This window comes from Pantoea sp. alder81, assembly GCF_020179835.1.
Taxonomy (GTDB): domain Bacteria; phylum Pseudomonadota; class Gammaproteobacteria; order Enterobacterales; family Enterobacteriaceae; genus Pantoea.
In genome coordinates this window covers 346,029-403,328 of the sequence record NZ_JAIUDA010000001.1, presented here as the reverse complement: position 1 = coordinate 403,328, position 57,300 = coordinate 346,029, and the positions used below count along the sequence as shown (strand labels likewise).

Sequence of the window (57,300 nt, the reverse complement as noted above, 5' to 3'; positions counted from 1 at the left end):
TGACCACGGCACGCATGAAAAACGTGCAAAACGTTTTGACCAAACGGTCTGATTTAGACCAACCACTCCACTTTCACTATCGGACGTTTTTTAACACGTTGTTGTACAAGGCATTTAAAAATGTGGCACAGGCTTTGCAATTTTGTGACGGAGCGCCGCTCGCAGGATGCGTGCAGGAAGCAACGCAGCGCGTAGAGCAATGCCCGTTCAATGCAGAGAGGTTTCACATGAAAATTGGCGTCTTTATCCCGATTGGCAACAATGGCTGGCTCATCTCCACCCATGCGCCGCAGTACAAACCGACTTTTGAACTGAATAAAGAGATTGTGCTGAAGGCCGAGCACTATCACTTCGACTTTGCGCTCTCGATGATTAAGTTGCGCGGCTTCGGGGGCAAAACTGAATTTTGGGATCACAATCTCGAATCCTTCACGCTAATGGCGGGGCTCGCGGCGGTGACCTCACGGATTGAAATTTATGCTACGGCAGCGACCCTGACGCTGCCTCCGGCGATTGTGGCGCGCATGGCCGCCACCATTGATTCGATTTCCAATGGCCGTTTCGGCGTCAATCTGGTCACCGGCTGGCAGAAACCGGAGTACGAACAGATGGGATTGTGGCCGGGTGATGAGTACTTCTCCAGCCGTTACCAATACCTCACAGAGTACGTCACCGTGCTGCGCGATTTGTGGGGCACCGGTCAGAGTGATTTTAAAGGTGAATTCTTCACCATGAACGACTGCCGCGTCAGCCCGCAACCGCAAAAACCAATGAAAGTGATCTGTGCCGGACAGAGCGATGCCGGTATGGCGTTCTCCGCGCAGCATGCCGATTACAACTTCTGCTTTGGTAAAGGGGTCAACACGCCTACTGCCTTCGCTCCGACCGCCAGCCGCATGAAAGTCGCAGCGGATAACGCCGGACGCGATGTGGGTTCCTATGTGCTGTTTATGATCATTGCCGCCGAAAGCGACGAAGCCGCGCGCGCCAAATGGGAGCATTACAAAGCGGGCGCCGATGAAGAAGCCCTTGCCTGGCTCACCACGCAAAGCCAGCAGGACACCAAGTCCGGCAGCGATACCAACGTGCGTCAGATGGCCGATCCGACCTCAGCCGTGAACATCAATATGGGCACCTTAGTGGGGTCTTACGCCAATGTGGCACGAATGTTGGATGAAGTGGCAGAGGTTGATGGCGCTCAAGGCGTATTACTGACCTTTGATGACTTCCTGCAAGGCATTGAAGATTTCGGGGAACGTATCCAGCCATTAATGCAGTGTCGTCAAAACGTTATCACTTCGCAGAAGGAGGTTGCCTGATGAATGCCGTGACTTGTGCCCACACGTCAAGTTTGCCGAATATCACCCTGCCCGCCCGGCCTGAAGCGATTGCACTCCCGCCGGCGCAGAGTGCCTTGATCGTGGTGGATATGCAAAACGCCTATGCCACCGAGGGGGGGTATCTCGACCTTGCCGGTTTTGACGTCTCCGCCACCAAACCGGTGATCGCCAAAATTCATCAGGCGGTGACCGCAGCACGCGCGGCTGGCATGCAGATTATCTGGTTCCAGAACGGCTGGGACGATCAGTACGTTGAAGCGGGTGATGCCGGCTCGCCGAACTTCCATAAATCGAATGCGCTGAAAACCATGCGCAAGCGACCGGAGTTACAGGGCACGCTGCTGTCGAAAGGCGGCTGGGATTATGCGCTGGTGGATGAGCTGGTGCCGCAGGCAGGTGACATCGTGTTGCCCAAACCGCGCTACAGCGGCTTCTTTAATACCCCACTTGACAGCATGCTGCGCAGTCGCGGTATCCGCCATCTGGTGTTCACCGGCATTGCCACCAACGTGTGTGTCGAGTCCACACTGCGCGATGGCTTCTTCCTCGAATATTTTGGCGTAGTGCTGGAAGACGCTACTCATCAGGCCGGACCGGCGTTTGCCCAACAGGCGGCGATTTTCAACATCGAAACTTTCTTTGGCTGGGTAAGCGACACGGACACTTTTTGTGAAGCCCTGAAAGCTTAAGGCCCATCTCACCTGCAAAACCATAACGATAAGGAACTGCGACGATGCCTAAAAGTGTGATTATTCCTGCCGGAAGCGGCACCCCAATTGCGCCGTTTGTGCCGGGAACGCTGGCTGACGGCGTGGTTTACGTGTCAGGCACGCTACCGTTCGATGCCAGTAACAATGTGGTCCACGTTGGCGATGCGGCGGCTCAAACCCGTCACGTGCTGGAAACTATCAAAAAGGTGATCGAGACCGCCGGTGGCAGCATGAGCGACGTCACTTTCAACTCAATTTTCCTCACCGACTGGAGCAACTACGCCGCGATTAACCAGGTTTACGCCGAGTATTTTCCCGGCGACAAACCCGCACGCTTCTGCATCCAGTGCGGATTGGTTAAACCAGACGCGCTGATTGAAATTGCCAGCGTTGCCCACATCGGGCCGCAGGAGGCGTAATGCACCTTGAGATTCATGGTTTAACCGCTAACGACGCGCCAACGCTGGTGCTGTCGTCCGGTCTTGGTGGCGTAGCGGGCTTCTGGCAACCCCAGTTAGCGGCACTCACACCTCATTATCGCGTGGTGACTTACGACCAACGCGGCACCGGTCGCAGTGCCGATACGCTGCCAGAAGGTTACAGCATGGCGATGATGGCCGCTGAACTGGCTGAGTTACTGGCACAACATGGCATTCATCATTACGACATTGTTGGCCACGCGCTGGGTGGCCTAATCGGCCTGCAGCTGGCACTGGATTATCCCGACCGTGTCGGCCGCGTCGTGGTGATTAATGGCTGGCTGTCGCTGGATCCGCATACGCAGCGCTGCTTCCAGGTGCGGCAGGATTTACTGCTCAACGTGGGCGTAGAGGCCTTTGTGCGCGCGCAGCCACTGTTCCTCTATCCGGCCGAGTGGCTGGCTCGGCATCAGGCGCGCATCACAGCTGAAGATGCCCATCACGTGACCCATTTTCAGGGCATGGAAAATCTGCTGCGCCGCTTACATGCATTGATGAACAGTGATTTCCGCCCGCATGCGGCGCGGATTCAGCAACCAGTGTTAGCCATCTGCAGCCAGGACGATCTGCTGGTGCCGTGGAGCTGCTCTCCGCAGCTGGCCCAGGCGCTGCCGAATGGCAGTCTGATTGAGATGCCGTGGGGCGGCCATGCGATGAGCGTGACCGATGCCGATAAGTTTAACGCTCTGCTGCTGGGATGGCTGGCCGAAACGGCTGCACCTGCACAGCGCGTTGCGAGTTGAACAGAGGAGGTAAACCATGAGTGTGCATGAACTGCCACTGCTGCCAAATGTTGACCGCGATGCTTTTCGCCATGCCATGGCGCGATTGGGCGCGGCGGTCAATATCATCACCACCGACGGCCCTGCCGGTCGCGCCGGATTCACCGCATCAGCCGTCTGCAGTGTGACGGATACGCCGCCCACTTTGCTGGTGTGTCTGAATCGTTCGGCCTCGGTCTGGCCGACTTTCCGTGACAACGGCTATCTGTGCGTCAACACCCTGGCGGCCGGTCATGAAGATCTTTCTACGTTGTTTGGCGGGAAGACGCCGATGGAACAGCGCTTTGCCGCTGCTGAGTGGCATACGCTGGCCAGCGGCTCACCGCTGCTTGACGGCGCCACCGTATCGTTTGATTGCAAAATCAGCCAGGTGGTCAGTGTTGGCACCCATGACATTCTGATTTGTGAAGCGCTGGCGCTGGTGCGTAACGATGATTCGCATGGCCTGGCGTGGTTTGACCGCGGATATCATCACCTTTTACGGCAGGACGCCCGCTAACGCCGCCCTGCGCGGCCCGGTTCCACCGCTACCCTGGAGAAGACGATGGCGAGTTCCTGGTTCCCCCGCTGGCAGAAAAAGTCAGCCATGACCGAAGATGGGCTGATTGCACCGGATGAAACCCTGCCGTTCGGGCAGACGTTTGTCATGGGCCTGCAGCATGCTGTAGCAATGTTTGGCGCGACGGTGTTGATGCCGTTGCTGATGGGACTGGATCCCAACCTGGCGATTCTGGTTTCCGGCATCGGCACGCTGCTGTTCTTTGTTGTCACTGGCGGCCGTGTGCCGAGTTATCTCGGATCCAGTGCCGCTTTTGTCGGGGTCATTATCGCGGTGACCGGATTCAACGGCCAGGGATTGAACCCCAATCTGGCTCTCGCACTGGGCGGGGTCATTGCTTGCGGCGCACTCTATACGCTGATTGGCTTGATCGTAATGAAAGTCGGCACAGGCTGGATTGAACGCCTGATGCCACCCGTCGTCACCGGCGCGGTGGTGATGGCGATTGGCCTTAATCTGGCGCCGATCGCCGTTCACGGTGTTTCCGCATCGATGTTCGACAGTTGGATGGCAGTGATGACGGTGTTATGCATTGGCGTGGTCGCGGTATTCACAAGTGGCCTGATTCAGCGCTTACTGATTCTGGTTGGCCTGATTGTCGCCTGGGCGATTTACGCCCTACTTACCAACGTGTTTGGCCTGGGAAAACCGGTGGATTTCAGTGGTGTTGCCAATGCACCCTGGTTTGGTTTACCGCACACCACCGCACCGATTTTTGATATGCAGGCGATAGTGATGATTGCGCCGGTCGCCATCATTTTGGTGGCCGAAAACCTCGGGCATATTAAAGCCGTTGCGGGTATGACGGGCCGCAATCTTGATCCCTGGATGGGGCGTGCGTTTGTCGGGGATGGTCTCGCCACCATGTTGTCAGGTTCGATGGGCGGCAGCGGCGTAACAACGTACGCTGAGAACATCGGCGTCATGGCGGTGACCAAAGTCTATTCTACGCTGGCGTTTGTCGCGGCCGCAGTGATTGCCTTAATACTCGGCTTCTCACCGAAATTTGGTGCGCTGATCCATACCATCCCCGGCCCGGTGATTGGCGGCGCGTCGATTGTGGTATTCGGCTTGATTGCCGTGGCAGGTGCGCGGATCTGGGTGCAGAACAACGTTGATTTTAGTCAGAACGGCAATTTGATTATGGTAGCCACCACGTTAGTACTGGGGGCTGGCGATTTCGCTTTAAAGATCGGCAGCTTTACTATCGGAGGCATTGGCACCGCGACCTTCGGTGCCATCATTCTTAACGCGATCCTCAAACGTCGCGGTGCCGCACTGGCGAACCAGGCGGCACGGCAGCATCCTTAAGGCTCCAGCGGTGCCTGCTCAGGCACCGCTTTTTTACGGCGAAATCGTAATTCGCTGACGATTACCCCACAGACGATCAGCACACCGCCCAACAGCGCGGCGGCCGGCAAACGTTCACCCGCAATTCGCCCCACCACCCCTGCCCAGACAGGCTCACCGGCGTAAATCACCGTAGCCCGCGTCGGTGATACGCTGCGCTGTGCCCAGTTCATTGTCACCTGAATCAATGCACTGGCCGCGCCCAGTCCCAACGCACTCAATAGCAATGGCGTCGACATCATTGGGACCGACTCACCGTTAGGGATCATTAAGACGAAGGCGCAGGCCGATGCCACCATCAGCTGAATCAGCGTCACGCGGCGCACATCAACCTGGCCGGCAAAGCGACTGATCAGAATGATTTCAGCTGCGATCGCCAGCGTACTGAGTAACGTCGCAATCTCGCCCGCGTTTAACGTCAGGCTGCCGTCCTGTGGCCCCGCCACCAGCACCAGACCGGTAAACGCCAGCATGATGCCTATCCATGCCATCAGTCCAGGCGGGCGTCGCAGAAACAACCATTGCAGCAATGGCACCACCGGCACATACAGCGCGGTCAGAAACGCCGACTGGCTGCTGGAGATGGTTTGCATCCCCCAGGTTTGTAAGCCGTAGCCACCCGCAATCGACAGGCCAATCAGCGCACCAGCTTTCACTTCAAGCCATGTCATGTTTCTCAGATAACGGCGGAAGAAAAAGGCCAGCAGCAGCGATGCGGTGGCAAAACGCAGTCCCACAAAGAAGAACGGCCCGGAATGCGCCATCGCGCGGTGCACCACTAAAAAGGTGCCACCCCAAACCATGGTGATAAAAATGAGAACGAGTTCCTGGCGCGTAATACGCAGGCTGAGACGGGAATTTGTAGCGGACATAACGCACCAAAATAATCGATTGGCGATCATTTTTGCCTGGTCATGAGGGGAATTGCAATCTTTGTTACCGCCGGGCGAACCCGGCGGAGGGGGAAATAAACACAATCACACTACTTCTTGCTGCGACTGCGTCCCCCTTTTTCACCTGCTTCGGAAGCGCGCTGCGGGTCGTTCCTGAAATTACCGCCGCTATTTTTGCCGCCTTTGCGACCGGCTTCCGCGGCTCTCTCGCGGTCTTCCGCGAAATTACCTGATCCTCCACGATGTTGTGCCATCATTTCCTCCAGGGATTGAGCATCTGTGGTTAGGCCTTTTCATCCAATGTGGTGAAAAGTAAGGGGCGAAGTATTCGCGCGCCCTGAGGAAATATTAGTCAACACAGTCCGATATTCAGCTGATATACATACTTTGAAACATATAATTCACTTATTTTTTATTCAAAAACCAGATTAATATCCAGCTTACAAGCGGTTAGCCCGGTAAAAAGCGCAGCGCGACACGGACCCATTTACCTCCTCCTCCAGCACCTTACACAGTCTCTTCTATACTTCTGAATACTCATCACCCTCAGCAGGATAGAAAACCATGGCAAAAGTTTTGGTGCTTTATTACTCAATGTATGGACATATCGAAACCATGGCGCAAGCCGTGGCTGAAGGCGCAAAGAGTGTGAACGGTGCGGAAGTCACCATTCTTCGTGTACCGGAGAGCATGGATGCGGAGAGATTTGCGCAGGTGGGCGGCAAGGTGAACCAGGCGGCGGCTGAAGCAAAACCTGAAGATTTAACCCAGTACGATGCCATCATCGTGGGTACGCCAACCCGCTTTGGCAATATGGCCGGTCAGATGCGCAATTTCTGGGATCGCACCGGCGGATTATGGGCCTCAGGTGCGCTGTACGGCAAACTCGCCAGTGTATTCGCCTCTACCGGCACCGGTGGCGGTCAGGAACAAACCATTACCTCTGTTTGGACCACTCTCGCCCATCACGGCATGGTTATCGTGCCCATCGGTTATGGCACCAAAGAACTTTTCGATATTTCTCAGGTACGCGGTGGCACGCCTTATGGGGCCACTACTATTGCTGGGGGTGATGGCTCACGCCAGCCATCTGAAGAAGAACTGAGAATTGCCCGTTATCAGGGCCAATACGTCGCCGGACTGGCGGTAAAACTGCAAGGATAAATCCACAACAGGAGACCTTTATGGCCACAGAACAGTCGAAAGCTCACCACGTGGGCGAATGGGCCACGCTGCGCCACACCTCACCTGAAATTGCTGAAGCCATTTTTGAGGTGGCAAATTACGATGAACGACTCGCGGAAGAAATCTGGCGTCAGCAAGGTAGCGACGATGTGCTGCTCCGCGCCTTTGATAAGACCGATCAGGACGTTCTGACGTGGGACGATAAAACGGTCGAACGTAAAAACGTTTAACACGCAGGCGGGCATGTCCCGCCTTTGTCTTTTTTACTGCCAAGGAGCCCCTTATGTCAGCCTATCAAAGCATCAACCCGGCCAATAATCAGTTGCTGAAATCCTGGCCTAATCACGATGACACCGTCATGCAGCAGGCGCTCAGCGCGGCTGATGATCTCTACCACTCTGCGTGGTCCAAAGGGGATATGCAGCCACGTCTGCAGGTGCTGCATCGACTGGCCGATCTAATTGATCAGCGCGTTGACGAATTAGGTGAAATTGCCAGTCGTGAGATGGGCAAGTTAATTGGTCAAAGCCGTGGTGAAGTGAAAATTTGCGCGCAGATCGCACGGTATTATGCCGAGCATGCCGCTCACCTGTTACAGGCACAACCTTATCCCAGCACGGTAGGCGATGCCTGGCTGGAATATCATCCGATTGGGGTGGTGGTGGCCGTCGAGCCCTGGAACTTCCCTTACTACCAGCTTATGCGCGTGCTGGCGCCGAATCTGGCGCTGGGAAATCCGGTGCTGGCTAAACATGCCAACATCGTGCCGCATTGTGCGGATGTGTTCGAAAAGCTGGTTGAAGAAGCGGGTGCGCCAAAAGGTGCCTGGACTAATCTATTTATCTCCAATCAACAAGTCGCTGATCTGATTGCCGATCCGCGTGTTCAGGGTGTTGCGCTGACGGGCTCTGAACGTGCCGGTAGCGCTGTGGCGGAGCAGGCAGGAAAGCATCTGAAAAAATCCACGCTGGAGTTAGGCGGGAATGATGTATTCGTGGTGCTGGACGATGCCGATATTGACGAAGCCGTGCGCCAGGGCGCGCAGGCGCGATTAAGCAACTGTGGTCAGGTGTGTACCGCAGCAAAACGCTTTATCCTGCACGAAAAAATCGCCACTGATTTTATGGCGAAGTTTAGTGCAGCCCTGCAATCCGCTAAAGCTGGCGACCCACTGGATGAGAGTACCACGCTCGGTCCGCTTTCATCAAAAGAAGCTCGTGATCGATTGGTGAAGCAGGTTGATGATGCGGTGAAGCATGGCGCGCGTGTTGAATTGGGCGGAAAAGTCATTGAAGGCGTAGGTTGTTATTATCAGCCGACGATACTCACCGGCCTTACGCCGCAAAACCCTGCCTATTACCAGGAGTTCTTTGGTCCGGTGGCACAGGTTTATGTGGTGGCTGACGATCGCACTGCCGTCGCGCTGGCCAATGATTCCCACTATGGCCTGGGCGGTTCAGTGTGGACGCGCGATATCCTGCGTGGGCGCAACATGGCATCGCAGATCGAGACCGGGATGGTGTTTATCAATTCCCAGAGCGATACCGCCGCAGAGTTACCCTTTGGTGGCGTGAAACGCTCAGGCTATGGACGCGAGTTATCCGACCTTGGCCTGAAGGAGTTCGCTAATCAAAAACTGGTGGTCGTCGCCGGTTAACGGAAATAAAAAACCCCGTCGCGACGGGGTTTTTTCATTGCTGCAACGTTAGTTGCTGGCAGGAGCCGCTTTTGCCGCCTCGCCTTCCGGCTTGGCTGGCGTAGCATCTGACTGCGCTTTCTGCGCTGCGGCGGCATCGGCTTTCGCTTTGTCGTCCGCTGCTTTCTGTGCAGTGGCTTTCTCAGCTTTCGCTTTATCCTCTGCTGCTTTTTGTGCAGCCGCTTTATCCGCCTTCACTTTCTCTTCAGCTGCTTTAGCATCAGCCGCTTTCTGCGTCGCTGCTTTGTCCGCTGCAGCTTTATCTGCGGCCGCTTTATCTGCAGCGGCCTGATCCGCTTTCGCTTTAGCGTCGTCATTGGCAACAGGCGCAGGTTGTGCCGCTGGCTGTGCTGCCGGAGCCGGAGCAGCCGGCTGCAGCGGGGTGCCCTGCAGTGCAGTATTCAATGCGGTAGCAAACTGATCCCAACTGCAATAACCGTTGGCATCAGCATCACAGCCTGCCAGTTGCAGCGTGACACGCTTCGGCGGATTTTTCAGGTTCAGCACATCAGCATTGCGCAGTTGTTCCGCGGTCTGATAAACGTATTCCACTTTCAGCAGATCTTTGTTGTTTTTAGCATCGTGCCAGCGCTCAAACACCACCTGGCCACCGATTGGCGTTTTCTCATCGTTGCCCGGCAGCTCGTATGGCTTAACCTGCAAGGCGCTCAGCAGTGAGGCGATATTCGAATCGTGCCCCACCATCACCGTGACTTTCGGTGCGTTCGCTTTGTCCTGGTCCACTAACTGACTGCGGATGTAATCCACCAGCGGTGCGGCCACTTCACGCGCGACATCAGGAGAAGTGAACAGCGCATCCTGATAACCATTTTTAATCGCCGCGAGGGATTTCCACTGCTCAGGGGTTTTGATCTGGCCCCAGGCCACCTGATCGGCCGGGAAACCTTCGTAATATTGCAGCGTGAAGGCATCGACCAGTGAATTACCGATTTTCAGCGGTCCATTCACATTAGGCTCTTTGCCATTTTCCGCGCTGAAGGTGTTATCACCGCCGCTCAGATCACACTGTTTTTTGCCGTTACAGGCTGGCGCAGATTTGTAATCAACAATCTTCTCTAACTGCTGGAAAGCCGGTTTCAACGCCAGCTTCTCATTCGCAGCCGTCATCGCTGCCAGTGCTTTCTTATTGAATTCGTCGCTGCCGTCAGTGATCACCGGATTAAAGATAGGATCCATGGTGCCCATCGCATCCTGATGCGTCACGGAAATATCACAGCCAGGGAAGGCGCCAGTAATGAAGTACTGCGCGGTCGCCACCGTACGTTGCAGGCTGTTGGCATAGACAAAGATGTTGCTGCTGTCCGGACAGGTGCCGCTTTCTACCAGCCCCTGTTGTGCCAGCCACTGACGGGTATAGTTACCCATGTAGACTTCCAGCACGCCGCCTTTGGTGGTTAACTCGCCGCCGGGCACATCCCACTGCGGCCAATTCTTCTTGGTAGATTGTTCCAGCACGCTGCCGTTGTTGGCTAACGGTGCGCGCAAATTGTGACGGCTCAGCATCAGCACTTGCTGTAACTGCATATCTCCATCTGCTGCGTAAGCAGACATACCGATCGGGAGCGCAGCGATAACTGACAACGCGCAAAGACTCAGTTTCTTGATCATTGTGCCTATTCCATAATTCATCAGTGAAACACTCTGGCATTCAAACGATTAGCTCGCCATTGAGCGAATTACCGCACAGTGTAACCCAGCTTGCCTCGGAAAATCGCCAGATGTTTACAAAAACCGTGAATGGAATATAGCAGTAAACGCGCGTGCCGTCGGGTTACAGCAGCAGATTGAAAAGCAACGGGATGTTTTTCGGAATTCCGGAACGCAGAAAAGCAAAAAGCCCGCATTTCTGCGGGCTTCTTTAATATGGCGGAGGAACAGAGATTCGAACTCTGGGATGGTTTCCCATCGACGGTTTTCAAGACCGTTGCCTTAAGCCACTCGGCCATCCCTCCGGAAATCTTTTTGTAACTTCACTCTGCAAGAGTGATGGCGGAGGAGGAGAGATTCGAACTCTCGGATGGTTTCCCATCGACGGTTTTCAAGACCGTTGCCTTAAGCCACTCGGCCACCCCTCCGCAATGAGGCGCACTATAAACATCCCCCCGAACGATGTAAAGCGTGGATTGAATCGTTCGCCTGAAAAACAGCCAAAATCCATTTTTTCGCTGTCAAAATCACCATTCTGTTCAGTGAAACAGCAATTTATCGCGTAAAGATGGGTAAAACGACTTTGCTGTCTGGGAGCCGTTGCGTATCCTCAGGCCATATTTGGTGTTCTCTCTCTATAATGGAGCGCATGATGGATAGAATAATTAGCTCGTCACAGCAGCAATCTCTGATCAGCACCCACAAAGTGCTGCGCAATACTTACTTCTTATTAGGCATTACGCTGGCGTTCTCCGCCCTCACCGCCACACTTAGCACCGTCTACGCGTTACCGTCTCCGGGATTAATCCTGATGCTGGTGGGCTTTTATGGCCTGATGTTCCTGACTCATCGTCTGGCCAACAGCCCGGCGGGTATTCTGGCTGCCTTCGCCTTTACCGGTTTCCTCGGTTATTGCCTTGGCCCAATCCTGAGTTCTTTCCTTGCTGCAGGCATGGGTGATGTGATTGCCATCGCGCTGGGCGGTACGGCGCTGGTGTTCTTCTGCTGTTCGGCATACGTCCTCACCACGCGTCGTGACATGTCGTTCCTCGGCGGCATGATGATGGCTGGCTTCGTGGTGTTGCTGGTTGCAGTGGTAGCGAATATCTTCCTGCAACTGCCAGCGCTGCATCTGGCGATCAGTGCGCTGTTTATCCTGTTCTCTGCGGGTGCGATTCTGTGGGAAACCAGCAACATCATTCATGGCGGCGAAACCAATTACATCCGCGCTACCGTGAGCCTGTATGTTTCGCTGTATAACATCTTTGTCAGCCTGCTGAGCCTGTTAGGCTTCGCCAGCAAAGATTAAGCTGCAGACGTAAACGTTCAAAACCCCGCTTCGGCGGGGTTTTTGCTTTTTAACAGCCGGCGAACTTACAATATGCCGATTAATGCTGTGAGGAATGACTGTGATTTTTGCCGGTAAAGAGATCGCCACCGATGCGGAAGGCTACTTAAAAAATAGTGCGGACTGGAGCGAAGCACTCGCTGCGGTGATCGCGGAGAATGAAGCCATTGCCATGACTGAGGCTCACTGGGAAGTGGTGCACTTTGTGCGCACCTTTTATCAGGAGTTCAATACTTCCCCTGCAGTGCGCATGCTGGTGAAAGCCATGGCCCAGAAGTATGGCGAGGAAAAGGGGAATAGCCGTTACCTCTTCCGGCTGTTCCCGGAAGGTCCGGCAAAACAAGCCACTAAAATCGCTGGTTTGCCAAAACCCGCCAAGTGTCTGTAATCAGCCAGTCGTAAATCGCGTGGGAATTGGCGTGGGTTGATGAGGCTCCACCAGCACCTTATCAACCCGTGCACTGGTAGGCCCGCCGGCTTTCAGCCAGGCGATTAACTCGTCCACCTTTTGTTCATCGCCAGCGGCCAGCACTTCAACACTGCCGTCGCGCAGGTTATGTGCATAGCCGGTAACGCCTAATTGATTGGCCTGTGATTGGGTGTAATAACGAAAGCCTACCCCTTGCACCAAACCGTGCACCCAAATTTTGTAGCAAGTGTTCGCCATGGCAATCTCCCCATTGTGCGTTGCAATTTGCCGCCATCCACCGGAAAATGGCGCCTCATTTTTTCAGGTAAGCATAGCAAACATGACCGTTCGATTGATTCTCGCAAAGGGACGTGAAAAATCCCTGCTCCGCCGCCATCCGTGGGTGTTCTCAGGTGCCGTTGCACGTATGGAAGGTAAAGCCCAGTCTGGTGAAACCATTGATGTCTGCGACAGCAATGGTAAATGGCTGGCCCGTGCCGCTTATTCTCCGCAGTCACAAATTCGCGCGCGCGTCTGGAGTTGGCAGCAGGATGAGTCAATCGACATCGCCTTCTTTGTACGCGCTTTCGAAAAAGCGCAGCAGTGGCGCGAATGGCTGGCGCAACGCGATGGCCTTGATAGCTATCGTCTGATTGCCGGCGAGTCGGATGGCATGCCTGGCGTGACCATTGATCGTTTCGGCAACTTTATGGTGCTGCAACTGCTGTCTGCTGGTGCTGAATATCAGCGTCCAGCGATTCTTTCTGCCTTACAGCAGTGCTTCCCGACTTGCGCGATTTACGATCGTTCTGATGTTGCCGTGCGTAAAAAAGAAGGGCTGGAACTGACTCAAGGCCCAGTCACTGGTGAGCTTCCGCCGCCGTTACTGCCAATTACCGAACACGGTATGAAATTGCTGGTCGATATTCAGGGCGGCCACAAAACCGGTTACTACCTTGATCAACGTGACAGCCGTTTTGCCACGCGCCGCTATGCTGAAAACGCTCGCGTGCTGAACTGCTTCTCATACACCGGTGGATTTGCCGTGTCAGCTTTGATGGGCGGCTGTAGCGAAGTGATCAGCGTGGATACTTCACAGGACGCGCTGGATGTGGCGAAACAGAACGTTGAGCTCAATGGTCTCGACCTGTCGCGTGCACAGTTCGTGCGTGATGACGTATTCAAATTGCTGCGTCGCTATCGTGACAGCGGTGAAAAGTTTGACGTGATTGTGATGGATCCGCCGAAATTTGTTGAGAACAAAAATCAGCTGATGGGCGCCTGCCGCGGATATAAAGATATTAATATGTTGGCGATGCAGTTGCTCAACCCTAACGGCATTCTGCTGACATTCTCATGCTCAGGGTTAATGGCCACCGATCTGTTCCAGAAAATTATCGCCGATGCCGCATTGGATGCAGGTCGTGATGTACAATTTGTAGAGCAGTTCCGTCAGGCAGCCGATCATCCCGTGATCGCCAGCTATCCTGAAGGGCTTTATCTGAAAGGATTTGCCTGCCGCGTGCTGTGACTTGAAAATCTGTACCCTGCCTCCATATTAGAGACAGGGCACAGTTTTGGGAGGCACAATGATTACCAGCAAATTTGGAATTGGACAGCAGGTCCGTCACCGTCTCTCCGGGGTGCTCGGCGTTATCGTGGATGTCGACCCGGAGTTTTCTCTTGATGAACCCGAGCAGGATGATGTGGCCGCCAGCGAAACGCTGCGCGCTGCTCCGTGGTATCACGTGGTGATGGAAGATGAAGAAGGCGAACAGGTGCACACCTATGTTGCTGAAATTCAGCTAGCCGGTGAGACCTCGTATGAGCATCCTGAGCAACCGTCGATGGATGAACTTGCCGCTTCCATCCGGCAGCAGCTGCAGGCACCCAGCCTGCGCCATTAATGCTAACGGCGACCTCGGTCGCCGTTTCTGTTTTACTGTGCCAGGGGCGCAATACTCAGGCGTGGAATTTCAATTTTCGGGCAACGATCCATCACCACAGTCATGCCAGCATCGCGCGCTAACACTGCCGCCTGCTCATTGATCACGCCCAATTGCAGCCAAAGCGTATCGGCACCAATGGCTATCGCTTCCTGCGCCACACCCCACGCTGCCTCAGCATTACGAAACACATCCACCATATCCACTTTGCCAGGAATTTCAGCCAGCGTGGCGTAAGCGGTCTGCCCCAGCAACTGCTGTCCCGCCAGTTTCGGGCTCACCGGAATCACCTCGTAACCCTGATCGAGCAAAAACTTCATCACACCGTAGCTTGGGCGATCGGCGCGATCGCTGGCACCGACCAGCGCAATGCGTTTGGTTCGGCTCAACACATCTCGAATCGTTTGATCATTCATGCATTTTCTCCTTATTCACTCGCCTGAGTGTAGATGGCTTTCACATGAGTAACGCAAGTTCTTCTGGCGAAAACCTTGCGCCTCAGCACGAATAAATATGTAAAAATGTAAATTTACTGCCATAATGTAATAATTTGCTACACATCACCCATAATCCCCATCCTCCGGGAGTTGAAATGAAGCTGTCTTTGGCTGTTACGAGTTTACTCGTGTTACTCGTATCGGCATCCTGCCATGCCATCACCCTCAAGCTCGATCCTGAAATCGATCTGCTGGTACTTGATGGGCGCAAAATCTCAGGCTCGCTGCTGAAAGGCGCGGACAGCCTTGAGCTGGAGCGTGGACAGCATCAATTCCTGTTTCGCGTCGAGAAGCCCGGTGCGGATGCCACGCATTTTCAGTCGGTGCCGATGATCGTTACGTTCAATGCCAGCGCGACATCAGTCGCGATTCGTTTGCCCGCGCTGGCTAATCGCCGTGAACGTAGCACGTTCGATAAAGCGCTTAATTTCCAGCTGATTGACGAGCACGGTAACGAAATTGCCAGCCTGCGTGACCGCTTACCGCAGGGTAGCGATAGCGATCTGGAAAAAGCCATGCTGAATTATAACCGTACTGCCCAGGCGGCATCAGTTCCTCGCTTTGCGCTGCAATCAGTAAGTGTACCGGATGCACAGATGAGTCTCGATTTTGCCTGGCAGGATGCGGGCGATCTGCCTTACTTACAACAGTGGTTCCAGCGTTTTGATGCCGCCACGCGCCTGCGTTTTATCAGTTGGATGAAAACCTTACGCGCAAGTTGATAGAGTTGAAATGTCAGGGGTAAACTCATGCCTTAAAATTAATCCATGAGAAGAAACAGGAAGCCCTATGGAGCAGACCGTTCGTACCCTTGAAGTTCAGAAACATATTGCCCTCGTCGCCCACGATCACTGCAAAGCGACACTGCTTGAGTGGGTCAAAGCCAACCAGAGCGCGCTGCAACCTCATGTTCTTTATGCCACCGGAACCACCGGTAGTCTGATCAATCGCCACACGGGTTTAGACGTAAATGCCATGCTGAGCGGCCCGATGGGTGGCGATCAGCAAGTGGGCGCTTTGATTTCCGAAGGGAAAATAGATGTACTGTTCTTCTTTTGGGATCCGTTAAATGCGGTGCCACACGATCCCGATGTCAAAGCTCTGCTGCGTCTGGCTACCGTGTGGAATATCCCGGTGGCGACCAATCGCGCCACCGCAGATTTCATTATTCAGGCACCGATGTTTGCCCAGCAGTTTGAGATCCAAATCCCTGATTATCAGCGATATCTTGCCGAACGCCTGAAAGCCTAATGTTCAGGCCTTCCGGCTCTGCGGCACGCCCAATTCGCGGAAGTGTTCGACAAATACGGAAGGCCGATCTTTATCAAACAGCATCCACACCTGCTGACGCGCGCGGGTAATGGCGACATAGGCCAACCGCCGCTCTTCAGCATCAGGAAAATCTTCCGGCTGAGGTAATAACCCCTCTTCCATAATCGATTCTCGCGCCTCGGCGGGGAAGCCGTCACGTCCCTGGTGCAGCCCAAGCATAATGACAAAATCAGCCTGCTGCCCTTTACTGGCATGGATGGTCATAAAATCGAGCTTTAATTTCGGCCAGCGCGTTTTGGCTTTATCAAGGATGACAGGACGCAGATGGTGATAGCGTGCCAGCAACAATACGCGCTCCTCCGGTTTCGCATAACCGCTGAGTTTATCCAGTAATGGCTCCAGCTGCTCCTGCGGCAGTAGCGTGACCGACTTCTTATTGCCTTTGCTCAGACTGTTGAGCGGCTTGTGCAATTGGTGGGGATTCTGCTGCACAAAGCGGTTGGCAATTTCACCGATACGATCGTTGAAGCGATAGGTGGTATCCAGCACGCAGCGATCGCCATCACCAAAATAGTGATGGAAAGCGGTGGTCAGACTCATCTCGGCACCGCTGAAGCGATAGATGGCCTGCCAGTCATCGCCCACGGCAAACAAGCTGGTGCGCTTGTTCTGCTGGCGCAATGCGGTCAGCAAGGCGGCACGCTGAGGCGAGATATCCTGGAATTCATCCACCAGGATATGCTTCCACGGGCTGATAAAGCGTCCTTTTTCGAGAATGGCAATCGCCTGATGGATCAGTCCGGAGAAATCGACCGCGCCCTCCTCTTTCAACGCGCTCTTCCAGGCTTTCAAAAGCGGCGCCATCAGTTTGACGCGTTTGCTGAAGTTATCGCGATACTCCTCAGGTACATCGGCAATCATCGCCGCCTGCGCACCGCCGTGCATACGCATCAGCCCCAGCCAGCGCTCCATTCGCGAGGCCAGCCGTTGCGCCAGCTTGTCATCCTGCCAGAATGGGCCTTCAGCGACATCCCACTCCAGCTCCTCCTGCAGCCACTGACGCCAGCCGCTCGCCTGCGCTTTTTTGCTATTGCACTGTTCGCGCCAGGTGTCGATCAGCAGTTGCCGCCGTGCCTTGCTGTCACTCTCCAGCTTGCTGATCACCGGCTGCTTATTGCTGCCTTCACGGATGATATGCAACGCTAGGGCATGGAACGTTCGCGCCTGAATCGCACTTTCACCTAAGCGTTGTTGAATACGATCGTTCATCTCTTCGGCCGCCTGGCGACCAAATGCCAGTAGCAGGATTTGCTCCGGCTGCGCCAGTTTGCGCTTAATCAGCCAACCCGCGCGAGCCACCAGCACCGAAGTTTTACCACTTCCTGCACCGGCCAGTACCAGCAAGGCATCTTCACCGTTGACCACCGCTTCACACTGGGAAGCGTTGAGCGGCGTGGTTTCGACGGTGGAGAAGAATTCGTGGTAATCCTTGATGACTTTCGTCGTCCACTCACGGTTGCGCTGGCGAATAGCGGTTTCACCCTGCTCCAGCCACTGCTGACAAAACTGCCAGCGTGCACGGCAATTTTCGAACTCATTCATGCGCGAAAGTGGCAACGGTAAGGCGGAAAACTGGCGAGTTATGCTCTCCTTCACCGTGGCAAGTTCACTGCGCTTTAACCAGCGATCCTGTTGCGTGAAGGCGATGATCTCCTGCTCCAGCGCGACCAGAACTTGTGCGCTGACTTCGCTCATTTCCTGGCTCCACTGCTGCCAGGCATGCTGTAGATAGTGGAAAAAACGCTGCGTCTCCTGCCATTCTGTGCCGTGCAGGCGCACAACTTTATCATCCGGCAGGTGAAATTCCAGTTCTCCCCAGACCATGCCACGCTTGCAGGCAATGCTGATTAACTGGTTGAAAGGGATAAGATATTCATGACGATCGCCACTGACTTCCACGCCGGCGGCCAGCAGACGCACCCGATTATAGGGATGCTGAGCCAGACGTTTGCCCATTGATGTTGCTTTCAGTTCCATGTCTGCACCGTCTTGTGGAATTCGATTATCGCGCAGTTTACCTGTCAGACTCTTGACGCTCCAGCCTTAAAACACGCTAAACTGGGCGACACATATTGCGGATTGCAAAAGGAAAATCGTGTTATGCGCACCGTACTCAATATTCTTAACTTCATTTTGGGTGGCGTGTTCACCACCCTGAGCTGGCTATTTGTCACGCTTGTCAGCATTGTGCTGATCTTTACCCTACCTTTGACGCGATCCTGCTGGGAAATCACTAAACTTTCACTGCTTCCATTTGGAAATGAAGCTGTACACGTCGATGTACTGCGCCCCGATAGCAAAAGTCATGTCCTCAATGCGGGCGGAACCTTTCTCAACATTTTCTGGCTGGTATTTTTCGGTTGGTGGCTGTGTCTGATGCATATTTCTGCGGGGATTATCCAGTGCCTGACCATCATCGGCATTCCCGTCGGAATCGCGAACTTTAAAATTGCCGCCATTGCACTCTGGCCAGTGGGTCGCCGTGTGGTTTCGGTGGAAGAGGCTCAGGCCGCGCGTGAAGCGAATGCGCGCCGTCGTTACTAAGGCGGACGATTGATGCTTCTGAACGCGATGCCGGGATGGCGACGTTATCTGTTCAATAGCAGCCTGCGTTATTTACTGCGCATCTTCTTCGCGCTGGCAGGTTGCGCCGCCGTTCCCTGGTGGCTGCAGCAGATAGAATGGACCATACCTTTAACGCTTGGCGTGGTCGCGGCCGCGCTGGCCGATCTGGATGACCGATGGACTGGACGCCTGCGCAATCTGATGATTACGCTGGTGTGTTTCTGCATCGCTTCGGTATCGGTTGAGTTGCTGTTCCCTTATCCATGGGCCTTTGCTATCGGTTTGGCGCTCTCTAGCTGGGGCTTTATTCTGCTTGGCGCTCTGGGACAGCGCTATGCCACCATTGCATTTGGCGCACTGCTGATTGCGGTGTACACCATGTTGGGTATTGGCCTGTTCCCTCAGTGGTGGATGCAGCCTGCTCTGCTGTTGATTGGTGCGCTATGGTACAACCTGCTGACCTTTATCGGGCATTTGATCTTCCCGGTGCGACCGGTGCAGGAGCAACTGGCGGCCAGTTTTTCTCAGCTGGCGAGTTATCTGGAGGCCAAAGCGAATCTGTTTGATCCAGATGCAGGTGAACAGGATGATGCCAGTACTATCGCCACGGCGATGGTGAACAGCCAGTTAGTGGCGCAACTTAATCAGACGAAAACCACCATTCAAAGTCGCTTACGCGGCGACCGTGGTTCACGCAGCACACGCCGCAGCCTGCACTATTATTTTGTCGCGCAGGATATACACGAGCGCGCCAGTTCATCTCATCTGCAATATCACCTGCTGCGCGATGACTGGCGCTATAACGAGGTATTATTCCGCTTCCAGCGCCTGTTGAATATGCAAGCGCAAGCCTGTCGAAAGCTAGCTGAGAGCATCTTGTTACGGCAGCCGTGGCATCATGACAGCAGTTTCGAACGCACCTTTACGCGGCTGGAAACGGCGCTGGAACGATTACAGCAGAATGATCTACAGGATCCACACATCCGGGCGCTGTTTTGGCTGCTACGTAATTTACGTGCGATTGATGCGCAACTGGCCTCGATTGAGTCTGAACAAGCGCTGGCTGAGCCGCCTTCCTCCGCTGATAACCATCTTTCTCGTGAAGGGCTAAGTGGATGGGCGGATATTCGGTTACGGCTGAGCCGTCATCTGAGCCCCGGATCGGCATTGTTCCGCCATGCTGTGCGCATGTCCCTGGTGCTTTGTGTCGGATACGCTTTCATTCAGATTACCGGTCTTCATCGCGGCTACTGGATTTTGCTCACCAGCCTGTTTGTCTGCCAACCTAACTACAACGCCACACGCCGCCGACTCGCCTTACGTATCGGTGGGACACTGGCAGGCATCGCCATCGGCTTACCGGTACTGTGGTTGGTGCCCTCTATCGAAGGGCAGCTGATTTTAATCGTGTTAAGCGGCGTACTGTTTTTTGCCTTTCGCCAGATTCAGTATGCGCAAGCCACACTGTTTATCACCTTACTGGTACTGCTGTGCTTTAACCTGCTGGGTGAAGGCTTTGAGGTGGCGCTGCCGCGTATCGTTGACACGCTGTTAGGGTGCGGACTGGCCTGGCTGGCCGTGGCCTTTGTCTGGCCCGATTGGCGTTTTCGTAAGATTAGCGCCGTGGCTGACCGCACGCTGAATGCCAACTGTCGTTATCTCGATGCCATTCTGGAGCAATATCATCAGGGCAAAGATAATCGTCTGGCCTATCGCGTGGCACGCCGTGATGCTCACAATGCCGATGCTGAATTAGCATCTGTGGTCTCGAACATGAGTAGTGAACTCAAGCTTCAGCAACCGTTGCGTGAAAACGCGTTCCGGTTACTGTGCCTGAATCACTCCTTCCTGAGTTACATCTCGGCGCTGGGCGCACATCGCGAACGACTCTCTGACCCTGCATTGCTCAACGTATTAGATGATGCAGTCTGTTTTGTTGAGGATGTGCTGCAGATTGAACGCGTTGACGACCAGCAGGCATTAGCTATGCAGCAGCAGGTGATGCAACAATTAAGTGGTATCAAAAACAGTTCGGACGTGCAGGCGCCGCTGGTGATGCAACAGTTGGGATTACTGATTGCCCTGCTGCCGGAAATTGCCCGCCTGCGCCGCACACTATCCAGTCATTAAGTTAACTCGGCTCCACCGTGTTTTTTTGGTGGAGCGTTTTGACATACCACGCATGCAGTTCATCTCTGATCGCCGCAGGCAATGCAGCCTGATGATGTCCGGAAATCGCCCCTTCCAACGCCATTAAGGTTTTCAGCCCAATATGCTTATTGACCGCACGCAATTTGAGCCAACTCTGACGCGACCCCATTTCATGCAGCACTTTCACTGAATTGATGCCCACTTTATGCAACATCATCTCCATGCGCAGGCTGAGATTTGGCAAATCCTTTAATCGTAATGTCACGATACGGTTCGCTAATTCGTGCTGGGCCGCATGCAGCGCACTGGCTGAAAGCCGCAATAACTGATCAGGATCCTGCCAGAGCTTCGCATCCACCTTGAAGTAGTTTAGCTGCACTGGCATGCCACGTTTGCGATACACCAGCGGCTCAAGCGCGCGTTGAGTGTGATAAGTCTGCAGCTCTTCACTGGCACGCAGGTAGAGGGCATCTTCATTGATATAGGCAAAAATCACCTTTTCTACCGTGAGTGCATAGCCCCCAAATTGCGTTCGGGATTCGATCTTTCCCAGCGGCGCCAACTGTGCTTTAGATTGTTTAACGAGTGGATTGTTGGTTTTCATTACAGCTCCTTTCCGTGAATTCTCATTCGAGAATATTCCTTAAAACCCTGGATTTTCATCTGGTTAGAAGATAGAAAAAACCCATTAGCTGTTCAATGAATAAAAGCATTTGCTGCCTGCGTTGTGCACAATTTGCGAGGTGTTTTCAGAAATTGAGGTTGATCTTTATCCAGGAAGACTTTACTGTACATCCATACAGTTCATTACTGAGTGATTAAAAAAATGCGTACTCATTTCTCTGGCCTTGCTGATCGTTCTCAACGTTTTGCTTCTTCAAGCTTGACGCAGCCTTCTCTGGGTGGAATTACTGAACTGCGTTATAGCGAACAGCCTGGCATGATGCAGTTACTGCTGCTGCCTGTGTTAAAGCAACTCAGCGAGCAGTCACGCTGGCAGCTGTGGTTAACGCCGGCGCACAAGCTGAATCGCAGTTGGATGCAGCAGTCAGGTTTGCCGCTGGAGAAAAGTATGCATATCACCGAATCTGAACGACTCAGTACCGTAGAAAGTATGGTGAAGGCTCTGCGCACCGGGAATTACAGTGTGGTTTTGGCCTGGATTCCGTACGAATTGAATGATGAAGAGCGGTTTGAACTCGAAATGGCAGCGGCTGAAGGTGAAGCGCTGGGTCTGATTATGCGTCCGCAAGGTCACGATCGCGTCTTGTCCAGACAACCAAATACGCCAAAAATTCCCTTAGATTTGTTTCATTAAGTAAAACCAGGAATTTTCTCACGCTTTTTTTTCTTAAGGATGCTGCTAAGCCACTGATTCTTTTCCCGCCAGCTTTGACAATGGTTTAGCCGCTTTTTCTCAATCCGCTAGCGAAGATTTTGCCATGTGATTTGTTAAAATGTGTGTATAAATCCCTGTTTTTTTGCAGACTGGCCTCACATCATACTTGTAACTTTCCAATCTCGTTGTAGACTTTATCTCGCCAGGGTGCTCAATAACCTCCGTTTTTTCGGTAGAGTCAAAAGCGAGCGTTTAGACCCGGCGAAGGATTAACACAAAGAGCAACCTTTTTGCTCATTGCCTATTTGGATGATAACGAGGCGCAAAAATGAAAAAGACAGCTATCGCAATTGCAGTGGCACTGGCTGGCTTCGCTACCGTAGCGCAGGCCGCTCCTAAAGATAACACCTGGTACACCGGTGCTAAACTGGGCTGGTCTCAGTATCACGATACTGGTTACTACGGTAACGGTTACGAGAACAACAACGGTCCAACTCACGAATCTCAGCTTGGTGCTGGTGCATTCATGGGCTACCAGGCTAACCCATACCTGGGCTTCGAGCTGGGCTATGACTGGTTAGGCCGTATGCCTAACAAAGGCAGCGTGACCAATGGCGCGTTCAAAGCACAAGGCGTTCAGCTGGCTGCTAAACTGAGCTACCCAATCACTGAAGACTTCGACGTGTACACCCGTCTGGGTGGCATGGTATGGCGTGCAGACTCTACTCAGACCAACCCAACTACTGGTCGAATCAGCAACCACGACACCGGCGTTTCTCCGCTGGCTGCAGTTGGTGTTGAATACGCACTGACCAAAAACTGGGCAACTCGCCTGGACTACCAATGGGTTAACAACATCGGTGACGCAGGTACCGTTGGTGCGCGTCCAGACAACAGCATGCTGAGCGTCGGCGTTTCTTACCGTTTCGGTCAGGATGAAGCAGCTGCACCAGTTGTTGCTCCAGCACCAGCTCCAGCGCCAGTTGTTGAAACCAAGCGTTTCACCCTGAAGTCTGACGTACTGTTCACCTTCAACAAAGCCACTCTGAAACCAGAAGGCCAGCAGGCTCTGGATCAGCTGTACAGCCAGCTGAGCTCAATGGATCCTAAAGACGGTTCTGTTGTCGTACTGGGCTTCACTGACCGTATCGGTTCAGAGCAGTACAACCAGAAATTGTCTGAGAAACGCGCTCAGTCTGTAGTTGATTACCTGGTATCTAAAGGTATCCCTTCTAACAAGATCTCTGCACGCGGTATGGGCAAATCTAACCCAGTTACTGGCAACACCTGTGACAGCGTGAAAGGCCGTAATGCCCTGATCGACTGCCTGGCGCCAGACCGTCGCGTTGAAATCGACGTGAAAGGTATCAAAGACGTTGTGACTCAGCCACAGGCTTAAGTTATCACGCAATAAAAAACCCCGCTCCGGCGGGGTTTTTTTATCTCTTTTTAACTGAGTTAAAACAGCATCACTGTGTAGCCAGCAACGCTATTCGCTTTCTGATCCGCCCTTACCCAAAATCGCCTGCAGGTCCTGCTTAAGCGTCGACATCTGGCTGGCATACTTCTCTTTGCGCTCGGCATCTTCTATCAACTGCACAATGGTTTCTGACAGCGTATTGCTGCGACGCTGCGCTAACCCTGCCAGACGCTGCCACACCAGATATTCCAAATCGATCGACTTTTTGCGCGTGTGCTGATGTTCCGCATTGAAGTGGCGCTTACGACGTGCACGAATTGTCTGCTTGAGACGGTTCTCGAGATCGGGGTGAATATGCTGAGCAATCCATTCCGCTACCTCTACTGGGCTGTTTTCCATCGCCAGCAGGGAGTCCACCGCGACCTGCGCGGCGCTGAGCTCAAGATGACGGGTGATTAATTCACCCTCCCGATGCTTTTTCACCAGGTATTTCCACTTCCATCCACTTTCAAGATTTTCGAGTTGCTGGTATTTCATCGGAATCTCATCGTGATCACGTAACAAACTAAGAATAACAGCTTTTTTCCCGGATGCAGCAAGGAAAAACATGTTGCGGTCATCACATTTCGGGCTGGAACTCCGCAGTGCTTAACCAAATCGATTCCTGTATAATCGCGCTTTTCCTAAATAAGACTAATGCGAATATTTTGACCAGCACTCAAATTACGTGGCAAGCCCTGCAGCCGGATAGCACCCGCTACCAATCCATTTTCTCGAGCGTCTCACTGGAAGATAGCGATAGTCTTGCCGCGGTTCAGCCGCGTCTGCTGAATGCGCTGGCGCATTTGCATCATCAAACCTTAGGTTTTCCCCTGCTGCTGCTGCGCAGTCAGGAAAACAGCGATTACCTCGCCTGCATCGCTGAAGCCGCACAGCGCTTCCAGCCTGAAGAGATCGCCCTGTATGGTGGTGATTACCATGTGATGGGTGACACGGTGAGCCTGATGCCGCCCAGCGACGCTAATCGGCCATTCACCAGTCAGGGCGGTGTTCACTTTGCTGACTGGATTGAATCCGAACAGCTGTTTGGTTGCGTACGTCAGTATAAAGATCGTATCCAGCCTGAACCTGGCCTGATTCATCAAGCCAATGGCGGCACCCTGATCCTCGCCGTCAACACCTTACTGGCTCAACCGCTACTCTGGCTGCGCCTGCGTAAGTGCATCGAACAAGGTCGCTTTGACTGGTATTCGCAGGACGAACGTCAGCCGTTGCCCGTGGCCATCCCTTCCCTGCCGCTGCAACTGCGCCTGGTGCTCTGTGGCGATCGTGATGCATTAGCCAGCTTCCAGGAACTGGATGCCGAAGTGCATGAAATGGCACTCTACAGCGAGTTCGAAGAGAACCTGCAGATTACCGACGAAGAGGACATGACCTTCTGGTGCCAGTGGACGCTCACGCAAGCAGAGCAAGCCGGTCTGGATCAGCCTGAAGCCGATTTTTGGCCATTGTTGATGACTGAAGCCGTTCGTTTCACGGGTGATCAGGAAACCTTACCTCTCTGTCCACGCTGGTTACGCCGCCAACTTCAGGAAACCGCACTGCACGGTGACGCCATCAATGCCGAAGCGTTAAAAGAAGCGCTGGAAGCACGTGAGTGGCGTGAGAGCTACCTCGCCGACCGCATGCGTGATGAAATTCTGCTCAATCAGATCATGATTGAAACAGAGGGTGAAGTGGTGGGACAGATTAATGGTCTGTCTGTAGTGGAATTCCCTGGGCATCCACGTCCATGGGGCGAGCCGTCACGTATCACCTGTGTCGTCCATCCAGGTGATGGCGAATTTACTGACGTAGAGCGTAAAGCGGAACTGGGCGGCAATATTCATGCAAAAGGCATGATGATTATGCAGGCCTATCTGATTGCAGAACTTGAACTCGAACAACAACTGCCCTTCTCTGCCTCTTTGGTGTTTGAACAATCCTATTCTGAAGTCGATGGCGATAGCGCCTCACTGGCCGAGTTGTGTGCACTAATCAGCGCGCTGGCTAATCAGCCGCTCAATCAGCAGATTGCCGTTACCGGTTCAGTGGACCAGTTTGGTAATGTTCAACCTGTGGGCGGCTTGAATGAAAAAATCGAGGGCTTCTTCCATATTTGCCAGTCACGCGAACTGACAGGTAAACAAGGTGTGATTCTGCCGGCCAGCAACATTCGGCATTTAAGCCTGAGCCAGGCCGTGGTAGATGCCGTGCAGCAAGAGCAGTTCCATATCTGGGCGGTTGAGAGTGTTGATGAAGCACTCCCGTTATTGACCAATATCGCGTGGCAAAGTGAGAACGGCGAGTCGCTGCTTAATACCATCCAGGAGCGCATTGCACAGTTTAATCAACAGGAAATTCGTCATCGTCCGTGGCCATTCCGTTGGCTCAACTGGTTCAACCACAGCTGATTGATTTGCCCAGCGTACAACTGTTCGCTAATATTCGGGCTTCACTAAAAGAAGGCATATTGAGAACATGGTAGATAAACGCGAATCCTATAGCAAAGAAGACCTGGTTGCCTCAGGTCGCGGCGAACTGTTTGGCGAAAATGGACCGCCGCTTCCTTCAGATAACATGTTGATGATGGACCGCGTGGTCATGATGACCGAAGACGGTGGCAAATTTGACAAAGGTTATGTGGAAGCCGAACTGGATATCAGCCCTGACCTGTGGTTCTTCGCTTGCCACTTCAAAGGCGATCCGGTAATGCCTGGCTGCCTGGGCCTTGATGCCATGTGGCAGCTGGTAGGTTTCTACCTCGGCTGGCTGGGTGCAGAAGGTAAAGGCCGCGCACTGGGTGTGGGTGAAGTGAAATTTACCGGCCAGGTACTGCCAACCGCGAAGAAAGTGACTTACAAAATTCACTTCAAGCGCGTAATCAACCGTAAACTGGTGATGGGCGTGGCGGATGGTGAAGTGTTTGTCGACGGAAACCTGATTTACTCCGCGACCGATTTGAAAGTAGGCCTGTTTAAAGACACCTCAGCTTTCTAATCCTCCCAAACGAAAACCTCCGCACGCAGCGGAGGTTTCTTCCCTATTGATAGACATCCGACAGTGCTAGGCCACCGCCGACCTGTCCTCCATGGCTTGACGCCAACCTCCCAACCAGTAAGACCGCGCATCGATCATTTGATAAGGGCATATCTCTTTTGAGCGGCCCGTAATACCGGCTTGATAGCCTCGTGAATGTGCTCGTTCCAGGCGGTCTCTCTTCTGTCTCTTCATGCCTCGATTCCCTCATTTCAGGTCTGGTGGATTCTGGGTGGAAAGAAAGAGTGGCGATATAATGTTCAACCACAGTAATGTTCTAACCCCAAGCAGAAGAAAGGTCAATGCGCAAAATTCACGCCAATGTCATCAATTTGACGTTAAATCGACATCTAATTTTGTCAATTCCGTGTATATCTGACTGATTCAAAAATAAAAAAAGCCCCTGATTTGATGTCCGTCACACAACGGCAAATCAGGGACTTAGCATAAGCATCGAACAAATCTTAATTTAGCGAAATGACACTATTTGCGATTTGTTGCGCCGTTTGCTGCCAGCCAATAGATAGAGTACGCACTAATGCATCGTAGCCATCTTCATTTTGCGGCAGCGTCAGATTAAAGCCATGTTTGATTAGGCGGCCTTGATGTTGCAGCAGCCATTCCCCGCTAACCACAACCTGGCCATCATAACGTCCCTGAAAGCCGGTCACATTCACCGTCAAGGTGTCATGGCTCTCGCCCAGCGGAGAGCCCGCCACAATCCTTCCCGGCAGCGCTTTACTGAGATTGGTGATCAACGTCTGTTGTAATTGTTGATCCAGCGGACTCGCCCACAGGTTATTGGCCGCAATCACATATTTCACATCGCTGGTTTGGTAGACCAAACCGTTGCCCGCCATGTAATCAGGCACCGTAACCTGCTCGACCCAAATCATGGGCTGGTTGCCGCTCGATTCGCTGTCCACGCGGGCGACATTGCTGCCCGCCGGCAGCTGATAATACGTGTTTTCAATAGTGCTGCTGCACCCCGTCAGCAGCAGCATCGCACCGATAATCAGCCCTTTTTTCACTGTTTCGCCCTCTTTGGCTGTGGATCCTGGCCCGGCTTCGCTTCGAACACCAATGCATTGCTTTTGGTGTTGAGCGTTTTCAGCACCGGCTGCAATTCACGCAGCACCTGGTCAAGTCGCTGCATATCACCCACCAGCTTACTGTAAGCAGGCGATCCTGGTTGCAGCCCCTTCATGCTGCGGTTCAGTTCACGCAGGGTTTGCTGCATGTCTGCCGGAAGCGTTTTCATCGCTGGGCTCGCGGTAATGTGATTGAGGTTATCCAGTGTTTTCTGCAACTGTTGCATCGTACGCTGGCTCTCTTTCAAAGTCCCTGTCGCTTCGGTGATCATTGGATTCAATGGCAGTCCGTTGATCTTATCCAGCGCCGCCGTCAGTTTCTGCTGAATCTGGCTCAGGCCTCCGCTGACAGTTGGAATCACTTCCAGACCCGCTACTTGATTTGGACCTTTATACGCTGGGGCGTTGTCGTAGAAATCAAGATCAACATACAGCGCTCCTGAGAGCAGGTTGCCGGTTTTCAACGTCGCGCGCAGGCCACGTTTTTTGCCATCCTGCAGATGCTGTTCCAGGTTGAAATCGCCACCCAGTCGATTGATAAAGCGATCAGGCTCGATGCGAATCAATACGGGTACCCGATAATCCGTATTCAATGCCTGATTCATGCCTGGGATGGTATAAGGCACCTGCGAGACGGTCCCAAGACGAATGCCGCGGAACTCTACCGGGGCGCCAACCTGCAGGCCGCGAATCGAATCCGTGAAGAACATCAGGAAATCCGTGTGCGCGGTATACAGCGAATCCTGAATGCTGCGCTGATCATCGAACAGGTGATATTCCGCTTTATTTTCGGCGATCTGACCCAGTTCAGCGCCGTTTGGCACGTCGAAACTCACGCCGCCGCTGAATAGCGTGGTCAGCGAGCCCATCTCAACGCGCATACCTGATGCAGACATATCCACGGCAATACCGCTGTCCTTCCAGAAGCGTACATTGGTCGTAATCAGACGATCGTAAGGCGCGGCGATAAACAACTGATAGGTCATCATGCGCTTGTCGGTATCAAAGATGCTGGTTTCGACGGTACCCACGCGGTAGCCACGGAACAGCACCGGATCGCCTGCATTCAGCTGTCCGGCTTTTTTACTGTCGAGAGTAATGCGAATACCTTTGGCATCCGGTGGTGCCAGCGGAGGCGCATCCAGCAGCGAATAATGCTCAGGTTGATCGCCTTTAGTGCCCGGCTGCAGCTCAATATATGCCCCTGACAGCAAGGTGCCGAGACCGGTGATCCCTTCACGACCAATCTGCGGCTTCACCACCCAAAACACGCTGTCGCCATGCAGCAATTTTTCCATACCGGCGTTTAGGCGCGCCTTGATCTCCACATGATGCAGATCGTCAGTCAGCACCGCACTCTCCACCACACCGACATTGACGCTACGGCTTTTAATGGTGGTTTTTCCGGCTTCAATGCCTTCAGCGCTCTCAGTGATCAACGTCACTTCCGGGCCCTGATGGCTAAAATGATAAAACAGAATCCAGCCACCAATGAATAGCGTGACGATGGGTACAATCCAGACCGGCGACCAGCGTTTAATCTGGTCGACTTCAGCAGTCCCGTGATGGTTGTCCGTCAAGACGCGGCTCCTTACGTTCAGTTTCCCGTAGTCGATCCCAAATCAGGCGCGGATCAAAGGTCATGGCTGCAAACATGGTGAGAATTACCACCATCGCAAACAGCAGCGCGCCTGGCGCAGGATAAACACTCATCAACCGTCCCATTCGCACCAGTGCGGAAAGAACGGCGATCACAAACACATCAATCATTGACCAGCGGCCAACGAATTCCACCACTTCATAAACCAGGTGCATTTTCTCATCATCGCGCTGGCCACGGCCGCTGGCGTGCCAGCAAAGCCAGGCAATCGCCAACATTTTTAGCGTCGGCACCATAATGCTGGCGATAAAAATCACCAGTGCCACCGGCCAGGATCCATCGCTCCACAGCAAAATCACCCCGGCCATAATGTTTGAGGGATACTGCGACCCGAGGGTTTCCGTCACCATGATCGGCATAATATTCGAGGGAATATAGAGCATCACCGAGGTGATCAGCAGCGCCAGCGTCCATTGCAAACTGTGTTTACGACGTGGCTGAGCTTTTACACCACAGCGTGGGCACTCAATCTGCCCAGCCGATAATATTGCCGTGCAGCAAGGACAGCTTCGCAGCCCCTGTTTCAAACCGCTGATCCCTGCCATCGGCACCTTTGGCATGGCGGGTAGTGGCTGGATGCATTGCCACACCCAGCGACGATCCACACACTGGAAAGCGCGAAGCTGCAATACGCAAAACAAGCACCACGGCCAAAAGCTGCTGCCAAGGCCAATCTCCCCGTAAGCCATGAGCTTGACGAAACTGACCAATACCCCGGCCATAAAGATTTCGGCCATGCCCCAGCTACGCAGATGGAACAGGATACGTGCCAGCCCAAGACGCAGGCTGTGCGGCATGCGCACCCGGTTCACCAGCAGAATAATGGTGACCATACAGAACGCGGGGATACCTTGTACAAACAGCAGGAACAGCGTTGCCAGGCTGCGATAATCTTCACGATCCATCACTTCAGGGATTTCGAGCAGTGAAATCTGACTGCTCAGCCCAGCAACATGCATGTTGATAAAAGGAAAAAGATTCGCCAGCACCAACATAAACAACGCCGCGAAAGCGTACCCGGTGGGACGTTTTCGCGGCTCATGCCAGTTGGCAGTCAGCGTGGTATGACAACGTGGACAGCGCGCGCGACTCCCCACCGGCACGGCAGGCAGTTTCACGGTTAAATCACACTGTGGACAGAGAATCCACTGATGCGCCTGATCCGTTGCACACATACTGACTTCCTCTGTATTACGCGCCGTTTTTCAACGCTTCTAACTCTTCCCAGCGTTCAAACGCCACTTCCAGCTCTTTTTCAGTTTGCGCTAACGCATCTAAAACGGGCTGAGTTTTGTCGTGCGGCTGGCTGAAAAAGTCCGGATGGCTCATTTTTGCCTGTAGCTCACCGATACGTGTCTCCAGTTGCTCCAGTTTTTGCGGCAGCTGTTCCAGTTCACGTGTCAGGTTATAGCTTAGTTTGTTCGCGCTACGTTTTGGCTCATTACCTTTATCTGCCGCTTTTGGCGCAGCGGATGAGGTTTTCACCGTGGCGGATTTGGTTTGCTTATAGGCGCTACGCTGCAACTGCGCATCGTGATAGCCGCCAACAAAGGCGCCAATCTCGCCGTTGCCTTCAAAGATCCAGCATTCGGTCACGGTGTTATCGACGAATTGACGATCGTGGCTCACCAGCATGACGGTGCCCTGGTAACCATCCACCAACTCTTCCAACAGCTCCAGCGTTTCCACGTCGAGGTCGTTGGTCGGTTCATCGAGAATTAACAGGTTGCTAGGTTTCAGGAACAGACGAGCCAACAGCAGGCGGTTACGTTCACCACCGGACAGCGCACGTACTGGCGTCATCGCACGCTTTGGATGGAACAGGAAGTCCTGCAGATAGCCCAGCACATGGCGCGGCTTACCGTTCACCATCACTTCCTGCTTACCTTCCGCGAGGTTGTCCATCACGGTACGATCCGGATCCAACTCAGCACGGTGCTGGTCAAAATACGCGATTTCGAGCTTCGTTCCGCAGTGCACACGGCCGCTGTCCGCTTTTAGCTCATCCAGCATCAGACGCAGTAAGGTGGTTTTACCACAGCCGTTCGGACCAATCAGAGCGATCTTATCGCCGCGCTGCACCTGAGTGGAGAAATCACGCACCAGCGTTTTGCCATCAACGCTGTAGTTGACGTTTTCCATCTCAAACACAATCTTGCCCGAGCGAGCGGCTTCGCCGACCTGCATGTTTGCTTTGCCCATCACTTCACGGCGTTCAGAACGCTCGTTACGTAAGGCTTTCAGCGCACGCACACGTCCTTCATTACGCGTACGGCGCGCTTTGATGCCCTGACGGATCCACACTTCTTCCTGCGCTAATTTGCGGTCAAACTCGGCGTTCTGCATCTCTTCTACGCGCAACGCTTCCTCTTTACCGGTGAGATAAAGGTCGTAGTTGCCCGGCCAGGAGACCAGCTTACCGCGGTCAAGATCGACAATACGCGTCGCCATGTTGCGAATGAACGAACGGTCGTGCGAGATAAACACGATGCTACCAGTGAAGGTTTTGAGGAAGGTTTCCAGCCAGTCGATGGTTTCGATATCGAGGTGGTTGGTTGGTTCATCGAGCATCAATACGCGCGGGTTGCTGACCAGCGCACGGCCTAGCGCCGCTTTACGCAACCAGCCGCCCGACAGTGAGGAGAGTTCAGTGTCTGCGTCCAGACCAATCTGCAGCAGCACGTCATTAATACGGCTGTCGAGTTGCCACAGATTTTGGTGATCGAGAATGGTTTGCAGGCGGCCCATTTCATTCAGGTTTTTATCGCTAGGATCTTCCATCACCAGATGGGAAATCGCGTGATATGCCTTCAGATGTTCAGCCTGTTCTGCCACGCCTTCGGCAACAAAGTCATACACAGAACCGGTAATGTTACGCGGTGGATCCTGTTGCAGACGCGCCACAACCAAATCTTGTTCGTAAATAATGCGGCCATCATCCAGCGGTTGCTCGCCGTTGATGATTTTCATCAATGTGGATTTACCGGCACCGTTACGGCCCACCAGACAGACGCGTTCGCCCTCTTCGATGTGCAGTTCGGTGTTATCCAACAGCGGCGCATCGCTGAATGAGAGGTAAGCGCCATGGATACTGATCAGTGACATAAAACTTATTCCTTACCGGCGTGGCTAACCAGCCAGCAGTTGTGAATTTGACGGTTGCGTGCGAAATCTTGCGACAACGTTTTTTGGGTAATTTCCTGCGCCTGCAGACCCAGACCGGCTAAGCCGTCGAGGTCCATTTTGAAGCCGCGCTTGTTATTCGAGAACATAATGGTGCCACCACGACGCAGCAGACGTTTCAGGTTCTGCATCAGCATCATATGGTCACGCTGCACGTCGAAATCGTCTTCCATACGTTTGGAGTTCGAGAACGTCGGCGGATCGATGAAGATCAAATCAAATTGTTCGTCACTGTCACGCAGCCAGCTCAGGCAATCAGCGTGCATCAGTCGATGCTGACGTCCGGTCAGACCGTTAAGACGCAGGTTACGCTCGGCCCATTCCAGATAGGTACGAGACATATCCACGGTGGTGGTGGTTTTCGCGCCGCCTAATCCCGCGTGCACACTGGCGGTGCCGGTGTAAGCAAACAGGTTGAGGAAGTCTTTGCCAGCGCTCATTTTGCCCAGCATCTGACGCGCCAGACGGTGATCAAGGAACAAACCGGTGTCGAGATAATCGGTCAGATTCACCAGCAGACGTGCGTCAAACTCCTGTACTTCGAAGAAGTCGCCCTTCTCGCCCAGCTTCTGATACTGATTTTTGCCTTTCTGGCGCTCGCGGGTTTTCATCACCAGGCGATTGGCCGGGATCTCCAGCACGCTCAGGGTGGCGCTGATCACATCGAACAGACGCTGACGCGCTTTATTAGCATCCACTGTTTTTGGTGGTGCATACTCCTGAATCACCACCCAATCGCCGTAGCGGTCTACCGCGACGTTGTATTCTGGCAGGTCGGCATCATACAGGCGATAGCATTCAATGTTGGATTGCTTCGCCCACTTTTCCAGCTTTTTGATGTTTTTGCGCAGACGGTTGGCAAAGTCTTCGGCAATCTGCGCGCTACCTTCACCACTGGTCGCCGCCAGCTGATAGTTTTTCTGCACACATTCCAATGGGCCGTTTTTGGCTTTGAACTGGCGATCGGCGCGCAATTGCAGGCAGCTCAGCAGTTCCGGTGAAGCACTGAACAGCGAAAGATTCCAGCCGCCGAACTGCTGCTTCATGATGCGTCCCAGCAGGCTGTGCAACGCAATCAACGCCGGTTCGCTTTCAAGACGTTCGCCGTAAGGCGGGTTGCTCAGCACGGTGCCGGTGATCTCCTGCCCCGCCAGCGGGTTCTTCAGCTTAATCACATCCTGCTGGGCGAAGGTGAACAATTCGAACACGCCAGCACGACGCGCATTGGCACGCGCGGATTCCAGCACGCGGCTGTCATTGTCGTATCCATAGAAACGAGCCGTTGCGGCAGCGGTGCCCACACGCGCACGCTCTTTCGCTTCGCCATGTACTTCTTGCCACACCGCTTGATTATGGTTCTTCCAGCGGTTAAAGCCCCAGTGCGTACGCAACAGGCCCGGCGCGCGATCGCAGGCGATCAGTGCCGCTTCCAGCAACAGCGTACCCGAACCGCACATCGGATCGACCAATGGTGTGCTGCTCTGCCAGCCTGAACGCATCACAATCGCTGCAGCCAGCGTTTCCTTCAGCGGTGCCTGACCCGTTTGCTGACGGTAGCCGCGCTGATGCAGTGCATCGCCACTCAGATCCAGCGCAATACTCACACGATCTTTATTCAGCCACGCATTAACGCGAATTCCCGGCTGTTCGCGATCAACGCTTGGACGCTCGAGATTTTGACGCGTGAAGCTGTCAACGATCGCATCTTTAATACGCAACGCGCCGAACTGGCTGTTACGGATCACCTCATTGGTGCCGCTAAAGTGGATAGCAAAGCTGGTATTGCTGTCGAACATCTCAGTCCAGGGAATGCTTTGCGCACCCACATACAGATCGAGATCGCTCCAGACGCCAAATTCTCCCAGCGGCAGCAAAATACGCGAAGCCAGTCGGCTCCACAGCAGGCTTTGGTACATGACACGGTCATCGGCTCGGAAGTGGACGCCGCCCTGCACCACCTGCAAATCCTGCGCACCCAGCGCGTCCAGCTCAGTTTTTAACAGCTCTTCGAGCCCACGCGCCGTACTGGCAAACAGAGAATTCATATCGTCACTTTTTACTCTTGCTAAAATTGTTGCGCATTATAGCGAATCAGCGTCCTATGTCATAAAGTTAGCTTCTTTTTGTCCTGATGGAGTTTCGATGATTACGCTTTCTCGCCTCTATATACATCCGGTCAAATCCATGCGGGGTTTGCAACTGTCTCATGCACAGGTGCTGGAGAGTGGTCTGGCGTTTGATCGTATCTTTATGGTGACTGAACTGGACGGCACTTTTATTACTGCGCGGCAGTACCCGGAAATGGTTCGTTTCACCCCCGCGCTGTTGCCTGATGGCTTATTTTTGAATGCCCCTGATGGCAGCCAGGCATTAATTCGCTTCAGCGATTTCACAGCACAGCAGTCACCCACTGAAGTTTGGGGTAATCATTTCACCTCACACATTGCTCCGGCAGAAATTAATGATTGGCTGAGCGAATTCTTTCCGCGTCCAGTGCAATTACGCTGGACCGGGCTTGCCCCTACGCGCCGGGTAAAACGATTTGATAAGGTATCACTGAGTTTCGCCGATGGATTTCCCTTCCTGCTGGTAAATATGTCATCACTGCAGGATCTGCAGCAGCGTTGCCCAGCCAGCGTACGCGTTGAGCAATTCCGCCCCAACCTGGTGGTCAGCGGCGCGCCGGCGTGGGATGAAGATAGTTGGAAGCAGATCAAAATCGGCGAGATTGTTTTTGATATGCCCAAGCCCTGCAGCCGCTGCGTGTTTACCACTGTTGGCACCGAAAGCGGTCGCAAACATCCCGAAGGTGAACCACTGTCTACGTTACAACGTTTCCGCAGCGGTCAGGACGGTAGCGGAGATATCGATTTCGGTCTAAATCTGATCGCCCGCAACAGCGGCGTGATCCGTGTAGGCGATGAGCTCACGGTTATGGAACGTCAGACGCCGCGAGCTTACGGACCGGGCGTGGTGGTGGAAACCCTCAAACCGGCGGCCAGCCAACAGGCCGAAGTGACCATCGGTTATCAGGGCAGTGAATTTACCGGCGACAACCAGAATGTGCTACTGGAACAACTGGAGATGCAGGGGTATCGCATTCCCTACTCATGTCGTGCAGGGATTTGCGGCAGCTGTAAGATGACGCTGGTATCGGGCGAAGTGAAGCCATTAAAACAAAGCGCAGTGCGTGCGGACGGCACCATTCTCAGTTGTAGCTGTATTCCAGCAGGCGATATTGTTCTGGCTTAAACGGTTAAACCGCCCGCGCAAAGTGGGCGTTTTGTTCCTGCTGCTGCGGTCGTAAACGATCGTTCATGATCTTAATCGCGTCGCCTAACTGCATGCCTTTACCGGCTACCGATAATGCATTTTGTGCCAGCAGACACAGTGCCGCATTTTCACCGCTCTCGACCACCAGCAATTGCGCCTGCTCGCCGCTATCGGCCAGCGTCACGGCCACCATATCGCCTGAGGTAGGTTGCCAGCTTTGGGCATGGCTGGTGAAATGCCAGCTTTTCGGCATCAGCGGTTTTAAAAAACGACTCGCCACTAATGCGTTTAATACTAATTCGGCGCGCTGGTCGCCTTTTAATCCACTCTGTCGGCAACGCTCTTCAAAGGTAAAATAAAGTGCGGCGTCATCGACGCAAAACCCGCTGACATTAAAGGCATCCGGTGTCAGCATTTTACGCGAGAAGCGCGAACGAAATAGCATGCCATCGGCCAAATCCAGCATCATACGATCGTGCTCTGCGTCAAAATACCAACGCCAGTTATCATCAGGTTTGATTTTCATGATGTGCCCTGTGGTTAAACGCTGCGCTAAATGGCGCTCAATGAAAAAATAAAGCTCTAAGGAAAAGCTGAAAAATGCATCAGCAGGACAAAATATAAACGAGCCGAAGGGATAAATAAACCCCCCGGCACGGGAAAGTGGGAAATGTCTTAGATATGGGTCACGATATCTTTAATTAAACCTGGGCCTTTATAAATAAAGCCGGAGTATATCTGCACTAATGTTGCCCCTGCGGCCATTTTTTCACGGGCGGAAACCAGTGAATCAATGCCACCGACGCCAATAATCGGTAAGCGACCCTGCAGCTCTTGCGACAAGCGGCGAATCACTTCGGTGCTGCGTGACTGCACTGGACGACCACTTAATCCTCCCATCTCGTCGGCATATTTAAGTCCGGCGACTAAATCACGATCAAGTGTGGTATTGGTGGCAATGACACCATCAATTTCATGGCGCACTAAACTGTCGGCAACCTGGATCAATTCCTCTTCAGAAAGATCCGGCGCGATCTTCACAGCGACCGGCACATATTTAAGGTGCCGTTCCTGCAGCTCTTTTTGTTTTAATTTGATCGCCGAAAGCAGATCGTCCAGTGCTTCGCCATATTGCAGCGTGCGTAATCCTGGGGTGTTTGGCGATGAAATATTGATGGCGATATATCCGGCATGGGCATACACCTTATCCATGCAAATCAGATAATCGTCTTTGCCCTGCTCCACTGGGGTATCTTTATTTTTGCCAATATTGATACCAAGGATACCTTTGAAACGCGCTTTTTTAACGTTCTCGACTAAGTGATCGACGCCGTGATTATTAAAGCCCATGCGATTAATAATCCCTTCCGCTTCCACCAGACGGAACATGCGCGGCTTATCATTGCCAGGCTGTGCTCGTGGTGTCACCGTACCCACTTCCACGAAACCGAAGCCCATCGCACTAAAGGCATCAATGCACTCTGCGTTTTTATCGAGGCCTGCAGCAAGCCCCAGCGCGTTAGGGAAAGTCAATCCCATGCAGGTCACCGGGCGTGACGGCAGCGACTGGCGAATCAGTCCTTCCAGCGGCGTTCCGCTGATAAAACGTAATTGTTGAAAGGTGAGTTCGTGCGCACGCTCTGGATCGAGCTTAAACAGCGCCGGCCGGACGATAGGATATAACATGCACTCTCCTGAATGGCGGAAGCGAAGACGTCGGGTGCACGGAAATTTGTGCGCCAGAATGGTAAAGGCCTCTGGCGCAAAAGTAAATTTAATCAGCAGCGGGAGAATTGATCACGGTCGGCGACGAGCAGAATAGCGTCCAACCTGTTCACGAAAATTCTGCAATCCGAGGTATATCGACGGGCAGTACCATAACAGTTTCAGACGCGAATCCTGCTGCAGCATCTTACGTACGACTTGATTTACCGGAACCTGCCATTCGTTGGGCACCGTCATGTGATTTTTGCGGATTTGCGCCAGGCAGCCCTTCATCACTGTCTGGTAGTAATCATCCAGCAGCAACTCATCAACGGGTTGCTGCTGGTCGCGTAAAAACTGTTCGCTGCTTTGCCGTGCGATAAAATAGTTTTTGACCCACGAAAAGTCACGCGTGCTCTGTGACAGTGAACTGAGCATAAAGCGCTTGTAATAGTAGCTTTGACTGGTGCAATAAATTTGGCGGGCGGCCATGTAAAGCGCAAACATCCAGGGCGCATCTTCGTGGTTCTGAATAGGAAGAAACTGCAATGCTAGCTGATCGATCAAACGTCGCGACATTATTGAGCTCCATACCACTCGATGTGCCGACTGGTGTTGCAGCAAAATGTGCAGACTTGCCCTGCCTCCGGGCAATAAACCACTGACGTGACGTTGGTGGATACGCTGATATTGGCGTTGCGCGACCGGCAGATCGAGGAACATCTTCGCGCCAAAACAAAACAGGTCAATCTCCTGATGCCGTGCTTGTACGCGCCGGAAATCAGCAAACAGTTCGGTCGAAACGAAATCATCCGCATCCATAAAATAGACAAAATCACCGGTGGCAGCAGCCAGACCTTTCATACGCGCCGCGCTGACGCCTCCACGTTCACCGCTCAGCAGTGTGACCTGCGGATGCGCTGCAGCGAAGGCGGTCAGCCAGGCCACACTGTCATCACTGGAGCCGTCATCAATGATGATGATCTCTTCGGGTGGCGATGATTGACGTAACAGTGAACCCATGGCCTCAGGTAGCCATGGAGCACAGTTCCAGTTTGGCACAATCACTGAAACGGTTGGCACGCGGCGAGATGTCAGCATTCTCATCCTCTTTCCTCAACATTGAATAACGGCAAGCGCAGGCGTTTTATCACCAGGCTATGCAGCAAACAGCACACGCCAAGATTGATAGCGCCAATCAGGCCCAACCACAGCAGATTGACCCAACGATTTTGATTCCAGTCGATGGGCAGGAAGGTGCTTAACCAGGCAATAAGCGCAGATGTCGCCCAAATCAACATCACATCACGCGTGAGCCAGGTAAAATGAAGACCGGGCGCGAAACGGCGATGCACCAGCCATGCCCAGCCCACTAAATAGAAGATGTTTTGCCCCAGCCACAGCCATCCCGTGCCCAGTGCGCCATAGTGCAACGCGCACCAGATGTTGAGCGGCACCAGAATCAACGCGAACGCGCTGAAGCCTTGCATGTGCAATTTGAGATTGCCGTTGATGTATTGCAGGTGATACAGCAGACCACAGATCGCCTGAATGCCACTGCCCAGCGCATAGAGACTGAGCACGAATGACATTTCATCAACAATCTGGGTTTTCTCGGTCCATGCCCAAAGCAGCGGTCCGGCATAACAGGCAATGGTGATACTGAGCGGCGCCATAAAGATTGCGACCGCCTGAGTGGTATAGCGATAAAGTTTCAGCGCTTCTCCATCGCCTTCATTACGGGTTTTCATGCCGGTCATGCGCGGCACAATCGCCTGCATGATCGGGCTACTCAATAACAGAATGCCGGTTGCCGCTGTCGCCACCACGGTGAAAGAACCGTATTGGCTTAGCGGCAGGGTTTTAGACAGCACCAGTCGGTCAATCTGCGAAATAAAGGTCCAGACAGCACTGGAATAGGCTGCACTGAGCGCAAAACGAATAAAGGGCCGCAGCACACCCTTGAGGTCGTCACGCTTCTCCTTGCGCGCAGAACGCGGAACCAACTGGCAGGATTTGTAGATACAGCATGCCGCTTCGGCAATCGATACCAATAATTGCCAGATAAAAAAGGTCAGTACGGGATTAGGGAAAAACTGAATCACCACCACGGCGCCAAAAGTACGCAAGGTGGTGATGATCAGGTTGACGCCATTCAGCCAGACCTGATGTTCGAAGCCGACAATCACGCTGCGATAGGGACTGGTACGCCAGCGGATGGCCGCCGTGATGACCATGATGCCGACCGCGATCACTACATCGTTGGCCGGCAGATGTTGCGCATTCAGCCAATGCGCAGCAATCCACGGCGTGGCAATCCAACCCAATACCACCAGGATCAGTGTTGAGATCAAAAAGAATCGTGTCAGCGTGGCAAACAGCGCCGGAAACCAGACAAATTCCGCTTGATTGGCACGATAGCGCGCAGCTTCACGCATCAATGTAGTGGACACGCCAGCATCCAGCAGTTGTAACCACGTCAATAAAATAGAAAAGAAGCCGACCAACCCGTAAGCTTCCATTCCTAAATGTTGAATATAAAGTGGTACCACCAAAATACCTGACAGCGTCAGATAGATTTGGCCAACATAGTTGGCAATCGCGTTACGTTTAATCGACATAAGTGTTTTGGTGTCAGTTTTTTCTCAAGGAGAATTAGCGTGGCATAAAAAAATCCCGGCGCACACGGGACTAATTCTTAAAACTCACTTTGGTCTCATGCAACAGAGGTTTTTCTGACTTTCATCAGATTGAAATAGATGTCCGGTTGTTTCAACATAAGTTTTTCCATGACACCCTGCGCGGGAAACTGCTCAGAAAAATAGTGAATGGCGTGCCGAACATTATCAGAGAGTTTATCAGCTTGTTTCAAATCCTGCTGAATCAGGTTCAATAACCCGCCCCTTAAATAGCTTTTCCGATAATGATTTCTTTCCGGCAGATAGTGGGTCATTCGGGTTAGCTTTTCATACTCTTGCATAAACTGTTGATAGGTTAACGCGGTACTCTCCGTACTCTCACTGCCGCTGTTTAATGCATCCAGCACCCAGACTGATTCCGTATTAATCAACCCAGCAAGCATCACATCCTGAACACGCTGTAAAGGCACTGCAGCAGAGATAAGTGCCACGCGAATGATGATGACATAATGTTGACACCACTGCTGCCCGGCCTGTAACTGCTGAAATAGCTGTAACGAGGACTGCAGCCCCGTGGTGATGAGGTGCTGAGAGGATAAAGGCTGGATAAAACAGTTCAATTCAGGCCGTTGATCACTGCATTTAGCGACCTCCAGCAACAGTGCCGCTGCAGGCGTAAATCCGGCGGGTGCAAAAAGTAAGAAGTCATCCTCATTCAATTTTTCAAACGCGCCGGGGTCGGTATTGACCAGTTCAAAGCGGTGAGAGGCGTTGACAGACTGGAGCCAATAGCAGCGAAAGGGTAATTCCGATGGCAGTCGTTTTTGATGTTCCGCGCGCATGACTGAGCCAGAAACATACTGATTCTGAGAAAAGCGTTCCATATTTTAATCCCCAATTAAAGATGAAAACCTGAACCTTTCACAGTGAAGTGCTCAGGAAAAATAGCAGACAGGCTAATGAAGGTTTTAGCGTAATTAAACTCAACAGATTATAAACAGGCTGAAGGCAGGGAATTCATTTTTTGATGGCCTTCACGACATCATCCTTATCTGAATTGTTTAAACTTTCTGGATTAACGCGAAGAAAATAAAATTAAAGATAACTTTTCTTTGCAGATACAGATACAAGGCATGTCTTATTTTAAATGTTTACACGCTTTTGGAAACAATTGATCATTCATTAATCCATTTTTTAGCAGAGTTTTAAGCCAGGCATAAACAGACAAAAGTTTAACGAGTTCATTGTAGCCTGTCCTCCCCCTCTCTACTCTTTCATTCATAGATGAAAAACCAGTGCCGAATGGGTAAAAATCATTCATTCACTTTAAGATTGTTTGTCCCTAAAACTTTATTAATATGAAACTTCATGCAAATTAATCATTCCCCTACGTGATACTCACACCCGTGCTTAAGTGATAATCATTAAACTCGATGGGTTTTCAGATTATCCTTAGCCTGAAAATCGCATTCCTTTCTCCTTTGTATATCGCTCCAACCAATCCCATTTTTCGGCTTAAGTTTGCCAGATAAATCATTTATGCCCGCTCGCGTGCTCTGCCAGTATTGAACACATCAGTTCTCAATATCAGATAATCAATAACTTTCAGTTATAAGGAGTGACCATGCGAGTTATTACGCTGGCGGGCAGCCCTCGCTACCCATCACGCTCTACTGCGCTGCTGAGCCTGTGCCAGCACGCGCTGGAAGCACGCGGTGTTGAGGTAATTCCGTGGAATATTCATAACTTCCAACCTGAAGATCTGCTTTATGCCCGTTTCGATTCGCCAGCACTGGCCGCCTTAAAAGCCGACTTAACGCTGGCGGATGGCCTGATTGTCGCCACACCCATCTATAAAGCGTCATTTTCCGGTGCATTGAAAACCCTGCTTGATTTACTGCCTGAGCGCGCCCTGGAACACAAAGTTGTGCTCCCCCTGGCCAGCGGCGGCAGTGCATCCCATTTACTGGCAGTGGATTACGCGCTCAAGCCGGTACTGAATGCGCTCAAAGCGCAGGAAGTGCTGCATGGCGTGTTTGCTACCGACACGCAAATACTGAATTACGACCGCCAGCCAGAGCTGGATCAACAACTGGCCGAACGCATTGATGACGCGCTGGAGACATTCTGGCACGCACTGCATCGTCGCCATCAACCTTACGCACAAGCGGTATAAAGGAAGAATCATGAAAAGGATGTTTACGGGTTTACTGCTGCCAGCCTTTGCTGCGCTATTTGCCCTGAGTGCCAACGCCGTTTCCGCTGATGCCCCGGCTCAGCTGCGTGTGGGTTATCAAAAAGGATCGGTGAGCATGGTGTTAGCGAAATCTCACCAGATGCTGAAACAGCGTTTCCCGCATACGCAGATCAAATGGATTGAATTCCCAGCGGGACCGCAAATGCTGGAAGCGCTGAATGTCGACAGCATTGATTTGGGCAGCACCGGTGATATCCCGCCGCTGTTTGCGCAGGCCGCTGGCGCGGATCTGTTGTATGTCGGTTCCGAGCCACCGAAACCTCAGGCTGAGGTAATTCTGGTGTCTAAAGACAGCCCGATTCACAGCGTGGCGGATTTGAAAGGCCATAAAGTGGCCTTTCAGAAAGGCTCCAGTTCACACAACTTGCTGCTGCGCGCGCTGGAGCAGGCGGGTCTGAGCTTTAAAGACATTCAACCCACTTATCTGACTCCTGCCGATGCGCGAGCCGCTTTCCAGCAGGGCGATGTCGATGCCTGGGCGATTTGGGACCCCTATTACTCTGCCGCACTGTTGCAAGGCAACGTGCGCGTACTGGTCGATGGCAGCAAACTCAATCAAACCGGCTCATTCTATTTAGCCACGCGCAAATATGCCGAAGCCCATGGCCCGTTTGTCCAGCAAGTGTTGCAGACCTTTAGTGATGCCGATGCGCTCACTCATAGTCAACGCGACCAAAGTATTGATCTGTTAGCGCAGGCGATGGGCTTACCTAAGCCGGTGATTGCCAGCTATCTCGACCATCGTCCACCCACCACCATTACGCCGGTCAGCGCACACACCGCGCAGGCCCAACAGCAAACGGCCGATCTGTTTTATGCCAATCATTTGATGCCGGTAAAAGTGAATATCACTGACCGCATCTGGCATCCACAGTCCGCCCAGCCTTAAGGAATTCAATCATGAGCGTATCCGTATTCTGGTTTCTCCCAACCCACGGTGATGGGCACTATCTTGGCACCGCCGAAGGTTCACGTCCCGTCGATCACGGTTATCTGCAGCAAATTGCACAGGCAGCCGATCGCCTTGGCTTCGGCGGCGTACTGATCCCCACTGGCCGCTCCTGCGAAGATGCCTGGCTGGTGGCGGCGTCACTGATTCCGGTGACACAGCGTTTGCGCTTTCTGGTGGCGCTGCGTCCGGGTGTAATCTCACCTACGCAGGCAGCGCGTCAGGCCGCAACGCTGGATCGTCTCTCCAACGGGCGCGCTCTGTTTAACCTGGTGACCGGTGGCGATCCTGAAGAATTAGCGGGTGATGGCGTGTTCCTCGATCATCGCGAGCGTTATGAAGAATCAGCGGAGTTCACCCGGGTGTGGCGTCGCGTCACTGAAGGCGAAACCGTGGATTACGACGGTAAGCACGTCAAAGTGCGTGGTGCGCGTTTGATGTTTAAACCGGTGCAACAGCCACGCCCACCGCTGTGGTTTGGTGGTTCATCGGATGCCGCGCAGGATCTCGCTGCTGAACAGGTCGATGTTTATCTCACCTGGGGCGAACCGCCAGCGTTAGTCAAAGAGAAGATTGAAAAAGTGCGCGCTAAAGCGGCGGCACAGGGCCGTAAAGTGCGTTTCGGCATTCGTCTGCACGTGATTGTGCGCGAAACCAATGCCGAAGCATGGCAGGCCGCCGATCGACTGATTGCCCATCTTGATGATGCCACCATTGCCAAAGCGCAGGCAGCCTTTGCCCGTACCGATTCCGTTGGACAACAACGCATGGCCGCGCTGCACGGTGGCCGCCGTGACAAGCTTGAGATCAGCCCGAACTTGTGGGCGGGCGTTGGCCTGGTACGTGGTGGTGCCGGTACGGCACTGGTGGGCGATGGTCCAACCGTAGCGGCGCGTATGCAGGAGTACAGCGACCTCGGAATCGAGACCTTTATTCTTTCAGGCTACCCGCATCTTGAAGAAGCCTATCGTGTGGGCGAACTGCTGTTCCCGCATCTCGATTTGGCTATTCCTGAAGTACCCAAGCCTCGCGTGGTGCAAGCGCACGGTGAAGCGGTAGCGAACGATTTCACGCCGCAAAAAGTGTCACAGAGTTAAGGAGTTCAGGATGGCAAAGTTTCAAAAACAGCTGAGTAATGCCCTGCTGCCCTGGGCTTTACCGGTGCTACTGGTTGCCGTGTGGCAACTGGCTTCACAGATGGGTTGGCTTTCAACGCGTATTCTGCCGTCACCCGAAAACATCATCATTACCTTTTGGAAACTGACGGTGAGTGGCGAACTGTGGCAAAACCTCGCCATCAGTGGCTGGCGCGCGGCGATTGGTTTTGCCATTGGCGGATCGATCGGTCTGGTGCTCGGCTTGATCACCGGCACCTCACGTGTGGGAGAACGCCTGCTGGATACTTCGGTGCAGATGCTGCGCAACGTGCCGCATCTGGCACTGATCCCGCTGGTGATTCTGTGGTTCGGCATTGATGAGTCGGCCAAGATTTTCCTGGTGGCACTCGGCACCTTATTCCCGATTTACCTCAACACCTATCACGGCATCCGCAATATTGACCGTGGATTGGTGGAGATGGCGCGCAGCTATGGCCTTTCTGGCTGGAGTCTGTTTATTCAGGTGATTCTGCCAGGTGCGCTGCCTTCGATCATGGTGGGCGTGCGCTTTGCCCTCGGCCTGATGTGGCTGACGCTGATTGTGGCTGAAACCATCTCGGCCAACTCCGGCATTGGTTATCTGGCGATGAACGCTCGTGAATTTCTGCAAACCGATGTGGTGGTGGTCGCCATCATTCTCTATGCGCTGCTCGGCAAACTGGCTGATGTCGCCGCTCAACTGCTGGAGCGCGTATGGCTGCGCTGGCATCCGGCTTATCAATTAAAGGAGAACGCATGAGCAACGCAACTTTGAGCCCGTCGCGTCTGAACAGCGGCACCCCGGTCGGTGTTAACGGCGTCAACAAACAGTATGGCGACCGTACCATCCTCAATAATATCAATCTGCATATCCCGGCCGGGCAGTTTGTTGCCGTGGTAGGTCGCAGCGGATGCGGTAAAAGTACCCTGCTGCGCCTGCTGGCGGGACTGGAATCTACTTCGCGTGGAGAGTTGCTGGCAGGCACTGCGCCGTTAGCGCAAGCCCGCGAAGACACGCGTTTAATGTTCCAGGATGCGCGTCTGCTGCCGTGGAAAAAAGTTATCGATAACGTTGGCCTGGGTTTGAAAGGTCGTGAATGGCGTGCTGCCGCGCTGGAAGCTCTGGAGGCGGTCGGTTTAGCCGATCGCGCCAATGAGTGGCCTGCTGCTTTGTCGGGTGGGCAAAAGCAGCGTGTGGCGCTCGCCCGCGCGTTGATTCATCGTCCCGGTTTGTTGCTGCTGGATGAACCTCTGGGCGCATTGGATGCACTGACGCGTATTGAGATGCAGGGGCTGATTGAATCGTTATGGCAGCAGCATAACTTCACGGTGCTGCTGGTCACTCACGATGTCAGTGAAGCGGTGGCGATGGCCGATCGCGTGTTGCTGATTGAAGAGGGACAAATCGGGCTGGATTTAACCGTGGATCTTGCGCGACCACGTCGGCGCGGATCGGCGCGTCTGGCGGAGTTAGAGGCGGAAGTATTGGATCGCGTGATGAAGCGCAGTGCGACAGAGCAGCCGCTGAAATTCGCCAAGCAGCGTTAATCGAAGTCGAAGTCGAAGTCGAAGTCGAAGTCGATATTGCCACTGTCACTCCGGGCAACCAGAGGAAGTGGCAGCGAGTTCAATAAAAAAGCCGCATCATCGTGATGCGGCTTTTACCTTATCAGGCGTTCAACGCTTTGGTGATCTTCTCGTACAGATCGCCCGACAGCTTATCCAGCCCTTTCAGGGTTTCCAGCGCCTTGCGCATCAACGCCTGCCGATCGGCATCGTAACGTTTCAGACGAATCAGTGGCTCGATCATGCGCGCCGCCACTTGCGGATTACGCGTGTTGAGATCGGTCAACATCTCCACCAGGAACTGATAGCCGCTGCCATCTTTGGCGTGAAACGCCGCAGGATTACCTGCAGCAAATGCTCCAATTAGCGAGCGGATACGGTTCGGGTTGCCCATGGTAAAGGAACGGTGGTTGAGCAGTTCACGCACTTTGCTCAGCGCATTGTCCGCCGGGCTGGTGGCCTGCAACACAAACCATTTATCCATCACCAGACCATCCTGATGCCAGCGCTCATCATAGGCGGCCAGCAAGGCTTCACGGCACGGCAACTGCGCTGCCACGGCTGCCGAGAGCGCGGCCAGCGCATCCGTCATGTTGTTGGAATGATGATACTGTGCCTGCACCAGTTTATCCGCTTGCTCCACATCGGCGAACGCCAGATAGCTCAGGCAGACATTTTTCAATGCACGCTTGCCGATCTCCGCATGCTCAACCTTGTATTCGTGACTCTGATTCGCCAGATACACCGCATACAGTTCATCACTCAGTTCGGTTGCCAGCGCGTGCACCAGTGCCGCGCGTACGGCGGAAATCGCCTGTGGATCGATGACCTCGAACAGCTCCGCGATTTCATTCTCGCCAGGCAGCGACAAAATCAGCGCGGTTAACGCCGGATCGCCCTGCTCTTCCAGCAACACCGCGCGGAAGGCATCCGCTACGTGCAACGGCAGCGACAGCGGTTGCCCCTGCTGATGGCGCGCGACGTTCAGACGGATGTAGGTCGCCAGCAGACTTTGCGCGGCATCCCAACGGGAGAAATCGTTACGGGCGTGGCGCATCAGGAAGGTGAGCTGTGCATCGCTCCATTTATAGTCAAGCTTCACCGGCGCCGAGAATTCACGCAGCAGCGAAGGCACCGGCTGGAAATGGACATTGTCGAAAATAAAGGTCTGGAACTCTTCTGTGATATTCAGCACGTGATGCACAGGATGGCCGTTGTGCTGCAGCGGAATCACCTTGCCTTCATTGTCATACAGCTCGATATCCAGTGGGATATGCAGCGGCAACTTCTCTTTCTGTTCAGAAGTTGGCGGGGTGTGCTGAGTGACGTGCAGCGTATACTGCTCCAGCTCCGGATTGTAGTCATCGCGCACGGTGATTACGGGCGTACCCGCCTGGCTGTACCAGCGACGGAACTGTGACAAATCAACGTTGGAGGCATCTTCCATTGCCTGCACAAAATCGTCACAGGTGGCTGCGCTGCCATCATGACGCTCGAAGTAGAGCTGCATGCCTTTCTGGAAATTGGCTTCACCGAGTAGGGTATGCAACATGCGAATCACTTCAGAACCCTTTTCATAAACGGTCAGGGTGTAGAAGTTGTTCATCTCGATCACCTGATCCGGGCGGATCGGGTGCGCCATTGGGCTGGCATCTTCGGCAAACTGCGCGCCGCGCATCACGCGTACGTTGTCGATGCGGTTAACCGCACGCGAGCCGAGGTCAGAGCTGAACTCCTGGTCGCGGAACACGGTTAAGCCCTCTTTCAGGCTGAGCTGGAACCAGTCGCGGCAGGTGACGCGGTTACCGGTCCAGTTATGGAAGTACTCGTGACCAATCACCGCCTCAATGCCGAGATAATCTTTATCGGTAGCGGTTTCGGCTTTGGCCAGCACATATTTGGAGTTAAAGACGTTAAGTCCTTTGTTCTCCATCGCGCCCATGTTGAAGAAATCCACCGCGACGATCATAAAGATGTCGAGATCGTATTCGAGGTTAAAACGCTCTTCATCCCACTTCATACTGGCTTTCAGCGAGGTCATCGCCCAGTCGGCACGATCGAGATTGCCACGATCGACGAAGATCTCCAGCGCCACATCACGACCGGAACGGGTGGTAAAGCTGTCGCGCAGCACGTCGAAATCACCTGCTACCAGCGCAAACAGGTAGCAGGGTTTCGGGAACGGATCCTGCCACTTCACCCAGTGACGGCCATCTTCATGAGAACCGCTCTCTAGATTGTTACCGTTGGAGAGCAGGAACGGATATTGCGCTGCGTCAGCAATAATGGTGGTGGTAAAGCGCGCCAGCACGTCCGGGCGATCCAGATACCAGGTGATATGGCGGAAGCCTTCGGCTTCACACTGCGTACAGAGCGCATCACCCGACTTGTACAACCCTTCCAGCGCGGTGTTGGTATCCGGATGGATGTCATTAATAATGGTCAGGGTAAAGTTGTCAGGCAGTTGGCTAATGACCAGCGCGCCCTCTTCTTCACGATAATGTGACCACGGATGGCCATCCACCGCCAGCGAGACCAGCGTGAGGTCTTCGCCATCCAGACGCAGTTCGGCATCCGCAGCACCGAGACGCTTCACCTGGCTTACCGCCGTCACGCGCGTGCTGGCAGCATCGAGGTCAAAAGTCAGGTCGATATCGGTGATGGTGTAATCCGGCGCACGGTAGTCGTGGCGATATTTGATTTGCGGCTGTTGCGTCATAAGTCCTTCTCGCATCGTTAATATGTTGACCCGTCAAAGTCTAAGCGGGTTGTGCCTTCGTTGCCACGCACAATGCGTGCCATCGTGCAAAAGGCTACAATTCATTAACAATGGCACAAATGACCCTCGACCTGCCACCCGCAATTATGGTGTGATCGTGGACATTACTGTTTTATACTCCTGCGTCTTTATGACTTTGTTGACACCGGGCTCTGCTCCGCGGAAGAGGATGCTGAAACGCACCATGACTGGACATGCTTCCCCGATTTTGACCACGCTGCTTGATACCGATGCGTATAAGCTTCACATGCAGCAGGCCGTTTATCATCGTTATTACGATGTCCCGGTTACGGCAGAATTTCGCTGTCGCGGCGATGAATTGCTCGGCCAGTATGCCGATGAGATTCGTGCGCAACTCGATACGCTGCCTTCCCTTGCCCTGAGCGACAACGAATATCACTATCTCAGCGGCTTACCTTTCTTTGAATCCGATTACCTCAACTGGCTGCGCCAATTCCGCTTTGATCCCTCTCAGGTCAAGGTGCGCAATGATAATGGCCGTCTGACCCTGCAGATCAGCGGACCCTGGCGCGAAGTAATTTTGTGGGAAGTGCCGCTGCTGGCGCTGATCAGTGAAGTGGTGCATCGCCATCGCACTCCGGATGTCGGCGTCGAGCAAGCCGTGACCCATCTGCAGCAAAAGCTGGTGGCATTCCGTGAGCAGGTTGGCGATCTCGATATGTCACGCTTCCAGCTGATGGATTTCGGCACGCGTCGTCGTTACTCCAAAACTGTGCAGGAGACGATTGTTGCCACCCTTAAAGCGGAGTTTCCGTGGCTGGTGGGCACCAGTAACTACGATTTGGCGCGGCGCTTACAGCTGAACCCGGTGGGCACTCAGGCACACGAATGGTTCCAGGCGCATCAACAAATCAGCCCGGTGCTGGCGAATAGCCAACGCGCGGCGCTGCAATCTTGGCTGGATGAGTATGATGATCAACTCGGTATCGCGTTGACAGACTGCATCACCATGGATGCCTTCCTGCGCGATTTTGGTCCGGGCTTCGCTCACCGCTATCAGGGGTTGCGCCATGATTCGGGGGATCCGGTGGAATGGGGTGAAAAGGCGATTGCGCACTATCAGCGCCTGGATATTGATCCCAAAAGCAAAACGCTGGTGTTCTCAGACAACCTCAATCTGGATAAGGCGCTGGCACTGTATCGCCACTTCGGCCAACGCGCTAACGTGGTATTCGGCATTGGCACGCGCCTGACCTGCGACATTCCTGGCGTAACGCCACTTAATATCGTGATAAAACTGGTGAGCTGCAATGGCAAACCGGTGGCGAAACTGTCGGACAGTCCGGGTAAAACCATCTGTCAGGACAAAGCCTTCGTGCGCGCCCTACGCAAGGCATTCGACCTGCCGCTGGTTAAAAGAGCCAGTTAATCCTTGATGCAGGGTGTTCGCACCCTGCACTTTCCCAACAAATCTCCCCTTTTCCCCTGCAAAATTGCTTGTTTCCTGATGGCTCGCAAGTAACATAGCAAAACCCCGAAATGGGGCTTTTATCCACTTCTATATATAGAGAGATATTTATGAGCGTAGTGCCTGTAGCGGATGTACTGCACGGCCGTGTCGCGGTTGACAGCGAAGTCACCGTACGTGGTTGGGTGCGTACCCGAAGAGATTCCAAAGCCGGTCTTTCCTTTATCGCCGTTTATGACGGTTCCTGCTTTAATCCCGTTCAGGCCGTCGTCAATAATTCTCTGAATAATTATCAGGATGAAGTACTGCGTCTGACCACCGGCTGTTCAGTGATTGTCACCGGTAAAGTGGTGGAATCACCGGGAGAAGGCCAGGCATTCGAATTGCAGGCAACCAACGTGGAAGTCACGGGCTGGGTGGACGATCCTGATACCTATCCGATGGCGGCAAAACGCCATAGCATTGAATACCTGCGTGAAGTGGCGCACCTGCGTCCGCGCACCAACCTGGTCGGTGCCGTGGCGCGTACACGTCATACTCTGGCACAGGCGCTGCATCGCTTCTTCCACGAGAATGGTTACTTCTGGGTTTCCACCCCGCTGATCACCGCTTCCGATACGGAAGGCGCGGGCGAGATGTTCCGCGTCTCTACGCTGGACATGGAAAACCTGCCGCGCGATCCACAGGGTAAAGTGGATTACGACAAAGACTTCTTTGGTAAAGAAGCCTTCCTGACCGTTTCGGGTCAGTTGAACGCCGAAACTTACGCCTGTGCGTTGTCAAAAGTTTATACCTTCGGCCCGACCTTCCGTGCTGAAAACTCTAATACCAGCCGTCACTTAGCGGAATTCTGGATGCTGGAGCCGGAAGTTGCCTTCGCCGACCTTGACGATGCGGCTGCACTGGCTGAGGCGATGCTAAAGTATGTGTTCAAAGCGGTACTCGAAGAGCGTGCTGACGATATGGCATTCTTTGCTGAACGCGTAGACAAAGATGCGATTGCGCGCTTAGAACGTTTTGTCACTACCGATTTCGCGCAGGTGGACTACACCGATGCGGTCGATATTCTGCTGAAAAGCGGTCAAACATTTGAGAACCCAGTGTCATGGGGCGTTGATCTCTCATCGGAGCACGAACGTTATCTGGCTGAGAAACACTTTAAAGCGCCGGTGGTGGTGAAGAACTATCCGAAAGACATCAAAGCGTTCTATATGCGCATGAACGAAGATGGCAAAACTGTGGCGGCGATGGACGTACTGGCGCCTGGCATTGGTGAAATCATCGGTGGTTCACAGCGTGAAGAGCGTCTGGATGTCCTGGATGCGCGTCTGGCTGAAATGGGTCTGAATAAAGAAGATTACTGGTGGTATCGTGACCTGCGTCGTTACGGCACCGTTCCACATGCTGGCTTCGGATTAGGTTTCGAACGATTAATCGCCTATGTCACCGGCGTACAAAATGTAAGGGATGTTATCCCCTTCCCACGTACTCCACGTAACGCTAATTTCTAAAATTCGCGATTAAATATAAGTAATTCATATATATAACGAGGTCGGCATAGCCGGCCTTTTTTTATTTTTGTAAATTTAGAGTTCTCTCACAAAGTTCCCGATATTTTACAAATTGTAATACATAATTGCTTTTTGATACGTAATTGCGAGATTTGAATCATTTTCGGGCTAGAAATAGCAACCCTGTGATGGAAAGATGCGTGCAGACACAGGAGACATCAAACTTCTTTCAAGGTTCCCGTAAAGGTTTCTTGACGGCAGTGGCAGATGTCCAAATAACTCCAATGAGGGTAATAAAAAATGATGAAGCGCAACATTCTTGCAGTGGTTATCCCTGCTCTGTTAGCTGCAGGCGCAGCAAACGCAGCAGAAATCTATAACAAAGACGGCAACAAACTGGATCTGTACGGTAAAGCTGTTGGTCTGCATTACTTCTCTGATGATGCTGGTAGCGATGGCGACCAGACTTATGTTCGCTTCGGCTTCAAGGGTGAAACCCAGATTAACGACCAGTTGACCGGTTACGGCCAGTGGGAATACAACGTTCAGGCAAACAACTCTGAAGGTTCTGACGCGCAAGACGGTAACAAAACCCGTCTGGGCTTCGCGGGTCTGAAATTCGGCGATGCGGGTTCAATCGACTACGGTCGTAACTACGGCGTTGTATACGACGCAATTGGCTGGACTGACGTTCTGCCAGAATTCGGTGGTGACTCTGGTTACTCAGATAACTTCATGAACGGTCGTAGCACCGGTCTGCTGACTTACCGTAACACCAACTTCTTCGGTCTGGTTGACGGTTGGAACTTCGCAGTACAGTATCAGGGCAAAAATGACCGCTCTGACATTCGTCGTGCAAATGGTGACGGCTATGGCCTGTCTACCTCTTACACCTCTCCAATTGGTGTAGGCTTCGCAGCAGCTTATAGCAGCAGCGATCGTACTAACGACCAGGCTGCTGGAACAGTACGTGATACTGACACTTCAACCAATGTAGGCACAGGTGTTGGTGCAGGTAAACGCGCTGAAAACTGGGCGACCGCTCTGAAGTATGATGCTAACAACATTTACCTGGCTGCAATGTACGGCGAAACCCGTAACTCAACTCCAATCAGCTCTGGTGACCTGTCAGCTTTCGCTAACAAAGCACAGAACTTCGAACTTGTAGCTCAGTACCAGTTCGACTTCGGTCTTCGTCCATCCATCGCTTATGTCCAGTCTAAAGGCAAAGACATCGAAGGTATCGGCGATGCTGACCTGGTTAAATACATCGATGTGGGCGCAACCTACTACTTCAACAAAAACATGGCTACCTACGTTGACTACAAAATCAACCAGTTGGATGACAACAACCCACTGGGTCTGGCTACCGATGACGTAGTTGCTGTTGGTCTGGTATACCAGTTCTAATCACCCGATTAGATATGTGTATTGCCTAAAAACGGAGCCTTCGGGCTCCGTTTTGCGTTTCAGTGATCGGCCTCTCAATTAGCGCCATTACTTAATACACGCGGCTTATTTCTTTTTTATGTCAGCGGTTGGCAAGCGTATCATCTGACGTTACCCTGATAGCTCATTTTGCTAAAGTTCACCCAAACGGAACTGACTCATGTTTGAATCGATCTCTGCCGCACCCGCCGATCCTATTCTGGGACTGGCTGACCTGTTTCGCGCCGACGACCGCCCGAATAAAATCAACCTTGGCATTGGTGTCTATAAAGACGAAACCGGTAAAACGCCGGTGCTCACCAGTGTTAAAAAAGCTGAGCAGTATCTGCTGGAAAATGAAACCACCAAAAATTATCTGAGCATTGATGGCCTGGCCGATTTTGCTCGCTGCACTCAGGAATTGCTGTTCGGCAAAGAGAGCGCGCTAATTTCAGCGGGCCGCGCGTGCACAGCACAAACCCCAGGTGGCACCGGTGCACTGCGCGTCGCCGCGGATTTCCTCGCGACGCAGACCAATGTGAAGCGCGTGTGGGTGAGCAATCCAAGCTGGCCGAACCACAAAAATGTATTCAACGCTGCGGGTCTGGAAGTCTGTGATTACCAGTACTACGATGCGGCCAATCACAGCCTGGATTTTGACGGTATGGTTGCGTCGTTGCAGGAAGCCAAAGCCGGTGACGTGGTTCTGTTCCACGGCTGCTGCCACAACCCTACTGGCGTCGATCCTTCAGCAGACCAGTGGCAACAGTTGGCGAAGCTGTCCCAGGAAAAAGGTTGGCTGCCACTGTTCGACTTCGCCTATCAGGGCTTCGCACGCGGTCAGGATGAAGATGCTGAAGGTCTGCGTATTTTCGCGGCCTCGCATCAGGAATTGATTGTTGCCAGCTCGTACTCGAAAAACTTTGGCCTGTACAACGAGCGCGTAGGTGCACTGACGCTGGTTGCCGCCAATAGCGATGTGGCAAAAACCGCCTTTAGTCAGGTGAAGTACAGCATCCGTGCTAACTACTCCAACCCACCGTCGCACGGCGCCTCTGTGGTGGCCACCATCCTCGGTAACGACGCCCTGCGTACCATCTGGGTGCAGGAGCTTACGGACATGCGTCAGCGTATCCAGCGCATGCGTCAGCTGTTTGTGAACACCCTGGCGGAGAAAGGCGCGAAACAGGACTTTAGCTTTATCATTAAGCAGAATGGCATGTTCTCGTTTAGCGGCCTGACCAAAGATCAGGTGGTGCGTATGCGTGACGAGTTCGGCGTGTATGCGGTGAATTCCGGTCGTGTGAACGTGGCTGGGATGACGCCAGACAACATGTCTGCGCTGTGTGAAGCAATTGTCGCTGTGCTCTAAGCCAGCCAGCAGAATGAGAAATGGGCCTTAACGGCCCATTTTTTATTGCAGGAAAGGATTGCTGATACGTTCGCGACCCAAGGTGGAAATCGGACCGTGGCCCGGTACAAAAGTCACGTCATCACCCAATGGCAACAGCTTGGTGTGGATCGCAGCGATTAAATCACTGTGGCTCCCCTGCGGAAAATCGGTACGTCCGACACCGCCATTGAAAATCACATCGCCTGATATCAATAAACGTCCCGCACGATCGAAGAACACAATGTGTCCCGGCGTGTGGCCAGGGCAAAGTAGCACTTCCAGCGTGACATTCCCAACCTGAACCGTTTCACCCTCTTCCAGCCACCGATCCGGCGCCAGTGGCGCACATTCCGGCAGGCCAAACATGCGGCTTTGCGTCGGCAGATTATCCAGCCAGAACGCATCCAGCTTATGTGGGCCAACAATGGGAATCTGATAGTGTGCGGCGAGTTCAGCGGCGGCCCCCACATGATCCAGATGACCATGTGTCAGCAGAATTTGCGCAGGGGTTAATCCCCGCTCAGCCAATACGGCAATAAGGGTCTCAGCATCACCGCCGGGATCTACCAGCGCCGCCTGCTGGGTTTCGTCATCCCAGATGACCGAGCAGTTTTGAGAAAAGGCCGTAACCGGAATAATGTGATAATTCATAGCGCTCCATGACCGACACACGCAGCGCTGCCGGTATCAGGACCAGTGCCTTGCAGGCCCGGTATCTATGTGTACGAAGTTGCTGCGCGGGTAATATCCTACACCACCGGCGCGCATAGATAACGCCGCTTTGCGAACATTGCTCAACGAAATTCCCTCGATATGGAAATCCATCGCCTGTCCTTTGGTGTGATAACTGTGTTTTGCCACGCCAGGGCCCGACTCACGCAACATATTGTTGGTTGCTAGCGTGCGGTAACCTGAGATCAGCTGCACCGGTTTGCGGGTGTTCAGCACCATCTGTAAACGATAGAGCTGATCAAACAGGTGTGGGTCGATATGTTTCACCTGATTGGCGCGGTAATCGCGGAAAAAGTGATTTAAGCGGGCTAACTCATCCTTGTCATAACTCTTGCCGTTAAAAAACTCCGTTTTAAGGGTTTCACCGGTGTGAAGGTTATTAAGCGTCAATACTCGGGGGCGCGAGGTGGAAAGCGAAGCCAGCGCTGAACCAGGAAGCAGAGACAAACCTGCTGCTGCGCCTCCAATCAGGAGCAATCGACGACGTTGAGAATCAAAATTAGCCATGTAGCAGGGTTACCTAATCTAAAGCGATAAAAAAATGTGTAAAAAGTACACAAGGCCGAACAGTAACCGCAGCCTTAAAGTCAGTCAACCCGCAACATGTCACAGAATGGCCAAAACCCGCGCAAAATCGAAATTTTGCGACGGGTCCTGGTATTTTCAAGGAGAGGCGAAAACTGGCAAATCAATGACTAGAGGAGAAGTTTTCCCGCTTTTAACAGAACCTGGCTGCCGGAGCGCGCAGGGTTATCATAATTGTAAATATCTGTACGATACTGCGGCTGTCCATCCGCCGCGACCCATGCGGTTAAATAATAGAGATTCACCGGGATACGGTGGCGAATCGGCACGTAGCGCGTGTCGCCCTGTTTCAGCGTGTCGGAGATGCGGTTGTCATTCCAGCCCACATCCTGCAGCAGCAGGTCGGCCAATTCAGAAGCCTTGTTCACGCGCACACAACCGGAACTCAGTGCGCGGATGTCGCGCTGGAACAGGCCGTGGTTCGGCGTGTCGTGCAAATAGATGGCATCGGAGCTCGGCATATTAAATTTGTAACGCCCCAACGAGTTCATCGCACCTGGAGCCTGACGGATGCGATACGGGAAACTGGCTGCCGAAACCATATGCCAGTCGATCATTGAAGGATCGATGACTTCCGCATCCGCACTCCAGCCCGACAGCAAGGTATAGCCGTGCTTATACAGATATCCGGGATCTTGTTTCACCTTCGGCACGATATCCTGGCGCACCAGCGTGGTGGGCACATTCCACGGTGGATTCAGCACCACATTATTCAGCGCACTGCGCATCAGTGGGGTTTTACGATCGGGACGACCGACAATCACCCGTGATGAAAGGATGGTGGCGCCGTTGTTGTAATAGGTGAGTGAATAGTTGGGAATGTTCACCATGATGCCGTTGTGCATATCATCCGGCAGCAGACGCAGGCGCTGGATGTTGAGCGCAAGTAGCGACGCTCGCATTTGCGGTGACACATTTAGCCACTCACGCGTGCGGGGGCCAATTGCCCCATCATCCGCTAAGCCTTGCCAGTGCTGGAAGCGTTTGACCCCTTCCACCAGCGCGGCATCATAAACATTGTCGCCAGCAGGAGCCGAACTCGCCACCACGTTGCCGGTTGCCGCAGGTGCCTGCGCGGACAAGTCATTGACGCTGGCAGCCGACGGGCTTACTGCAATCGGCTGGTTGCTCTGGCTGACCGGCACAGGTGCCGTCGGAACCGCGTCATCAGCTGGGGTCGGTGTGCTGCTGTGCGTCGCAGCAGTCAGCATGCCGGTCCGCTGCAAAATCTCTTTGAG

The 57,300-nt window shown here is 53.3% G+C and carries 54 protein-coding genes and 2 tRNA genes (1 of these 56 cut by a window edge); 31 read left to right on the top strand and 25 right to left on the bottom strand.

Annotation, left to right across the window (positions count from 1 at the left end):
• Positions 1–227 precede the first annotated feature (227 nt).
• Genes rutA through rutG form a run of 6 tightly spaced genes read left to right on the top strand, consistent with a single transcriptional unit; the run spans position 228 to position 5,181 of the window.
• Positions 228–1,319, top strand: a complete 1,092-nt coding sequence (rutA, locus tag LBW88_RS01880) for a pyrimidine utilization protein A (protein ID WP_200570960.1) — start codon at positions 228–230, stop codon at positions 1,317–1,319.
• Positions 1,319–2,029 (top strand): pyrimidine utilization protein B, encoded by a 711-nt coding sequence (gene rutB / locus LBW88_RS01875; protein ID WP_224929397.1) that lies wholly within the window; start codon positions 1,319–1,321, stop codon positions 2,027–2,029. The genes rutA and rutB overlap by 1 nt, the downstream gene beginning before the upstream one ends.
• A 44-nt stretch (positions 2,030–2,073) precedes the next feature.
• Positions 2,074–2,469: a pyrimidine utilization protein C gene (gene rutC, locus LBW88_RS01870; RefSeq protein WP_200570957.1), complete on the top strand. Its 396-nt coding sequence runs from the start codon at positions 2,074–2,076 to the stop codon at positions 2,467–2,469.
• On the top strand, positions 2,469–3,272 hold the full coding sequence (rutD, locus tag LBW88_RS01865) for a pyrimidine utilization protein D (RefSeq protein ID WP_224929400.1): 804 nt from the start codon (positions 2,469–2,471) through the stop codon (positions 3,270–3,272). Before rutC ends, rutD begins: the two co-directional genes overlap by 1 nt.
• A gap of 16 nt (positions 3,273–3,288) precedes the next feature.
• Positions 3,289–3,810 carry an NADH-dependent FMN reductase RutF gene (rutF, locus tag LBW88_RS01860; protein WP_224929403.1) on the top strand — a complete coding sequence of 174 codons (522 nt, stop codon included), beginning with the start codon at positions 3,289–3,291 and terminating at the stop codon, positions 3,808–3,810.
• Between the two features lie 45 nt (positions 3,811–3,855).
• On the top strand, positions 3,856–5,181 hold the full coding sequence (rutG, locus tag LBW88_RS01855) for a pyrimidine utilization transport protein G (protein WP_224929406.1): 1,326 nt from the start codon (positions 3,856–3,858) through the stop codon (positions 5,179–5,181).
• Here the strand turns inward: rutG and LBW88_RS01850 are convergent.
• Entirely contained in the window at positions 5,178–6,092 is a 915-nt protein-coding gene (locus tag LBW88_RS01850) for a DMT family transporter (protein ID WP_224929409.1), read from the bottom strand. The genes rutG and LBW88_RS01850 overlap by 4 nt on opposite strands.
• A 110-nt stretch (positions 6,093–6,202) precedes the next feature.
• Positions 6,203–6,367: a general stress protein gene (locus LBW88_RS01845; RefSeq protein ID WP_071845623.1), complete on the bottom strand. Its 165-nt coding sequence runs from the start codon at positions 6,365–6,367 to the stop codon at positions 6,203–6,205.
• A gap of 310 nt (positions 6,368–6,677) precedes the next feature.
• On the opposite strand from LBW88_RS01845, the gene wrbA reads away from it, so the two are divergent.
• Genes wrbA through LBW88_RS01830 form a run of 3 tightly spaced genes read left to right on the top strand, consistent with a single transcriptional unit; the run spans position 6,678 to position 8,955 of the window.
• Entirely contained in the window at positions 6,678–7,277 is a 600-nt protein-coding gene (gene wrbA / locus LBW88_RS01840) for an NAD(P)H:quinone oxidoreductase (RefSeq protein WP_224929412.1), read from the top strand.
• Positions 7,278–7,297: 20 nt separating this feature from the next.
• Positions 7,298–7,528, top strand: a complete 231-nt coding sequence (locus LBW88_RS01835) for a YccJ family protein (protein WP_038647733.1) — start codon at positions 7,298–7,300, stop codon at positions 7,526–7,528.
• A gap of 53 nt (positions 7,529–7,581) precedes the next feature.
• The gene (locus LBW88_RS01830; protein WP_224929414.1) at positions 7,582–8,955 is read left to right on the top strand and encodes an NAD-dependent succinate-semialdehyde dehydrogenase; all 1,374 of its coding nucleotides are present in this window, start codon (positions 7,582–7,584) and stop codon (positions 8,953–8,955) included.
• A 48-nt stretch (positions 8,956–9,003) separates the two neighbouring features.
• On the opposite strand, the gene agp is transcribed toward LBW88_RS01830, so the two are convergent.
• From agp to LBW88_RS01815, 3 genes are all read right to left on the bottom strand, one after another.
• Positions 9,004–10,623 (bottom strand): bifunctional glucose-1-phosphatase/inositol phosphatase, encoded by a 1,620-nt coding sequence (gene agp, locus LBW88_RS01825; RefSeq protein WP_224929417.1) that lies wholly within the window; start codon positions 10,621–10,623, stop codon positions 9,004–9,006.
• Between the two features lie 256 nt (positions 10,624–10,879).
• Positions 10,880–10,967 (bottom strand) — tRNA-Ser (locus LBW88_RS01820).
• Positions 10,968–11,002: 35 nt separating this feature from the next.
• Positions 11,003–11,090: transfer RNA gene (locus LBW88_RS01815), tRNA-Ser, on the bottom strand.
• 224 nt (positions 11,091–11,314) lie between these two features.
• Between LBW88_RS01815 and yccA the strand changes: the two genes are divergently transcribed.
• Together yccA and tusE are read left to right on the top strand one after the other, a co-directional pair.
• The gene (yccA, locus tag LBW88_RS01810) at positions 11,315–11,971 is read left to right on the top strand and encodes an FtsH protease modulator YccA (protein WP_224929420.1); all 657 of its coding nucleotides are present in this window, start codon (positions 11,315–11,317) and stop codon (positions 11,969–11,971) included.
• Between the two features lie 100 nt (positions 11,972–12,071).
• Positions 12,072–12,398, top strand: a complete 327-nt coding sequence (gene tusE / locus LBW88_RS01805) for a sulfurtransferase TusE (RefSeq protein ID WP_084934770.1) — start codon at positions 12,072–12,074, stop codon at positions 12,396–12,398.
• Here tusE and yccX read toward each other — a convergent pair whose 3' ends face one another.
• Entirely contained in the window at positions 12,399–12,677 is a 279-nt protein-coding gene (yccX, locus tag LBW88_RS01800) for an acylphosphatase (RefSeq protein WP_224929423.1), read from the bottom strand.
• Between the two features lie 82 nt (positions 12,678–12,759).
• Between yccX and rlmI the strand changes: the two genes are divergently transcribed.
• Both rlmI and hspQ read left to right on the top strand, forming a co-directional pair.
• Positions 12,760–13,950: a 23S rRNA (cytosine(1962)-C(5))-methyltransferase RlmI gene (gene rlmI, locus LBW88_RS01795; protein ID WP_224929426.1), complete on the top strand. Its 1,191-nt coding sequence runs from the start codon at positions 12,760–12,762 to the stop codon at positions 13,948–13,950.
• 58 nt (positions 13,951–14,008) lie between these two features.
• Positions 14,009–14,326, top strand: a complete 318-nt coding sequence (gene hspQ, locus LBW88_RS01790; RefSeq protein ID WP_034820407.1) for a heat shock protein HspQ — start codon at positions 14,009–14,011, stop codon at positions 14,324–14,326.
• 32 nt (positions 14,327–14,358) lie between these two features.
• On the opposite strand, the gene LBW88_RS01785 is transcribed toward hspQ, so the two are convergent.
• Positions 14,359–14,781, bottom strand: coding sequence for a CoA-binding protein (locus tag LBW88_RS01785; RefSeq protein WP_224929429.1), 423 nt, complete (start codon positions 14,779–14,781; stop codon positions 14,359–14,361).
• 176 nt (positions 14,782–14,957) lie between these two features.
• Here LBW88_RS01785 and LBW88_RS01780 point away from each other — a divergent pair, with 176 nt between their 5' ends.
• Both LBW88_RS01780 and LBW88_RS01775 read left to right on the top strand, forming a co-directional pair.
• Complete coding sequence (locus tag LBW88_RS01780; protein WP_224929432.1) at positions 14,958–15,584, top strand: DUF2057 family protein; 627 nt, start codon at positions 14,958–14,960, stop codon at positions 15,582–15,584.
• A 67-nt stretch (positions 15,585–15,651) separates the two neighbouring features.
• Positions 15,652–16,113 carry a methylglyoxal synthase gene (locus LBW88_RS01775; RefSeq protein WP_224929435.1) on the top strand — a complete coding sequence of 154 codons (462 nt, stop codon included), beginning with the start codon at positions 15,652–15,654 and terminating at the stop codon, positions 16,111–16,113.
• A gap of 3 nt (positions 16,114–16,116) precedes the next feature.
• Here LBW88_RS01775 and helD read toward each other — a convergent pair whose 3' ends face one another.
• On the bottom strand, positions 16,117–18,171 hold the full coding sequence (helD, locus tag LBW88_RS01770; protein ID WP_224929438.1) for a DNA helicase IV: 2,055 nt from the start codon (positions 18,169–18,171) through the stop codon (positions 16,117–16,119).
• 123 nt (positions 18,172–18,294) lie between these two features.
• Between helD and LBW88_RS01765 the strand changes: the two genes are divergently transcribed.
• Both LBW88_RS01765 and yccS read left to right on the top strand, forming a co-directional pair.
• Positions 18,295–18,738 (top strand): YccF domain-containing protein, encoded by a 444-nt coding sequence (locus LBW88_RS01765; RefSeq protein ID WP_224929441.1) that lies wholly within the window; start codon positions 18,295–18,297, stop codon positions 18,736–18,738.
• A 12-nt stretch (positions 18,739–18,750) separates the two neighbouring features.
• Positions 18,751–20,889, top strand: a complete 2,139-nt coding sequence (gene yccS / locus LBW88_RS01760) for a YccS family putative transporter (protein WP_224930305.1) — start codon at positions 18,751–18,753, stop codon at positions 20,887–20,889.
• Position 20,890: 1 nt separating this feature from the next.
• Here yccS and LBW88_RS01755 read toward each other — a convergent pair whose 3' ends face one another.
• Positions 20,891–21,514, bottom strand: a complete 624-nt coding sequence (locus LBW88_RS01755; RefSeq protein ID WP_224929445.1) for a TfoX/Sxy family DNA transformation protein — start codon at positions 21,512–21,514, stop codon at positions 20,891–20,893.
• 222 nt (positions 21,515–21,736) lie between these two features.
• On the opposite strand from LBW88_RS01755, the gene sulA reads away from it, so the two are divergent.
• Both sulA and ompA read left to right on the top strand, forming a co-directional pair.
• Positions 21,737–22,228 carry an SOS-induced cell division inhibitor SulA gene (sulA, locus tag LBW88_RS01750; RefSeq protein WP_224929448.1) on the top strand — a complete coding sequence of 164 codons (492 nt, stop codon included), beginning with the start codon at positions 21,737–21,739 and terminating at the stop codon, positions 22,226–22,228.
• A 349-nt stretch (positions 22,229–22,577) separates the two neighbouring features.
• Positions 22,578–23,648, top strand: coding sequence for a porin OmpA (ompA, locus tag LBW88_RS01745; RefSeq protein WP_224929451.1), 1,071 nt, complete (start codon positions 22,578–22,580; stop codon positions 23,646–23,648).
• 90 nt (positions 23,649–23,738) lie between these two features.
• Here the strand turns inward: ompA and matP are convergent, their stop codons facing one another.
• Positions 23,739–24,206: a macrodomain Ter protein MatP gene (gene matP / locus LBW88_RS01740; RefSeq protein ID WP_224929454.1), complete on the bottom strand. Its 468-nt coding sequence runs from the start codon at positions 24,204–24,206 to the stop codon at positions 23,739–23,741.
• Positions 24,207–24,259: 53 nt separating this feature from the next.
• Here matP and LBW88_RS01735 point away from each other — a divergent pair, with 53 nt between their 5' ends.
• Entirely contained in the window at positions 24,260–26,122 is a 1,863-nt protein-coding gene (locus tag LBW88_RS01735; RefSeq protein ID WP_224929457.1) for an AAA family ATPase, read from the top strand.
• Between the two features lie 67 nt (positions 26,123–26,189).
• Complete coding sequence (gene fabA, locus LBW88_RS01730; protein WP_200570894.1) at positions 26,190–26,708, top strand: bifunctional 3-hydroxydecanoyl-ACP dehydratase/trans-2-decenoyl-ACP isomerase; 519 nt, start codon at positions 26,190–26,192, stop codon at positions 26,706–26,708.
• A 66-nt stretch (positions 26,709–26,774) separates the two neighbouring features.
• Here fabA and rmf read toward each other — a convergent pair whose 3' ends face one another.
• The 6 genes from rmf to rlmKL all read right to left on the bottom strand — a co-directional run bounded on the left by rmf (position 26,775) and on the right by rlmKL (position 34,726).
• Entirely contained in the window at positions 26,775–26,942 is a 168-nt protein-coding gene (gene rmf / locus LBW88_RS01725) for a ribosome modulation factor (RefSeq protein WP_007887362.1), read from the bottom strand.
• 269 nt (positions 26,943–27,211) lie between these two features.
• Complete coding sequence (gene pqiC / locus LBW88_RS01720) at positions 27,212–27,778, bottom strand: membrane integrity-associated transporter subunit PqiC (protein WP_224929459.1); 567 nt, start codon at positions 27,776–27,778, stop codon at positions 27,212–27,214.
• On the bottom strand, positions 27,775–29,418 hold the full coding sequence (pqiB, locus tag LBW88_RS01715) for an intermembrane transport protein PqiB (protein WP_224929462.1): 1,644 nt from the start codon (positions 29,416–29,418) through the stop codon (positions 27,775–27,777). Before pqiB ends, pqiC begins: the two co-directional genes overlap by 4 nt.
• The gene (gene pqiA, locus LBW88_RS01710) at positions 29,390–30,673 is read right to left on the bottom strand and encodes a membrane integrity-associated transporter subunit PqiA (RefSeq protein WP_224929465.1); all 1,284 of its coding nucleotides are present in this window, start codon (positions 30,671–30,673) and stop codon (positions 29,390–29,392) included. The genes pqiB and pqiA overlap by 29 nt, the downstream gene beginning before the upstream one ends.
• 16 nt (positions 30,674–30,689) lie before the next feature.
• Entirely contained in the window at positions 30,690–32,603 is a 1,914-nt protein-coding gene (locus LBW88_RS01705) for an ABC transporter ATP-binding protein (RefSeq protein ID WP_224929468.1), read from the bottom strand.
• A 5-nt stretch (positions 32,604–32,608) separates the two neighbouring features.
• Positions 32,609–34,726, bottom strand: coding sequence for a bifunctional 23S rRNA (guanine(2069)-N(7))-methyltransferase RlmK/23S rRNA (guanine(2445)-N(2))-methyltransferase RlmL (gene rlmKL / locus LBW88_RS01700; RefSeq protein ID WP_224929471.1), 2,118 nt, complete (start codon positions 34,724–34,726; stop codon positions 32,609–32,611).
• Between the two features lie 97 nt (positions 34,727–34,823).
• Between rlmKL and LBW88_RS01695 the strand changes: the two genes are divergently transcribed.
• A complete protein-coding gene (locus LBW88_RS01695; RefSeq protein WP_224929474.1) occupies positions 34,824–35,933 on the top strand; it encodes a YcbX family protein in 1,110 nt (369 codons plus the stop codon).
• A 4-nt stretch (positions 35,934–35,937) separates the two neighbouring features.
• Here LBW88_RS01695 and LBW88_RS01690 read toward each other — a convergent pair whose 3' ends face one another.
• From LBW88_RS01690 to LBW88_RS01670, 5 genes are all read right to left on the bottom strand, one after another.
• Positions 35,938–36,480, bottom strand: coding sequence for a cell division protein ZapC (locus tag LBW88_RS01690; RefSeq protein WP_224929477.1), 543 nt, complete (start codon positions 36,478–36,480; stop codon positions 35,938–35,940).
• Positions 36,481–36,629: 149 nt separating this feature from the next.
• Positions 36,630–37,640 (bottom strand): quinone-dependent dihydroorotate dehydrogenase, encoded by a 1,011-nt coding sequence (gene pyrD, locus LBW88_RS01685; RefSeq protein WP_224929480.1) that lies wholly within the window; start codon positions 37,638–37,640, stop codon positions 36,630–36,632.
• A gap of 111 nt (positions 37,641–37,751) precedes the next feature.
• A complete protein-coding gene (locus LBW88_RS01680; RefSeq protein WP_224929483.1) occupies positions 37,752–38,759 on the bottom strand; it encodes a glycosyltransferase family 2 protein in 1,008 nt (335 codons plus the stop codon).
• Between the two features lie 2 nt (positions 38,760–38,761).
• Positions 38,762–40,279 (bottom strand): lipopolysaccharide biosynthesis protein, encoded by a 1,518-nt coding sequence (locus LBW88_RS01675; RefSeq protein ID WP_224929486.1) that lies wholly within the window; start codon positions 40,277–40,279, stop codon positions 38,762–38,764.
• Between the two features lie 95 nt (positions 40,280–40,374).
• Complete coding sequence (locus LBW88_RS01670) at positions 40,375–41,181, bottom strand: hypothetical protein (RefSeq protein ID WP_224929489.1); 807 nt, start codon at positions 41,179–41,181, stop codon at positions 40,375–40,377.
• A gap of 740 nt (positions 41,182–41,921) precedes the next feature.
• Between LBW88_RS01670 and ssuE the strand changes: the two genes are divergently transcribed.
• The 5 genes from ssuE to ssuB are packed head-to-tail and all read left to right on the top strand — an operon-like array spanning position 41,922 to position 46,187.
• Positions 41,922–42,473, top strand: coding sequence for an NADPH-dependent FMN reductase (gene ssuE / locus LBW88_RS01665; RefSeq protein WP_224929492.1), 552 nt, complete (start codon positions 41,922–41,924; stop codon positions 42,471–42,473).
• Positions 42,474–42,483: 10 nt separating this feature from the next.
• Positions 42,484–43,443 carry a sulfonate ABC transporter substrate-binding protein gene (locus tag LBW88_RS01660; protein WP_224929495.1) on the top strand — a complete coding sequence of 320 codons (960 nt, stop codon included), beginning with the start codon at positions 42,484–42,486 and terminating at the stop codon, positions 43,441–43,443.
• An 11-nt stretch (positions 43,444–43,454) separates the two neighbouring features.
• A complete protein-coding gene (ssuD, locus tag LBW88_RS01655; protein ID WP_224929499.1) occupies positions 43,455–44,600 on the top strand; it encodes an FMNH2-dependent alkanesulfonate monooxygenase in 1,146 nt (381 codons plus the stop codon).
• A 10-nt stretch (positions 44,601–44,610) separates the two neighbouring features.
• Entirely contained in the window at positions 44,611–45,399 is a 789-nt protein-coding gene (ssuC, locus tag LBW88_RS01650) for an aliphatic sulfonate ABC transporter permease SsuC (protein WP_224929502.1), read from the top strand.
• The gene (ssuB, locus tag LBW88_RS01645; RefSeq protein WP_224929505.1) at positions 45,396–46,187 is read left to right on the top strand and encodes an aliphatic sulfonates ABC transporter ATP-binding protein; all 792 of its coding nucleotides are present in this window, start codon (positions 45,396–45,398) and stop codon (positions 46,185–46,187) included. The genes ssuC and ssuB overlap by 4 nt, the downstream gene beginning before the upstream one ends.
• A gap of 121 nt (positions 46,188–46,308) precedes the next feature.
• Here the strand turns inward: ssuB and pepN are convergent, their stop codons facing one another.
• Positions 46,309–48,924 carry an aminopeptidase N gene (gene pepN / locus LBW88_RS01640; RefSeq protein WP_224929508.1) on the bottom strand — a complete coding sequence of 872 codons (2,616 nt, stop codon included), beginning with the start codon at positions 48,922–48,924 and terminating at the stop codon, positions 46,309–46,311.
• A 244-nt stretch (positions 48,925–49,168) separates the two neighbouring features.
• Here pepN and pncB point away from each other — a divergent pair, with 244 nt between their 5' ends.
• The 4 genes from pncB (at position 49,169) to LBW88_RS01620 (ending at position 54,724) form a co-directional block, all read left to right on the top strand.
• Positions 49,169–50,374 (top strand): nicotinate phosphoribosyltransferase, encoded by a 1,206-nt coding sequence (pncB, locus tag LBW88_RS01635; RefSeq protein WP_224930308.1) that lies wholly within the window; start codon positions 49,169–49,171, stop codon positions 50,372–50,374.
• A gap of 149 nt (positions 50,375–50,523) precedes the next feature.
• Positions 50,524–51,924, top strand: coding sequence for an asparagine--tRNA ligase (asnS, locus tag LBW88_RS01630; RefSeq protein WP_224929511.1), 1,401 nt, complete (start codon positions 50,524–50,526; stop codon positions 51,922–51,924).
• Between the two features lie 300 nt (positions 51,925–52,224).
• Positions 52,225–53,334: a porin OmpF gene (gene ompF, locus LBW88_RS01625; protein ID WP_320442525.1), complete on the top strand. Its 1,110-nt coding sequence runs from the start codon at positions 52,225–52,227 to the stop codon at positions 53,332–53,334.
• Positions 53,335–53,533: 199 nt separating this feature from the next.
• On the top strand, positions 53,534–54,724 hold the full coding sequence (locus LBW88_RS01620) for an amino acid aminotransferase (protein ID WP_224929514.1): 1,191 nt from the start codon (positions 53,534–53,536) through the stop codon (positions 54,722–54,724).
• A 42-nt stretch (positions 54,725–54,766) separates the two neighbouring features.
• Here LBW88_RS01620 and LBW88_RS01615 read toward each other — a convergent pair whose 3' ends face one another.
• From LBW88_RS01615 to ldtD, 3 genes are all read right to left on the bottom strand, one after another.
• Positions 54,767–55,396 (bottom strand): MBL fold metallo-hydrolase, encoded by a 630-nt coding sequence (locus LBW88_RS01615; protein ID WP_224929517.1) that lies wholly within the window; start codon positions 55,394–55,396, stop codon positions 54,767–54,769.
• Positions 55,397–55,432: 36 nt separating this feature from the next.
• Positions 55,433–55,984 (bottom strand): YcbK family protein, encoded by a 552-nt coding sequence (locus LBW88_RS01610; protein ID WP_034820522.1) that lies wholly within the window; start codon positions 55,982–55,984, stop codon positions 55,433–55,435.
• Between the two features lie 188 nt (positions 55,985–56,172).
• Positions 56,173–57,300, bottom strand: the 3' portion of a protein-coding gene (gene ldtD, locus LBW88_RS01605) for a L,D-transpeptidase (protein ID WP_224929520.1). It continues 687 nt past the right edge of the window; the window shows 1,128 of its 1,815 coding nt (coding positions 688–1,815); the start codon falls outside the window, past its right edge — the gene reads right to left on this strand; its stop codon occupies positions 56,173–56,175.

Coding starts and splice junctions, on each gene's coding strand:
- rmf (WP_007887362.1), bottom strand. CDS start 26,942: ATGAAGAGACAGAAGAGAGACCGCCTGGAACGAGCACATTCACGAGGC.
- LBW88_RS01620 (WP_224929514.1), top strand. CDS start 53,534: ATGTTTGAATCGATCTCTGCCGCACCCGCCGATCCTATTCTGGGACTG.
- LBW88_RS01830 (WP_224929414.1), top strand. CDS start 7,582: ATGTCAGCCTATCAAAGCATCAACCCGGCCAATAATCAGTTGCTGAAA.
- rutG (WP_224929406.1), top strand. CDS start 3,856: ATGGCGAGTTCCTGGTTCCCCCGCTGGCAGAAAAAGTCAGCCATGACC.
- LBW88_RS01765 (WP_224929441.1), top strand. CDS start 18,295: ATGCGCACCGTACTCAATATTCTTAACTTCATTTTGGGTGGCGTGTTC.
- LBW88_RS01670 (WP_224929489.1), bottom strand. CDS start 41,181: ATGGAACGCTTTTCTCAGAATCAGTATGTTTCTGGCTCAGTCATGCGC.
- ssuE (WP_224929492.1), top strand. CDS start 41,922: ATGCGAGTTATTACGCTGGCGGGCAGCCCTCGCTACCCATCACGCTCT.
- asnS (WP_224929511.1), top strand. CDS start 50,524: ATGAGCGTAGTGCCTGTAGCGGATGTACTGCACGGCCGTGTCGCGGTT.
- rutD (WP_224929400.1), top strand. CDS start 2,469: ATGCACCTTGAGATTCATGGTTTAACCGCTAACGACGCGCCAACGCTG.
- LBW88_RS01675 (WP_224929486.1), bottom strand. CDS start 40,279: ATGTCGATTAAACGTAACGCGATTGCCAACTATGTTGGCCAAATCTAT.
- rutC (WP_200570957.1), top strand. CDS start 2,074: ATGCCTAAAAGTGTGATTATTCCTGCCGGAAGCGGCACCCCAATTGCG.
- LBW88_RS01690 (WP_224929477.1), bottom strand. CDS start 36,480: ATGAAAATCAAACCTGATGATAACTGGCGTTGGTATTTTGACGCAGAG.
- agp (WP_224929417.1), bottom strand. CDS start 10,623: ATGATCAAGAAACTGAGTCTTTGCGCGTTGTCAGTTATCGCTGCGCTC.
- helD (WP_224929438.1), bottom strand. CDS start 18,171: ATGGAACTGAAAGCAACATCAATGGGCAAACGTCTGGCTCAGCATCCC.
- LBW88_RS01610 (WP_034820522.1), bottom strand. CDS start 55,984: ATGGCTAATTTTGATTCTCAACGTCGTCGATTGCTCCTGATTGGAGGC.
- LBW88_RS01775 (WP_224929435.1), top strand. CDS start 15,652: ATGGAGCAGACCGTTCGTACCCTTGAAGTTCAGAAACATATTGCCCTC.
- yccA (WP_224929420.1), top strand. CDS start 11,315: ATGGATAGAATAATTAGCTCGTCACAGCAGCAATCTCTGATCAGCACC.
- LBW88_RS01695 (WP_224929474.1), top strand. CDS start 34,824: ATGATTACGCTTTCTCGCCTCTATATACATCCGGTCAAATCCATGCGG.
- yccX (WP_224929423.1), bottom strand. CDS start 12,677: ATGGCGAACACTTGCTACAAAATTTGGGTGCACGGTTTGGTGCAAGGG.
- LBW88_RS01835 (WP_038647733.1), top strand. CDS start 7,298: ATGGCCACAGAACAGTCGAAAGCTCACCACGTGGGCGAATGGGCCACG.
- LBW88_RS01755 (WP_224929445.1), bottom strand. CDS start 21,514: ATGAAAACCAACAATCCACTCGTTAAACAATCTAAAGCACAGTTGGCG.
- yccS (WP_224930305.1), top strand. CDS start 18,751: ATGCTTCTGAACGCGATGCCGGGATGGCGACGTTATCTGTTCAATAGC.
- LBW88_RS01660 (WP_224929495.1), top strand. CDS start 42,484: ATGAAAAGGATGTTTACGGGTTTACTGCTGCCAGCCTTTGCTGCGCTA.
- hspQ (WP_034820407.1), top strand. CDS start 14,009: ATGATTACCAGCAAATTTGGAATTGGACAGCAGGTCCGTCACCGTCTC.
- LBW88_RS01780 (WP_224929432.1), top strand. CDS start 14,958: ATGAAGCTGTCTTTGGCTGTTACGAGTTTACTCGTGTTACTCGTATCG.
- LBW88_RS01735 (WP_224929457.1), top strand. CDS start 24,260: ATGCAGCAAGGAAAAACATGTTGCGGTCATCACATTTCGGGCTGGAAC.
- pncB (WP_224930308.1), top strand. CDS start 49,169: ATGACTGGACATGCTTCCCCGATTTTGACCACGCTGCTTGATACCGAT.
- pqiA (WP_224929465.1), bottom strand. CDS start 30,673: ATGTGTGCAACGGATCAGGCGCATCAGTGGATTCTCTGTCCACAGTGT.
- LBW88_RS01850 (WP_224929409.1), bottom strand. CDS start 6,092: ATGTCCGCTACAAATTCCCGTCTCAGCCTGCGTATTACGCGCCAGGAA.
- rutF (WP_224929403.1), top strand. CDS start 3,289: ATGAGTGTGCATGAACTGCCACTGCTGCCAAATGTTGACCGCGATGCT.
- rlmKL (WP_224929471.1), bottom strand. CDS start 34,726: ATGAATTCTCTGTTTGCCAGTACGGCGCGTGGGCTCGAAGAGCTGTTA.
- wrbA (WP_224929412.1), top strand. CDS start 6,678: ATGGCAAAAGTTTTGGTGCTTTATTACTCAATGTATGGACATATCGAA.
- rutA (WP_200570960.1), top strand. CDS start 228: ATGAAAATTGGCGTCTTTATCCCGATTGGCAACAATGGCTGGCTCATC.
- sulA (WP_224929448.1), top strand. CDS start 21,737: ATGCGTACTCATTTCTCTGGCCTTGCTGATCGTTCTCAACGTTTTGCT.
- ssuC (WP_224929502.1), top strand. CDS start 44,611: ATGGCAAAGTTTCAAAAACAGCTGAGTAATGCCCTGCTGCCCTGGGCT.
- pepN (WP_224929508.1), bottom strand. CDS start 48,924: ATGACGCAACAGCCGCAAATCAAATATCGCCACGACTACCGTGCGCCG.
- fabA (WP_200570894.1), top strand. CDS start 26,190: ATGGTAGATAAACGCGAATCCTATAGCAAAGAAGACCTGGTTGCCTCA.
- rlmI (WP_224929426.1), top strand. CDS start 12,760: ATGACCGTTCGATTGATTCTCGCAAAGGGACGTGAAAAATCCCTGCTC.
- ssuD (WP_224929499.1), top strand. CDS start 43,455: ATGAGCGTATCCGTATTCTGGTTTCTCCCAACCCACGGTGATGGGCAC.
- LBW88_RS01615 (WP_224929517.1), bottom strand. CDS start 55,396: ATGAATTATCACATTATTCCGGTTACGGCCTTTTCTCAAAACTGCTCG.
- ompA (WP_224929451.1), top strand. CDS start 22,578: ATGAAAAAGACAGCTATCGCAATTGCAGTGGCACTGGCTGGCTTCGCT.
- LBW88_RS01705 (WP_224929468.1), bottom strand. CDS start 32,603: ATGTCACTGATCAGTATCCATGGCGCTTACCTCTCATTCAGCGATGCG.
- ompF (WP_320442525.1), top strand. CDS start 52,225: ATGATGAAGCGCAACATTCTTGCAGTGGTTATCCCTGCTCTGTTAGCT.
- LBW88_RS01680 (WP_224929483.1), bottom strand. CDS start 38,759: ATGCTGACATCTCGCCGCGTGCCAACCGTTTCAGTGATTGTGCCAAAC.
- LBW88_RS01785 (WP_224929429.1), bottom strand. CDS start 14,781: ATGAATGATCAAACGATTCGAGATGTGTTGAGCCGAACCAAACGCATT.
- pyrD (WP_224929480.1), bottom strand. CDS start 37,640: ATGTTATATCCTATCGTCCGGCCGGCGCTGTTTAAGCTCGATCCAGAG.
- LBW88_RS01845 (WP_071845623.1), bottom strand. CDS start 6,367: ATGGCACAACATCGTGGAGGATCAGGTAATTTCGCGGAAGACCGCGAG.
- rutB (WP_224929397.1), top strand. CDS start 1,319: ATGAATGCCGTGACTTGTGCCCACACGTCAAGTTTGCCGAATATCACC.
- ssuB (WP_224929505.1), top strand. CDS start 45,396: ATGAGCAACGCAACTTTGAGCCCGTCGCGTCTGAACAGCGGCACCCCG.
- matP (WP_224929454.1), bottom strand. CDS start 24,206: ATGAAATACCAGCAACTCGAAAATCTTGAAAGTGGATGGAAGTGGAAA.